The 50,847-nt window shown below is 73.8% G+C and carries 43 protein-coding genes and 4 pseudogenes; 17 read left to right on the top strand and 30 right to left on the bottom strand.

The features are described from left to right. Positions 1 to 100: pseudogene (locus AC07DA_RS35310) on the top strand (IS481 family transposase); the annotation flags it as partial. Between the two features lie 10 nt (positions 101 to 110). On the opposite strand, the gene AC07DA_RS35305 reads toward AC07DA_RS35310, so the two are convergent. Together AC07DA_RS35305 and AC07DA_RS35300 are read right to left on the bottom strand one after the other, a co-directional pair. After that, positions 111 to 1,529, bottom strand: a complete 1,419-nt coding sequence (locus tag AC07DA_RS35305) for a M14 family zinc carboxypeptidase (protein WP_479132337.1) — start codon at positions 1,527 to 1,529, stop codon at positions 111 to 113. Positions 1,530 to 1,649: 120 nt separating this feature from the next. Further along, entirely contained in the window at positions 1,650 to 2,201 is a 552-nt protein-coding gene (locus AC07DA_RS35300) for an FHA domain-containing protein (RefSeq protein ID WP_479132336.1), read from the bottom strand. A gap of 172 nt (positions 2,202 to 2,373) precedes the next feature. Here AC07DA_RS35300 and treZ point away from each other — a divergent pair, with 172 nt between their 5' ends. Next, entirely contained in the window at positions 2,374 to 4,119 is a 1,746-nt protein-coding gene (treZ, locus tag AC07DA_RS35295; RefSeq protein ID WP_479132335.1) for a malto-oligosyltrehalose trehalohydrolase, read from the top strand. A 15-nt stretch (positions 4,120 to 4,134) separates the two neighbouring features. Here the strand turns inward: treZ and AC07DA_RS35290 are convergent, their stop codons facing one another. Together AC07DA_RS35290 and AC07DA_RS35285 are read right to left on the bottom strand one after the other, a co-directional pair. Next, complete coding sequence (locus AC07DA_RS35290) at positions 4,135 to 5,121, bottom strand: aminoglycoside phosphotransferase family protein (protein ID WP_479132341.1); 987 nt, start codon at positions 5,119 to 5,121, stop codon at positions 4,135 to 4,137. A 47-nt stretch (positions 5,122 to 5,168) separates the two neighbouring features. Beyond that, a complete protein-coding gene (locus AC07DA_RS35285) occupies positions 5,169 to 6,296 on the bottom strand; it encodes an aminopeptidase P family protein (protein ID WP_479132334.1) in 1,128 nt (375 codons plus the stop codon). A 155-nt stretch (positions 6,297 to 6,451) separates the two neighbouring features. Between AC07DA_RS35285 and AC07DA_RS35280 the strand changes: the two are divergent. Continuing rightward, positions 6,452 to 7,016 (top strand): annotated as a pseudogene (locus AC07DA_RS35280) (metallophosphoesterase family protein); the annotation flags it as partial. 27 nt (positions 7,017 to 7,043) lie between these two features. On the opposite strand, the gene AC07DA_RS35275 reads toward AC07DA_RS35280, so the two are convergent. From AC07DA_RS35275 to AC07DA_RS35245, 7 genes and pseudogenes are all read right to left on the bottom strand, one after another. Further along, positions 7,044 to 7,613 (bottom strand): PDZ domain-containing protein, encoded by a 570-nt coding sequence (locus tag AC07DA_RS35275; RefSeq protein ID WP_479132333.1) that lies wholly within the window; start codon positions 7,611 to 7,613, stop codon positions 7,044 to 7,046. A 128-nt stretch (positions 7,614 to 7,741) separates the two neighbouring features. Beyond that, positions 7,742 to 7,921 (bottom strand): annotated as a pseudogene (locus AC07DA_RS35270) (hypothetical protein); the annotation flags it as partial. A 28-nt stretch (positions 7,922 to 7,949) separates the two neighbouring features. Continuing rightward, positions 7,950 to 10,115, bottom strand: a complete 2,166-nt coding sequence (gene cyc2 / locus AC07DA_RS35265) for a germacradienol/geosmin synthase Cyc2 (protein ID WP_479132332.1) — start codon at positions 10,113 to 10,115, stop codon at positions 7,950 to 7,952. A gap of 569 nt (positions 10,116 to 10,684) precedes the next feature. Continuing rightward, positions 10,685 to 11,872, bottom strand: a complete 1,188-nt coding sequence (locus tag AC07DA_RS35260) for a damage-control phosphatase ARMT1 family protein (protein ID WP_479132331.1) — start codon at positions 11,870 to 11,872, stop codon at positions 10,685 to 10,687. A 102-nt stretch (positions 11,873 to 11,974) separates the two neighbouring features. After that, on the bottom strand, positions 11,975 to 12,622 hold the full coding sequence (locus AC07DA_RS35255; RefSeq protein WP_479132330.1) for a ScbR family autoregulator-binding transcription factor: 648 nt from the start codon (positions 12,620 to 12,622) through the stop codon (positions 11,975 to 11,977). Between the two features lie 280 nt (positions 12,623 to 12,902). After that, the gene (locus AC07DA_RS35250) at positions 12,903 to 14,702 is read right to left on the bottom strand and encodes a S8 family peptidase (RefSeq protein WP_479132329.1); all 1,800 of its coding nucleotides are present in this window, start codon (positions 14,700 to 14,702) and stop codon (positions 12,903 to 12,905) included. A 643-nt stretch (positions 14,703 to 15,345) separates the two neighbouring features. Further along, positions 15,346 to 15,987 (bottom strand): Tat pathway signal sequence domain protein, encoded by a 642-nt coding sequence (locus AC07DA_RS35245; RefSeq protein WP_479132328.1) that lies wholly within the window; start codon positions 15,985 to 15,987, stop codon positions 15,346 to 15,348. A 628-nt stretch (positions 15,988 to 16,615) separates the two neighbouring features. Here AC07DA_RS35245 and AC07DA_RS35240 point away from each other — a divergent pair. Further along, positions 16,616 to 17,287: a DUF6230 family protein gene (locus tag AC07DA_RS35240; RefSeq protein WP_479132327.1), complete on the top strand. Its 672-nt coding sequence runs from the start codon at positions 16,616 to 16,618 to the stop codon at positions 17,285 to 17,287. After that, positions 17,287 to 17,712: a DUF6114 domain-containing protein gene (locus AC07DA_RS35235; RefSeq protein ID WP_479132326.1), complete on the top strand. Its 426-nt coding sequence runs from the start codon at positions 17,287 to 17,289 to the stop codon at positions 17,710 to 17,712. The genes AC07DA_RS35240 and AC07DA_RS35235 overlap by 1 nt, the downstream gene beginning before the upstream one ends. On the opposite strand, the gene tatA is transcribed toward AC07DA_RS35235, so the two are convergent. Beyond that, positions 17,709 to 17,939 (bottom strand): Sec-independent protein translocase subunit TatA, encoded by a 231-nt coding sequence (tatA, locus tag AC07DA_RS35230; RefSeq protein ID WP_479132325.1) that lies wholly within the window; start codon positions 17,937 to 17,939, stop codon positions 17,709 to 17,711. The two genes, AC07DA_RS35235 and tatA, sit on opposite strands and share 4 nt — an antisense overlap. A 77-nt stretch (positions 17,940 to 18,016) precedes the next feature. Here tatA and AC07DA_RS35225 point away from each other — a divergent pair, with 77 nt between their 5' ends. Next, positions 18,017 to 19,579 (top strand): LCP family protein, encoded by a 1,563-nt coding sequence (locus AC07DA_RS35225; protein ID WP_479132339.1) that lies wholly within the window; start codon positions 18,017 to 18,019, stop codon positions 19,577 to 19,579. Here AC07DA_RS35225 and mgtA read toward each other — a convergent pair. Together mgtA and AC07DA_RS35215 are read right to left on the bottom strand one after the other, a co-directional pair. Then, positions 19,570 to 22,062, bottom strand: coding sequence for a magnesium-translocating P-type ATPase (mgtA, locus tag AC07DA_RS35220; RefSeq protein WP_479132323.1), 2,493 nt, complete (start codon positions 22,060 to 22,062; stop codon positions 19,570 to 19,572). The genes AC07DA_RS35225 and mgtA overlap by 10 nt on opposite strands. Continuing rightward, positions 22,052 to 22,408: an ArsR/SmtB family transcription factor gene (locus AC07DA_RS35215; RefSeq protein ID WP_479132322.1), complete on the bottom strand. Its 357-nt coding sequence runs from the start codon at positions 22,406 to 22,408 to the stop codon at positions 22,052 to 22,054. Before AC07DA_RS35215 ends, mgtA begins: the two co-directional genes overlap by 11 nt. A gap of 351 nt (positions 22,409 to 22,759) precedes the next feature. On the opposite strand from AC07DA_RS35215, the gene AC07DA_RS35210 reads away from it, so the two are divergent. The 5 genes from AC07DA_RS35210 to AC07DA_RS35190 all read left to right on the top strand — a co-directional run bounded on the left by AC07DA_RS35210 (position 22,760) and on the right by AC07DA_RS35190 (position 28,213). Beyond that, positions 22,760 to 23,764, top strand: a complete 1,005-nt coding sequence (locus AC07DA_RS35210) for a substrate-binding domain-containing protein (protein WP_479132320.1) — start codon at positions 22,760 to 22,762, stop codon at positions 23,762 to 23,764. 191 nt (positions 23,765 to 23,955) lie between these two features. Continuing rightward, a complete protein-coding gene (locus AC07DA_RS35205; RefSeq protein WP_479132319.1) occupies positions 23,956 to 26,835 on the top strand; it encodes a sensor histidine kinase in 2,880 nt (959 codons plus the stop codon). Between the two features lie 14 nt (positions 26,836 to 26,849). Further along, a complete protein-coding gene (locus tag AC07DA_RS35200) occupies positions 26,850 to 27,281 on the top strand; it encodes a roadblock/LC7 domain-containing protein (RefSeq protein WP_010034179.1) in 432 nt (143 codons plus the stop codon). Position 27,282: 1 nt separating this feature from the next. Beyond that, positions 27,283 to 27,642 (top strand): DUF742 domain-containing protein, encoded by a 360-nt coding sequence (locus tag AC07DA_RS35195; protein WP_479132318.1) that lies wholly within the window; start codon positions 27,283 to 27,285, stop codon positions 27,640 to 27,642. Beyond that, positions 27,629 to 28,213 (top strand): GTP-binding protein, encoded by a 585-nt coding sequence (locus AC07DA_RS35190; RefSeq protein WP_479132316.1) that lies wholly within the window; start codon positions 27,629 to 27,631, stop codon positions 28,211 to 28,213. Before AC07DA_RS35195 ends, AC07DA_RS35190 begins: the two co-directional genes overlap by 14 nt. Before the next feature lie 1,098 nt (positions 28,214 to 29,311). On the opposite strand, the gene AC07DA_RS35185 is transcribed toward AC07DA_RS35190, so the two are convergent. The 6 genes from AC07DA_RS35185 to AC07DA_RS35160 all read right to left on the bottom strand — a co-directional run bounded on the left by AC07DA_RS35185 (position 29,312) and on the right by AC07DA_RS35160 (position 35,062). Then, entirely contained in the window at positions 29,312 to 30,268 is a 957-nt protein-coding gene (locus AC07DA_RS35185) for an ABC transporter substrate-binding protein (protein ID WP_479132315.1), read from the bottom strand. 75 nt (positions 30,269 to 30,343) lie between these two features. Beyond that, on the bottom strand, positions 30,344 to 31,009 hold the full coding sequence (locus tag AC07DA_RS35180) for an ABC transporter permease (protein WP_479132313.1): 666 nt from the start codon (positions 31,007 to 31,009) through the stop codon (positions 30,344 to 30,346). Continuing rightward, positions 31,006 to 31,707, bottom strand: coding sequence for an ABC transporter permease (locus tag AC07DA_RS35175; protein WP_479132311.1), 702 nt, complete (start codon positions 31,705 to 31,707; stop codon positions 31,006 to 31,008). Before AC07DA_RS35175 ends, AC07DA_RS35180 begins: the two co-directional genes overlap by 4 nt. Then, complete coding sequence (locus AC07DA_RS35170) at positions 31,704 to 32,828, bottom strand: ABC transporter ATP-binding protein (protein WP_479132309.1); 1,125 nt, start codon at positions 32,826 to 32,828, stop codon at positions 31,704 to 31,706. The genes AC07DA_RS35175 and AC07DA_RS35170 overlap by 4 nt, the downstream gene beginning before the upstream one ends. Positions 32,829 to 32,909: 81 nt before the next feature. Further along, complete coding sequence (locus AC07DA_RS35165) at positions 32,910 to 34,367, bottom strand: sensor histidine kinase (protein ID WP_479132308.1); 1,458 nt, start codon at positions 34,365 to 34,367, stop codon at positions 32,910 to 32,912. Beyond that, the gene (locus AC07DA_RS35160; RefSeq protein ID WP_479132307.1) at positions 34,364 to 35,062 is read right to left on the bottom strand and encodes a response regulator transcription factor; all 699 of its coding nucleotides are present in this window, start codon (positions 35,060 to 35,062) and stop codon (positions 34,364 to 34,366) included. The genes AC07DA_RS35165 and AC07DA_RS35160 overlap by 4 nt, the downstream gene beginning before the upstream one ends. Positions 35,063 to 35,267: 205 nt before the next feature. Here AC07DA_RS35160 and AC07DA_RS35155 point away from each other — a divergent pair, with 205 nt between their 5' ends. Genes AC07DA_RS35155 through AC07DA_RS35145 form a run of 3 tightly spaced genes read left to right on the top strand, consistent with a single transcriptional unit; the run spans position 35,268 to position 37,785 of the window. Continuing rightward, on the top strand, positions 35,268 to 36,554 hold the full coding sequence (locus AC07DA_RS35155; RefSeq protein ID WP_479132338.1) for a ferredoxin reductase family protein: 1,287 nt from the start codon (positions 35,268 to 35,270) through the stop codon (positions 36,552 to 36,554). A gap of 13 nt (positions 36,555 to 36,567) precedes the next feature. Further along, entirely contained in the window at positions 36,568 to 36,984 is a 417-nt protein-coding gene (locus AC07DA_RS35150) for an FMN-binding protein (RefSeq protein WP_479132306.1), read from the top strand. 3 nt (positions 36,985 to 36,987) lie between these two features. After that, positions 36,988 to 37,785 carry an FAD:protein FMN transferase gene (locus AC07DA_RS35145; RefSeq protein WP_479132305.1) on the top strand — a complete coding sequence of 266 codons (798 nt, stop codon included), beginning with the start codon at positions 36,988 to 36,990 and terminating at the stop codon, positions 37,783 to 37,785. Here AC07DA_RS35145 and AC07DA_RS35140 read toward each other — a convergent pair. From AC07DA_RS35140 to AC07DA_RS35095, 10 genes and pseudogenes are all read right to left on the bottom strand, one after another. Then, positions 37,710 to 38,647, bottom strand: a pseudogene (locus tag AC07DA_RS35140) (Dyp-type peroxidase). The gene AC07DA_RS35145 and the pseudogene AC07DA_RS35140 overlap by 76 nt on opposite strands. A 126-nt stretch (positions 38,648 to 38,773) precedes the next feature. Then, a complete protein-coding gene (locus AC07DA_RS35135) occupies positions 38,774 to 40,834 on the bottom strand; it encodes a beta-galactosidase (RefSeq protein ID WP_479132303.1) in 2,061 nt (686 codons plus the stop codon). 29 nt (positions 40,835 to 40,863) lie between these two features. Next, the gene (locus AC07DA_RS35130; RefSeq protein WP_479132302.1) at positions 40,864 to 41,682 is read right to left on the bottom strand and encodes a carbohydrate ABC transporter permease; all 819 of its coding nucleotides are present in this window, start codon (positions 41,680 to 41,682) and stop codon (positions 40,864 to 40,866) included. Next, positions 41,682 to 42,620 carry a carbohydrate ABC transporter permease gene (locus tag AC07DA_RS35125; protein ID WP_479132301.1) on the bottom strand — a complete coding sequence of 313 codons (939 nt, stop codon included), beginning with the start codon at positions 42,618 to 42,620 and terminating at the stop codon, positions 41,682 to 41,684. The genes AC07DA_RS35130 and AC07DA_RS35125 overlap by 1 nt, the downstream gene beginning before the upstream one ends. Positions 42,621 to 42,720: 100 nt before the next feature. Further along, a complete protein-coding gene (locus AC07DA_RS35120) occupies positions 42,721 to 44,088 on the bottom strand; it encodes an ABC transporter substrate-binding protein (RefSeq protein WP_479132299.1) in 1,368 nt (455 codons plus the stop codon). Positions 44,089 to 44,111: 23 nt separating this feature from the next. Further along, the gene (locus tag AC07DA_RS35115) at positions 44,112 to 45,170 is read right to left on the bottom strand and encodes a LacI family DNA-binding transcriptional regulator (protein ID WP_479132298.1); all 1,059 of its coding nucleotides are present in this window, start codon (positions 45,168 to 45,170) and stop codon (positions 44,112 to 44,114) included. Positions 45,171 to 45,346: 176 nt separating this feature from the next. Then, the gene (gene msrB, locus AC07DA_RS35110; protein ID WP_479132297.1) at positions 45,347 to 45,754 is read right to left on the bottom strand and encodes a peptide-methionine (R)-S-oxide reductase MsrB; all 408 of its coding nucleotides are present in this window, start codon (positions 45,752 to 45,754) and stop codon (positions 45,347 to 45,349) included. A gap of 14 nt (positions 45,755 to 45,768) precedes the next feature. After that, a complete protein-coding gene (gene murC, locus AC07DA_RS35105; RefSeq protein ID WP_479132296.1) occupies positions 45,769 to 47,160 on the bottom strand; it encodes a UDP-N-acetylmuramate--L-alanine ligase in 1,392 nt (463 codons plus the stop codon). 81 nt (positions 47,161 to 47,241) lie between these two features. After that, complete coding sequence (locus AC07DA_RS35100; protein ID WP_479132295.1) at positions 47,242 to 47,715, bottom strand: indole-3-glycerol phosphate synthase; 474 nt, start codon at positions 47,713 to 47,715, stop codon at positions 47,242 to 47,244. Positions 47,716 to 47,967: 252 nt separating this feature from the next. After that, positions 47,968 to 48,771, bottom strand: a complete 804-nt coding sequence (locus AC07DA_RS35095) for a pyrimidine reductase family protein (protein ID WP_479132294.1) — start codon at positions 48,769 to 48,771, stop codon at positions 47,968 to 47,970. Between the two features lie 37 nt (positions 48,772 to 48,808). On the opposite strand from AC07DA_RS35095, the gene zapE reads away from it, so the two are divergent. The 3 genes from zapE to AC07DA_RS35080 all read left to right on the top strand — a co-directional run. Further along, a complete protein-coding gene (gene zapE, locus AC07DA_RS35090; RefSeq protein ID WP_479132293.1) occupies positions 48,809 to 49,906 on the top strand; it encodes a cell division protein ZapE in 1,098 nt (365 codons plus the stop codon). 198 nt (positions 49,907 to 50,104) lie between these two features. Further along, positions 50,105 to 50,533 carry a hypothetical protein gene (locus tag AC07DA_RS35085; RefSeq protein ID WP_479132292.1) on the top strand — a complete coding sequence of 143 codons (429 nt, stop codon included), beginning with the start codon at positions 50,105 to 50,107 and terminating at the stop codon, positions 50,531 to 50,533. Positions 50,534 to 50,614: 81 nt separating this feature from the next. Next, a partial coding sequence (locus AC07DA_RS35080) for a carbonic anhydrase (RefSeq protein WP_479132291.1) occupies positions 50,615 to 50,847 on the top strand: 233 nt, incomplete at its 3' end.

Here is a 50,847-nt window from a genome sequence, read left to right as displayed (position 1 = left end):
CGACTGGCTGGACTGGTACAACTACCACCGACCCCACACCGGCATCAGCGGCCACACCCCAGCCAGCCGCGTCACCAACCTGTCCGGACAGCACAGCTAGCCCCGCCCGGTCAGGGTGCCGCCGTCCCCGCGGCGTCGGCGCCGCGGCCCGGGACGGCCACCCCGGGCCGCTCCGTGCCGGTGCCCGTGCCCGGGTACCGTCCGGCCAGTTCGAACGCCGACAGCACCACCCGCGCCTGGTACTCCGCCTGCCGGGCGACCGGGATCCAGCGCGCCCCGCAGCCCTCGTGGTAGTCGGCGCACCACGCGTCGATCAGCCGGTCCAGCTCCGGCAGCGCCCCGGCCGGATCGTGCCCGGCGGCCCGCACGAGCTGGTGGAGCAGCCCGGCGGTGCGCAGGGCCAGCCGTCGCCCGGAGATGCGCAGGGCGGCCAGGTGGGCGCTGCTGAGGGACGGCAGGGGGCGGGTGGCGCCGGTGCCGGTGTCGGGGTCCCAGGCGTCGGCGAGGCCGGGGCAGATCAGGAGGTAGTCGTCGACCGGGGCCAGCAGGCGCGCCGCGTCGCGTGCGGTGGCCAGGTGCGGGCGGATCCGGGCCAGCAGGTCGCGCAGGAGGCCCGTGTCGTGGCGCAGGGTGCGGCTGACGGCCCGCAGCACCGCGTCCCGGTCCCCCGGCGGGGCCCCGTCGGACACGGCCGCCACGCCCCACATGGGCGCCTCGACGACGGCGGTGACGGTGCCGTGCCGGTACGGGTGGAACCACGTCGACTCGACGGCGGCCTCGGTGATGGCGGCGGCCAGACCGGCCCGGCGCGGTGGCGGGATGCGGTAGACGGCGGGCCCGAGGCCGGGCCAGTACAGCGCGTCGTAGGCGCCGAGTTCGCGGGGGATGCCGAGCCGGGCTGCGATGTGGGCGAGGCGCCGGTCGAGGCCGGGCAGGTCGTGGGTGAGTTCGACGAAGCCGCCGCCGACGTCGACGCCGTGCAGGGAGCACTGCAGGAACGGCCGCAGTTCGTCCTGGACGTCGAGGAGGGCGCGGGTCTCCGGCAGCGCGGCGGCGTCCGCGCCGTCGGGCAGCCACTCGGGCTGTTCCAGGAAGCCGGGCCGGAAGAAGTTCCGGAAGTACCGGCCGAGGGCGTAGGGGCCGGTCAGCCAGCCCTCGTTGCGACGCAGGCCGTCCGGGTCGAGGCTGAGCAGCAGGTTCCAGGTGGCGTCGGCGCCCTCGGTGAGCCGCGGGTCGGCCAGGGCCCGCTCGGCCAGGCGCAGCACGGTGGCGCCGCCCACGGGTTCGTTGGCGTGGGGCCCGGCGACGACGAGGACGTGGCGGTCGCCGTGGCCGACGGACAGCAGCCACAGGGGCGTGCCCGCCCGGGACGTCCCGACCCGGCGCAGCCGGGCGTCACGGGGGTGGCGGGCGGCGAGTGCGGCGGCCCAGGAGGCCAGTTCGTCGACGGTCGGGTAGCGCGGGAGGGGCGGCAGGGCACACCTCCGATGCGGCGCCGTCGGTTCACCAGGAGTACATGGCGTACGCACAGTCAGTCACGACTTCGGGGGTACGTCAACACCGCGGTGCACAAAGGGGTTTCGGCCATCGCGAACGGGGCGCCGGACGGGGGCGCCGAGGCCGGGGCCGGGGCGGGGTGCGGTTTTCGGTCAGGTGGTGGACAGCCGGAACAGCATGTGCCCGAAGCCGACCTGGTCGCCCTCGCGGACGACGGCCGCGCCGACGACCCGCCGTCCGTTGACGGTCGTGCCGTTGGTGGAGCCGAGGTCGCGCAGGACCCACAGGCCGCCCTGGTGGCGCAGTTCGGCGTGCACGCGGGAGACCGTCTCGTGGTTGAGCCGCAGGCCGCTGGCGGGGTCGCGGCCTATGCGCAGCGGATGGCCGTGCGCCGGGTGGGGCAGCAGCAGCTTGGGCAGCCGCTCGGCCTGCCAGGCCCGGCGCAGCCGCACGGTGAACCCGGAGACCGCCTCGACGGACCCGAACAGCAGGCGGGCGAACCTGCCCTCCGTGGGCAGGTCGGCGGTCAGCACCGCGAGCTCGTCCGAGCGGCGGGCGGCGAGCGCCAGTTCCATGCGGCGGATGAACGTGTCGTGGGACAGGCGGCCCATGGCGACGCCGTCGCGGAGCACCCGCAGCGCCCTGTCGCGCTCCGCGTCGGAGAGCCGCGCGGGGTACGTGTTGAACTCGAAGGACGACGTCACGTCGTGATTGTCGGGCAGCGTGGCCGGGCTGTCCAGGAAACGGGAGAACGCCCGTCACGCGCCCGTACCCGGTGAGACCCGCCGCAAAAGGGTGGATGCACCAGCGGATTGATCGCGTTTGACGCACCATGGACGGGCTACATCACGGTGAGCAGACGAAGGGGAACCGTCCGTGCAGTTCGAGGTGTGGGCACCGCAGGCCGGCCGAGTGACGCTCCAGTGCGACGGCGTCAGCCGCGCGTTGGAGCGCGATCCGGACAGGGTGGGATGGTGGTGGGGCGAGGCGGAGGCGCGCGACGGGTCCCGGTACGGCTTCGCGCTGGACGACGGGCCGGTGCTGCCCGATCCGCGCTCGCGCCGCCAGCCGGACGGTCCGGACGGGCTGAGCGCCGTCGTGGACCACGAGCGGTACGCGTGGCGCGTGCCCTGGCGGGGGCGGCCGCTGCCCGGGGCGGTGCTGTACGAGTTGCACGTGGGGACGTACACGCCCGAGGGCACCCTGGACGCGGCCGCGGCGCGCCTGGTCCATCTCGCGGAACTCGGCGTCACGCACGTGGAACTGATGCCGCTCACCCCCTTCCCGGGCACCCACGGCTGGGGCTACGAGGGCGTCTCCCTGTGGGCGGTGCACGAGCCGTACGGCGGACCCGAGGCGCTGAAACGCTTCGTCGACCGGGCCCACGAACTCGGGCTCGGCGTGGTCCTCGACGTGGTGCACAACCACTTCGGCCCGTCCGGCAACTACCTGCCCGTCTTCGGCCCGTACCTCACGGACACCCACCACACGCCCTGGGGCGCCGCCGTCAACCTCGACGCGCCCGGCTCGGACGAGGTGCGCGCGTTCCTGATCGGCAGCGCCCTGGCCTGGCTGCGCGACTACCGGCTGGACGGGCTGCGGCTGGACGCGGTGCACGCCCTGGTGGACACGCGCGCGCTGCACTTCCTGGAGGAGCTGTCGACGGCCGTGGACGCCCTGGCCGCCGAGGTGGAGCGGCCGCTGTTCCTGGTCGCCGAGTCGGATCTGAACGACCCGCGGCTCATCACCGCCCGGTCCGAGGGCGGCCTCGGGCTGCACGCGCAGTGGAACGACGACTTCCACCACGCCCTGCACACGGTGCTCACGGGCGAGTCGCAGGGGTACTACGCCGACTTCGCGCGCGCGTCCCTGGGCGGCCTCGCCAAGACCCTCACCGGCGGGTACTTCCACGACGGGTCGTACTCCAGCTTCCGCGAACGCCGCCACGGGCGCCCCCTGGACCGCACCCGGGTGGCCGGGCACCGGCTGCTCGGCTACAGCCAGACCCACGACCAGGTCGGCAACCGCGCGCAGGGGGACCGGCTGTCCGCGCTGGTCTCCCCCGGGCTGCTGGCCTGTGCGGCCACGCTGGTGCTGACGGCGCCGTTCACGCCGATGCTGTTCATGGGCGAGGAGTGGGCGGCGGGCACGCCCTGGCAGTTCTTCACCGACCACACGGACCCGGAGCTGGCGGACGCCGTACGCCGGGGCAGGCGGCGGGAGTTCGCCGCGCACGGGTGGAGGGAGGAGGACGTGCCCGACCCGCAGGACCCGGCGACCCGGGACCGCTCCTGCCTGGACTGGTCGGAGCCGGAACGCGAGCCCCACGCGCGCGTGCTGGACTGGTACCGCCGCCTCCTCGCCCTGCGCCGCGAGCAGCCCGACCTGACCGACCCGGACCTCGCCGACACGAAGGTGGCCTACGACGACGAGCGGCGCTGGATCGCCTTCCGGCGCGGGGACGTGCTGGTGGCGGTGAACCTCGGCCCGGAGCCGGCCGCGCTGCCGCTGGGTGTGCCCCACGCGCGCGTGCTGGCCGCCTGGGAGCCCGTGGAGACGCCGGGGGCGGACGGGGTGGTGCGGCTGCCCGGGGAGTCGGGCGTGGTGCTGCTGCAGGAGTGAGTCAGCCGGGGCGGGTCACAGGGCCTCGTCCGCGGTGCCCAGGTCCGTCACCCGTTCCAGCAGGATCGGCTCCCAGGCGTGGCGCAGCCGGGTGCGCGGCAGGGAGGCGTCGTCCTGGGCGGTGAGGGCCCGGGCGAGGTCGACGACGGCGTCGCAGCGGGCCAGCCACAGGCCGCGCAGGCAGGGCCGGGCGCCGTAGCCGGCGAGGGTGGCGGCGCGTACGGCGGCGGGCGCGCCGACGGTGAGCGCGAGGCCCGCGATGTCCTCGGCCGGGTCACCGACCACCGCGCCGGACCAGCCGAGGACGCCGCGCACCCGTCCGTCCGCGCCGACCACGAGGTGTCCCGCCGTCAGGGCGTGGTGGGTGAGGACCGCCGAACCGGGCTGGGCGGTCAGCTGGGCCGCGGCGGGCGGGGTCAGCTGGTGCAGGCGGGCGGCGTCGAACTCGTCGGCCTCGGCGAGGCGTTGGGCGGCGCGCACGGCCTCCCGGCGCAGCCCCTCCAGGGAGCGGGGCGCGGCGCGCGGCACGCCGAGGGTCTCGGCCTGCCTCACCGGCACCTCGCGCAGGCCCGTGAGCAGTCCCGCGAGGTCGGCCTCGCCGACGGCGGACACGTCGTGCCGTTCGCCCGACCCGCCGGGCAGCCTGGTGTCCAGCGTGTAGGCCAGTCCGGGCGCCCACTCGCCGTGCGCGACGCTGGCCGGGACCGCCACCGGGACGTGCGGGCGGACGAGGTCGCGCAGGCGCACTTCGCGGCGCCGGCGCACGCTGGCCTCGCGGTCGGGGGCCAGGCGCAGGACGTGCCGCGTGCCGACCCACCAGGTGGTGGGTTCCGCGCCCCGAGTGGCGGGCCGGACGTCCGGGCCGCCGTCCTGTGCGGTGCCCCCGCCTTCCGTGTCCCGCGGGCCGGCCTCCGTGCCGGCCCTGCCTTGCCTGCCGTCCTGCAGCAGGGACAGGACCAGCCGGCGGACGGTGTCCGTGGTGGGGGTGGGTGGCTGGGTCATGGTCGCGCCGTTGCCGTTCGTCAGGCGTGCGGGGGACATCGGTGGTCTCACTCCACTATGACCAGCTCACGGGTGGTGCCGTTCAGGCGCCGCCCGCCGTCGTCGGTGACGGTGACGATGTCCTCGATGCGCACGCCGAACCGGCCGGGCAGGTAGACGCCGGGTTCCACGGAGAAGCACATGCCGGGCACGAGGGGCTGCTCCTCGCCCTCGATCATGTACGGCGGCTCGTGGGTGGTGACGCCGATGCCGTGCCCGGTGCGGTGGATGAAGTACTCGCCGTAACCGGCGTCGGCGATGACGGCGCGGGCGGCCCGGTCGACGTCCTGGCAGGCGGCTCCCGGCCGTACCGCGCGGAATCCGGCCTCCTGGGCCGCGCGCACCACGTCGTGGACCCGGCGCTCCTCGTCGGTGGGCGGGCCGACGTGGACCGTGCGGGAGGTGTCGGAGCCGTAACCGTCCTTCAGGCCGCCGAAGTCGAGGACGACCATGTCGCCGGGGGCGATGACACGGTCGCCGGCCTCGTGGTGGGGGTTGGCGCCGTTCGGGCCGGAGGCGACGATGGTGAAGTCGACCTGTTCGTGGCCGTGCCGGCGCAGCAGCCGGTCGAGGTCCGCGGCCACCTCGGACTCCCGGCGGCCGGCGAACGGGACGTCCCGGATCTCCTCGAACGCGGCGGCGGCGGCGGCGCCCGCGGCCGCCATGAGCTCCAGTTCGGCCGCGTCCTTGACGGCGCGCAGCATCGGCAGGGCCTCGGTGAGCGAGGCGTAGGAGCTGCCCGGCAGGGCCCGCTGGAGGGCCAGCAGGTGCAGCGCCCACGCGTTGTCGCTGACGCCGAACCGGCCCGCCGGGTCGAGGAGCGCGGCGGTGGCGGCGTAGGGATCCTTGCCGTCGGTCCAGTCGCGCAGGGTCAGGGCGGGCGCGCCCGCGGCCTGGAGCGCGTCGGGGGCCTCCAGCGCGGGGACGACGAGGACGGGGTCCTGCCCGGCGGCGAGGACGAGCAGGGTGAGCCGCTCGGTGACCGCCGGGGGTGTGTATCCGGTGAGCCACACCAGGTCCGGCCCGGGGGCGACGAGCAGGCCCGCGAGCCCGGCCTCGTCGGCGGTCCGCGCGGCGCGCTCCATGCGGGCCCGGTAGTCGTCGGCGGTGAAGGACGCGGCCGTGCTTCCGGTCATCCGGGCCTCCCAGGGCGGACGAAGGGGCTACGGGCAGCATCCTGCCCGCCCGGAGGGGGCGGCGCGAGCCGTCTGCGGGCTTTCGCCCCGGCACCACGGCTAACGTCAGCACATTGATCACCCATTAGCCCTAATGCTTAGATGACGTTTCACCAGGGGACATCGCGGACCACGGCACGGAACCGGAGTACGAGGAGGCCGCGCGCCTGCTCGGGCTGCGCGACGGCGACGCCCCGTTCCCGGTGCCGACCTGCCCGGGCAACCACGACAGCCGCGCGCCCTACCGCAAGGCGCTGCTCGGCAGGCCGGGGACCGAGGGGCCGGTCGACAGCGTCCACGTCTTCGACGACGCCGCCGTGCTGATGTGCGACTCCAGCGTCCCGGGCAGCGACGACGGCGAGCTGACGGAGCAGACCTGCGACTGGATCGAGGCCACCCTCGACGAACTCGACGGCGGCCTCCCGGCGCTGCTCGCCTTCCACCACCCGCCGGTGGCGCTGCACCACGGAGATCGCCGGCCTGGTCACCGGCCACGCCCACACGCCCGCGGCGACCTCGTTCGCGGGACGCCCGCTGGTCGTCGGACCCGGTGTGACGTGGACGCTGCGACTGCCCTGGGAGGGCGAGCCGGTCGCGGACGTCGACGCGCCGCCCGGGCCGGCCTTCCACGTCCTGGACGACGCGGGGCGACTGACCAGCCACTTCCGCGTCGTCACGTGACGCCGCCGGCTCATCTGCCCGTGTGGTTCACGTGATGACGGCCGGTACGACCGTCACTTGCCGGTAGCCGCCCCCGCGGTGACGCACGGTCAGTTTCACCTCCCGCCCGGGACGGGCGCGGGCGACGGCCCGCACCAGGTCGGCGGCCGTGTCGATCCGGGTCGCGCCGAAGTTCAGCAGCACGTCACCGCGGACCAGCCCCGCCCGCTGCGCCGGTCCGGGGACGTGGAGCCCGACGACCACGGCCCCGGGCCTGCGCGCGTCCATGACCTGCACGCCGAGGGTCACGGCGCCGGGCGCGAACGCGGCGGCGGACGCGGCGGCGGACGGCGAGGGACGGGTGAGCGCGGGCGCGTGCCGCCCGCGCGGGTCGAGCGCCCCGCCCTGGCCGGTCACCGTGGCGCCCATCGCCCCCAGCCCGACCCCGGACAGCACCAGGACGGCCCCGGCGAACCCGGCGAGCAGCACGTTCAGCAGCCGCCGCCCGCGCCGCCGGGCGGCGTGCGGGCGCCGCCTCGGCGGTCCGGACCCGGTCGCCGGTGACGACTCGGGCTCCTGACCCGGCATCGGCTTGGGTCGCAGCGCGGTTCGTTTCATGGCTCGCCTCCGGGTGGTGCCGATCGCCTCCGGCGGACGCCGGAAGGATCTCGGCAGATGCTCTACCCGGCCCGCCGGCCGCAGACGAGCCACGAACGAGTGAGACTGAGCGGCGCGATCCCGGTGCGTCAGCCGGTGTGGCCCTCCCCGTGATTGCCGTGCGCGCCGTCGAACGTCCCCATGACGCGCAGCATCTGGCCCCCGGGCACCCGGAAGACGTCCTTCCAGCCGTACTCGTTGGGCGCGAGCGGGATGCTGGTGCCCGCGTCGTAGCGGACTGGCGTGCGGGTGCCTCCCACGGCCGGGTCGATGCTGATCCGGCTGGAACGTACCGCCTCAGCCGAGGGCGGGCACCGGCACGGCCGGTGGCCGGTCGGGGAGGAAGCCGTGGGCCCGCCGGGACAGCCACTCGTCCTTGTAACGGTCCACGCTGCGGTGCCAGTTCAGGATGCCGGACAGCCAGTTGCGCAGGTCGGCCACGTACGTCCCCATGGCGGCCCGGGCTTCCTCCGTGAGCTGGAAGTCGTCGTACAGAATGGGCAGTTCGTGTTCGACGACGTGCTCGAACTGCCGCATGCGCTGGCTCATCAGGTCGTGCACGATACCGAGGCCGGTCGGGTAGTCGCAGCCGAAGAAGGTCTGCACGACGAGGATCGCGTTGTGGATCTCGCCCTCGTACTCGATCTCCTTCTGGTACGAGAAGACGTCGTTGAGCAGGCACGCGAAATCCATCGCCGCGTTCTCCAGCGACCGGACCGGTCCGCTGCGGTAGACCTCCGGCGGGATGGCCGGGCCGTGTCCCAGCCGGCACAGGCTCAGCGTGAGGTCGGAGCCGAAGGTGGCCCGGCGCATCTCCAGGTAGTCGACCGGGTCGGGGACGCGGTTCTGGAGCTGGTTGGACAGCTCCCACACCCAGCTCTCGGTCATGGCGTCGATCGCGGCCTTGAGCGTGCGCCGGGCGTCGGGCGTCATGTCCGCGGTAGTGCGCAGCCACAGGTCGATGAGGCTGCGTTCCATGGCGTTGACCGGGACGGGTGGTTCGGCACCGTCGACCGGCATGCAGTCGGACAGGCGGGCCGTGGTCAGGCGGGCGGCGGCCAGGTCGCGGCGGTGGCCGTAGACGAGCGGGTAGTAGTCGTCGCCGTAGGTGCCCCAGGCGAGCCACTGCGAGCTGAGGTCGAGGGCCTCGGGGGTGGCGTCCGGGTCGAGTCCGGCCGCGCAGAGCGGCAGGTCGTAGGCCCTGAGTTTGTCGGCGTCCCAGACGCCCTCGGCGAGGATGCCCATCCGGGTCACCCAGTCGGTCAGGTTCCGGCGGGAGCGGTCGAGGTGCGGGCTGAGCTCCAGCGGGAACGGCATGCGGATGTCGGGGATCCGGGACGGTCCGACCTTCTGGTAGGGCACGTGCGTGTAGGAGCGCATCCGTTCGGCTCCCGCGGAGGCGAGCAGGGCGCGCACGTCGGCGGCGGAGGTCCCCATGCCGCTGCATCCCGGCCAGGGGCTGCCCCCGCGCACGGCGTTCTCGTTCATGTAGCGGCTGGAGCGCAGGTGCCACTCGTGACCGCCGGACTGCCAGTCCTGCAGGCCCTTGGTGTACGCCGCCACGGCCGCGACCTCGTCGGGCCGCAGGCCCTTCTCCAGCGCCAGCGCGGGCACTTCGGTGAACGCCGTGTGCTCGAACTGGTGGAGCCGGGAGGTGAGGACGTCGTTGACGGTGTCGGCGGCCTCCTGGGTGGTGCAGCCGAAGAAGGTCTCCAGGACCAGCACGCCGTTGCTGTTCTCCCCCTCCTCCTCGACCTCGCGCTGGTAGGAGAACAGGTCGTTGCGCAGGTGCACGGCGTCGGAGAACGTCTCCATCAGCACCCTCAGCGGCCTGGAGGCGGCGACGGAGGCGGGGACTTCGGCGGTCGCGTACTCCACGAGCCCCGCCGACCAGGGGGCGCCGCCGACCTTGCGGCGCATCTCGATGTACTCGACGGGGTTGGCGATCCGCCCCTCGTTGATGTTGGACAGCTCCCACATCGACTCGTTCAGCAGGTGCTCGGTGGCCACGGCGAAGCGGCGGCGCCAGCCCTCGGACATGGCGGGCACCGTGCGCGCCCACAGGTCGGCGAGACCCGCCTCGACCGGGTTCTCCGGTTCCGGCACGGGGGTCGCGAGGTCCAGCGGCATGAACAGGGGCAGCCGGTCCAGGTGCGCCTTGCCGGCGGCGCGGTCCTGGCTGCGCTTGTACATCTCCAGGAAGTGGTCGTCGAAGAAGAAGACCCACACGTACCAGTCGGTGATCAGGGACAGGGCGGGGCCGTCGCAGTCGGGGTGGGTGTAGGCGCAGAGCAGGCCGTAGTCGTGCGCGTCGAGGTCGGCCTGGTCCCAGACGCCGGATCCCTCCAGCATGCCCATCTCGCGCGCCCACCGGGTCGAGTGCGCCCGGGCCTCGTCGACATGGGGGTTCAGCCGCGCGGGGTGCGGCATGTAGAAGTGCGGGAGCTCGAACGGCTGCGTCATGGCCGGGCCCTACCCGGCGCCCCGCGGCGGCATCCACGCGGCCGCACATGATCACACCATCGCGTGAATCGGCGGCGAACCCGGCGCCTCAGCCGACGCGTTGTGACCTCCACGTCCGCGCGCAGCGGCGCCCGCGTCCACCGTCGCGCCTTCCGCGTCCACCGTCGCGCCTTCCGCGTCCACCGTCGCGCCTTCCGCGTCCGCCGCCGCGGCTTCCGCGTCCGACCTCGCGGGTCCACCCGACCGCCGCGGCTTGCCCGCCCGCCCCGTCGGGGCCTGCCCCGCCCGAGCGTCGCGATTTACCCGCCCGCCCCGTCGGGCTTGCCCTCCCGCCGGTCACGGCAACCCCGCGCACCCCATCGGAGCTTGCCCGCCAGTGACGGCCCTCCCTCTCACCCCACTGGGGCCACCACACCCGCCTGTCACCTCCCCCTCCCACCCCACTGAGGCCTGCCCATCCGCGTCACGGCCCCCCGCCCGCACCCGTGACGGCATGACCACCCACCCGTCGCGGCTCCCCCGTCCGACCGTCGCGGTCTATCCGTTCGCCGTACCCCGCCAGTTCGCCGTCACCGGGTGTCCCGGACCTGGATCAGCGCGTGTGTGCCGCCGGTGCGCCAGCGCCGGCCCTCCGCGGCGACCAGAGCGGCCTCCGTGTCCGCGTCGAGGCCGGTGATCACGTCGGACTTCAGGGTGCGCAGGGCGGCGACCGGGCCGGGGAAGTGGGCGGTGACGTCCGTGAACGGCGTGGTCGGGGCCCAGAGCCGGTCGCCCACCAGGCGACGGTAGTTGAGGTCGCCCTTGACGATCGTGAGCGTGGCCGCGGCGAACTCGGCGCGCAGGTCGCCGGGCATCTCCGCGTAGGGCAGGGGGGCGGCGGCGAAGGGGTGGGCCCGCAGGGCGAGACGGCCGTCGGCCAGGGCGGACCACAGCCGCCGGCCGTACCCGGCGGCGGCTCCCCCGGCCCCGGTCAGCCGGCGCAGGGCGTCGACGACGTCGGCGGTGGTGGCGTCGGAGACGTAGTAGGGGTAGGGCTTGAGGTGCAGGACCGCCCGTGCGATCCGCCCGTCGGCCAGCAGGTGGGCGATCAGCAGCAGGTCGGGGACGAGTTCGCGCCCGGCGTTGTCGGCGACCAGGCACAGCGTGCCGGTGCCCGCGTCCGCCGGGAGCAGTGACCACAGCCGGTCGCTGTCGTCGGCCACCAAACCGGGCACGGCCTCCGCGGCCCTGGCGCCTTCGGCGGAGAGGCGGAAGCCGAGGTCGGCGCGGTTGCCCCACAGGGAGCCGTGCAGCAGCGCCCGCGCCCGCTCGTCGGCGGGCCGGCCGACGAGGTCGTCGAGGGCGGCCAGTTCCTCGTCGGTCTCGGCGGAGTGGAGTTCGGCCAGTTTGAAGGGGCGGAAGGGGTCGATGCCCTGCCAGGGCCCGGGGCCGAAGTAGCCGACAGCCTGGAGCAGTCGGCGGTAGAACCAGCTCTCGGACCACAGCCACGGGACGTCGAACCAGGAGCGGCCGGTGTGTCCGGGCAGCCCCCATTCGTCCCAGTCGTCCCGGTCGCGCGCGTCGGCGGGGAGGGGTTCGATCACGCCCTCGGTGCAGTTCACCAGCAGCTCGTCGAGTGCGCGGTGCTGCGCCGGTTCGTACGGGAAGGCCTCACGGACCTGCTCGATGACGGCGGGGTGCCGCTCGGCGAGCACGCTGTGCGGGAACGAGCCCGGCTGGTTGCCGAGGAGCACGGGTGCGGTGGGGGTGTCGGGCATGGGGCTCACCGTAACGCGCCGGCCACGCGGGCCGGCCGACCCGCCCGCTGGGGTCGAACGGCCCTGCCCCGGCGGCCCGGACCACCCTCGTGGCGCCCGCCGTCAGACGGGCACGATCTCCCGTTCCAGGCGGGCCGCCAGGCTCAGGTAGCGGGCGCGGCGGGTGACCGGGACCAGGCCGCGGATGAGTATGTTCCACATCTCCGCGGTCCGGCGGGGCTGGCGTGCGACCGGCTCGCGGGAGCGGCCCACGACCCGGGTGCCGACGAAGAAGCAGACCAGGGAGTGGGCCACGACGTCGATGTCGATGTCGGGGTGGACGTCGGACTCCTTGACGGCGCCGACCAGCCGGGCCGTGACGATGTCCAGCCACTCCGTGAACGGGTGGCTGAGCGGCGGCCGGGGTCGGATGCCGCCCGTGGCGAGGCGCAGACCGGCCCGCAGGACGGGGTCCTCGACGGACATGCGGGTGATGCCGAACGTGAGGCGCATCAGCGCCTCCAGGGAGGTGTGGCCGCGCTGGTCGGTTTCCGCGGCCAGCCGACGGGCGGTGTGCGACTGGAGTTCGAGGATCGCGTGGGCGAGATCCTCCTTGGCGGCGAAGTGGAAGTACAGGGCGCCCTTGGTGACCTGGGCGTGCTCCACGATGTCGCTGAGACTGGTCGATTCGTAGCCGCGACGGTCGAACAGGTCAGCGGCGGCCGTGATGATCGTCGAGCGGGTCTGCTCGGCTCGCAACTGCCTCGCCATCGACTGAACTCTCCCGGGACGGAAATGAACGGGTCATGCCGTTTGTTTTTACCCCCCGTACACGATAACTCACCCTGAGACGGCACTCATCACACCAGTGTGCCGGAGTGCGGGAGCAGTTCCGGCAAAACCAGCGCAACCGGCCAAAGAAAACAGCAGGTTCGGTATCTAACTGTGGAGGATCCGGGGCCGCACGTAAAGGCGGGCCGGCCGGTGCCCCATCCGCACCGGCCGGCCCGCCCGTTCGCGGCCTGCCCCGTTCAGCGTTCCCGAGGGAGGATCAGAAGGTCAGCTTCCAGCTGTTCAGCGTGCCCGTGTCCTGCGCCGCGGTGTCCTGGACGCGCAGCTTCCAGGTGCCGTTGGCGAGTTCGCTGGAGGCGTTCACGGTGTAGGTGGTGTTCACGTTGTCGGCGGAGTCGGACGCGGTCGACTTCAGACGGTACGTCGAGCCGTCCGGGGCGACCAGGTCGATGACGAGGTCGCCGCGGTAGGTGTGGGTGATGTCGACACCGACCTGGAGGGCCGACGGGGCGTTGCCGCTGCGGCCGCTGACGTTGATCGGGGACTCGATCGCCGCGCCGTTGTCCGGGATGGCGACGGCCGTGGTGCTGGAGAAGCTCGTGCCGGTGGACGTACCGCCCTTGACGGCCTGGACCGTCCTGGCCGCGTCCGCGAGGCCGGCGCCGCAGCCGCCGGAGCAGGTGCCGGGCAGCGGACGGGCGTTGGCCTTGATGGCCGACTCGATCTGCGCCGGGGTGAGGGCCGGGTTGGCCGACTTCATCAGGGCGGCGAGGCCCGCGACGTGCGGGGTGGCCATGCTGGTGCCCTGGTAGAAGGCGTAGTTCTCGGTCGACGGCGTCTTCGTGCCGGAGTTCAGCGTGGAGAGGATGCCGTTGGCGGTGGTGGTGCGGGTCTCGCCGCCGGGGGCCGCGATGTCGACGACGGTGCCGTAGTTGGAGTACGAGGCCCGGCTGCCGGCGCGGTTGGTCGCGGCGACGGTGATGACGTTGCCGCAGTTCGCCGGGGACGAGCTGGAGGCGTTGGTGTTCTCGTTGCCGGCCGCGACGACGACCGAGGTGCCGCGGCTCACGGCGCCGTTGATGGCGCTCTGGGTGGCGGTGGAGCAGGCTCCGCCCCCGCCGAGGCTCATGTTGATGACCTTGGCGACGTTGGTGTTGGCGGGCACGCCGGAGACGGTGCCGCCGGACGCCCAGGTGATGGCGTCGATGATGTCCGAGTCGTAGCCGCCGCACTTGCCGAGGACGCGGACCGGGGAGATCTTCGCGCCGTGGGCGATGCCGGCGATGCCCTTGCCGTTGTTGGTGGCGGCGGCGATCGTGCCGGCCACGTGGGTGCCGTGCCAGGAGGAGTTGGACGCCGGGATGCCCGCGCCGCACTCGCCCGCGTTGTACCAGTCGCCCGGGTCGGCCGGGTTGCTGTCGCGGCCGTTGCCGTCGACGGAGACGGCCGTGTCGGAGATGAAGTCGTAGCCGCCGACGATGTTCGCGGCCAGGTCGGAGTGGGCGACGTAGCCGGTGTCGATGACGGCGACGGTGACGCCGCTGCCGGTGGTGGTGTCCCAGGCGCCCGGGACGTTCATGCCCGCGGTCGATTCGAACAGGTCCCACTGCTTGCCGTAGTCGGTGTCGTTCGGGGTGACGGCCGTCGGCTTGTTCAGGCGGTCCGGCACGACGTAGGCGACCTGCGGGTCGGCCTGGTACGCGGCGACGACGTCGGCGACGGACGCCCGGCTGGGGTCGGCGCCCAGGTCGACGAGGGCGGCACCGGTGCCGAGGCGGCGCTGGAAGTCGACGTCCTCGCCGGTCTTCTCGGCCTTGGCCGCGGCGTCGGCGGCCGCGGCCTTGTTGGACTTCGCCTCGGTGGCGCCGGACTTGTAGCCGACGATGAGGCGCTCGGCCGTGGTGCCGGGGGCGGCCTCGGTCTGCGCGGCCGGGACGGCCGACGGGGTGGGGGCGGACTCCTGGGCGACGGCGACCGAGGCGGGGGCGGCGGTCAGCAGGGCGGCGGAGACGGCGGCGACGGATATCAGCTTCCGCCTGAGCGTTGGGGAGGTACGCACAGTCTGCCTTTCGTGGCCGGACTCCGGGCTGGGCGGAGCGGCGGTGGAGTCGCTTCGTCGTCGAAGCGGAGGGGGGGGTCGTTCGAAAAGCGAAGAGCGACGCGGTGGCCGGCCAGGCGCGAGACGGATGCGGACCCGTTCGGGGTTACCTGTGGGTCAGCTGTGGAGGAACGATAGGCAAAGCGCAGGTCATCGGGATACGGGGGAAACCCTCGATCAGGCCGGGAACCCACCCTCTATGGGGGGCCGCCGAGCGCCCATGTGCCCCCTTTTCGAACGGCTGGTGTCGAGGTGAACGCGTCGGGGCGTTTCCCGTACTGCCGGACCCGGAGCTGACGGACGGCGCGTGCCGCGTGAAGGTGGCCCTGCCGTCCGATCGGGCGGGCGGGCGGGCGGGCGGCACGTGGTGTACACGGTGCTGCGCAACAGCAGTACGCCGGGCACCTGTGACTGTGCTCCGGCGTCGTGTCCCCCGAAGGGGAGAAGGCGCCCGCGCGGGCGGCCGCTCAGGGGAAGGCAGGGATGCCCCGCCGGTCCCGGCACGCCCGTGCCGGCGGGCGGCGCCGCGGCGGTGCTGCTGCTCACCGGCGGCGCCGCCCTGGCCGTATGACTACGGCGACGCTGAACTGCGCTACGGGTGCGGTCAGTTGACGTTGACGGCGACACCGCCCTTCGTCACGGGGGCGTACTTGGCGGTGAAGAAGGCGTTGCCGAAGCACAGCGACGAGCCGGAGACCTTGGTGAACTGCTGGTTGGTGAAGGAGATGCTGTGGTCGGCGTTGCTCGCCGTGCCGGTCAGGCCGGGGGCCTGGTAGACGCAGGTGATCGTGCCGAGCAGGGTGCGCAGCTTGACCGTGGACTGGACGGTGGAGCCGGCGGCCGGGGTCACGGAGACGGTGCCGCCGGAGGACACGCTGGTGGTGTAGGGCAGGTTGTCGACGGTGATGCCGCTGACGCCGAGCACGCCGACGACGTTCGTGGTGCAGCCGCTGGTGTCGAAGCTGTGCGAGGTCAGGGACTCGGTGGCGACCCCGGGGGCGGCCGGGTTGTCGGTGACGGTGGCGGCGAACGCCGACTTGGTGCAGGAGATGCCGCTGGTGCCGGTCGCGCTGGAGTAGAAGGTGGCGGCCGTGCCGCTCGCCAGGGACGCGTCGAGCACGTCGCCGACCGCGACGGCCGCGCCGTCGGCGGTGGTCAGGACCGGGGTGTCGGCCGCCGAGGCGGGGGCGGCCAGGCCCAGGGCGGCCACGGCGGCGGTGAGGCTGAGGAGGGTGCGCGTACGCATGCGGGTGTACCTCTTTCGTCAGCGGGGGGTGAGGGGCCGCTCGGTGCCCGCCGTCGCCTGCCCGGCACGCCTTCTCCGTACGTGACGGGCCGGCGACGGCAGGCCGGTGACCGGTCGCAGGCGTGCACGGGGGCAGGCCTCCGGCCGGGCCGGGCGGGGGTGGCAGTGGGCACGGCTTCCGGGGAAGCGGCGTGCCGGGGTGCGTGGGACTCGGGCGAGGGAAAGCCCGTACTGCGTCACCGGGCGGCGAGGAGCCCGTCGGGACGGGCGGTCCGGGGTGCGCGGACGGTGGCGTGCGGCCGGATCCGGCGCCACGGATCCGGTGGGACGAGCAAGGTTGTAGACCTGGCGGTCCGTCAACGTCAAGGCTGCGCAAGCGAGTTGTGCCGGGCATGAGTGTTTCCCGAGTGGGGCGGCTCACCTGCGGCACAGCATCGGCACCCTTTGTTCACACTTCCCTTGACCCTTCATGTAACCCCCGGTAACTTCCTGCTCGGCTACCGCGGCGTAACCAGAAAGCCCTTGCAACGGCCGGGAGTTGCGGGGAGCCGTACGCACGCGGTCGGTGTCCGCGCCAGGGCAACGTGCCACCGATGTCCGATCCGCACCGACAGCACCTGGAGCACACATGACCTCCTCCGCCGAGCACACCTCCGACAGACCGGACGGCTCCGCCGCCCCGGAGACCGGCGACGCCCCCGCGCGTCGCGGGCGGGTCCGGGCACGCCGGGCCGCGGTGATGGCGGTGCCGGCCGCCGCGGTCGCCGCGGGCCTCGCGATCCTCACCGCCGAGGGCGCCCTGGGTGTGCAGTTCGCCATCTCGGGCATGCCGTTCACGGTCACCGCGACCGAGCTGAACGGCACCGGCTTCGCGCAGTTCGGCGGTCTGGACGAGATGGCCGAGGGCAGCCCGAACGCCGGTGACACCGGCGGCCAGGTGCTGGTCGTCACCTCCGTGATCAAGAACGCCACCCTCACCAAGCTGTGCCAGAGCGTGGACCTGGGCGGCACGAACCTGGTCATCCGCGCCGGAGAGGGTGCGCAGAAGGTCACCGCCAGCGATCTGACGACCGACTCGACCCAGCTGTCCGGTGACGCCGCGTTCAACAACATCGAGATCGGCAACGACGCGAGCACCCTCGACAAGGCCGGTCCGCTGGGCCGTGGACCGAAGGGCGTGTTCAGCCAGCAGTCCGACACCGTGCACATCGCGAACCTGCGGCAGACCAACTACGCCACGACCGCCGGTGTGTTCAAGCTGCCCGGGCTGAAACTGGGCTTCAGCGGGTCGGGCTGCTGATGCCCGGCGGCCCAGGCGGCAAGCTCCGGCCCGCCTTCCGGCGGTGGCGGGCCGGCCGTCCGTTCTGGGGCGGGCTGCTGCTCGCCCTGGGCGGTGCGGAGATCCTGCTCACTCTCAGGGCGTCGCTGGACGTCGTCCTGCACGTCGGCATGCAGGGCCTGGCCGGTTACCTCCTCCCCGCCGTCATGCTGCTGTGCGGGGTGCTGATCCTCTTCAACCCCGCCCAGCGCCTGTTCTACTCGGTCGTCGGGGTGCTGGTCTCGCTGGGCACCTGGCTGACCTCCAACCTCGGCGGCTTCTTCGTCGGCCTGCTCCTGGGCGTGGTCGGCAGCTGCCTCGCCTTCGGCTGGCTGCCGGACCAGGAGCCGCGTGTCAGCCGCCGCCGCCGGAAGGCGGCCCGGGCCGCACAGGCGGCGCAGCCCTAGCCGGCACCCCCGGGCTCGGCGGCGGCCCCGGCCCGTTCCCCGGCGGACGGGGCCGGGGCGGGGGCCGGGGCGCCCTCCTCCTTCAGCGCCCTCGCCTCGCTCTTCAGGATCCGCATGGAGCGGCCCAGCGAACGCGCCGCGTCCGGCAGCTTCTTCGAGCCGAACAGGACGATCACGACGATCGCCACGATCAGCAGGTGCCAGGGCTCCAGTCCGTTGCGCAGCACGTCCTGCCCTCCCTCTCTTCAATAGTTGCTATATTGCGCAACTGTACAACCCCCGGGTGAGAGGCAAGCAGACGCCGATGACGGTCGCCAGCAATCGGAGGACGGACCCACCGCGGCACCGGAGCAGGAGGGCGGCCCACGGCGCCCGGGCGGCGCCCCGCGACCGGCGCCGCCGCGCCGGTCGCCGCGGCGGCATACGGCTCGCCCTCGCCGTGTGTCTGGCGCTGCTCGTACTCGCCGCGGGCGGTGCCGGCTGGCTGTACCTCAGACTGAACGGCCACATCAGCACGTTCGACTCCGGCGGCATCTCCGACGACCGTCCCGGCGCCGGTTCGTCGAAGGGCACGAACGTCCTCGTCATCGGCTCCGACGCGCGCACCGGCGGCAACGACGCCCTGGGCGGCGGTGAGAAGGGCGACGTGGGCCGCTCGGACACCGCGTTCCTGCTGCACGTCTACGCCGACCACCGGCACGCGCTCGCCGTCTCCATCCCCCGCGACACCCTGGTCACCATCCCGCCGTGCCGGCTGCCCGACGGCAGCTGGACCGAGGCCCGGCCGGACACGATGTTCAACGCCGCCTACTCGGTCGGCCAGAGCCTCGAGGGCAACCCCGCCTGTACCCAGAACACGGTCGAGCACCTGACGGGCCTGCGCGTCGACCACACGGTCGTCGTCGACTTCAAGGGGTTCGCCGCACTGACGGACGTGGTGGGAGGGGTGAAGGTCTGCCTGCCGCAGGACGTGTACCAGAAGGACCTCAACCCCCGGCTGACCGCCCCGGGCAAGCTGCTGTTCCACAAGGGCGAGCAGACCGTCTCCGGGCAGAAGGCCCTGGACTACGTCCGGATCCGGCACGGCATCGGGGACGGGTCCGACATCGGCCGGATCAAGCGCCAGCAGGCGTTCGTGGCGAGCCTGCTCAGGGAGGCGCGGAGCAAGGGCTTCACCCCGGGGAAGCTGCTGCCGCTGGCCGACGCGGCCACCCGGTCGCTGACCGTCGATCCCGGCCTCGGCTCCGCCGACAAACTGCTCTCCTTCGCGATGTCCCTGAAGGACGTCGACCTGCACAACACCAAGTTCGTCACGGTGCCCTGGCGCTACGAGGGATCGCGGGTGGCGATCGTGCAGCCGGACGCCGACGCCCTGTGGGCCGCGCTCCGGGCCGACCGCACGATCGACGGCGAGAACGCCGGGGGAAAGCGCGGCGGCGCACCGGGCCCCGCGGCGTCCGGCTCCCCCGCACCGGCCGCCGGCGAGGGCATCGACGTCGCCGTCTACAACGGCACCACCGTCCCCGGCCTGGCCGCCCGCGCCGCCTCCGCCCTCACCGCGGACGGCTTCACCGTCACGGGCACGGCCACGGCGTCCACGCAGGACCACGCCACCACCGTGGTCGAGTACGGTCCCGGCCAGGAGGAACGGGCCCGGACGGTGGCGCGGGCCTTCCCCGGCGCCGCGCTCCGCCCGGTGACCGGTGGCGGGATCAGTGTCGTCCTGGGCCGCTCCTACGCGGACGGCCCGGGTGCGGCCGCCTCGCCGTCTCCGGCCTCCCCGGCGCCGACCGCCGTGCCGAGGGAGGTCGCCGACGGGGCCCGGTCCGCGGACGACGACCCCTGCGCGGACCTCAGCTACGGCTGACGGCGCCGGTACCGGGAGCGGGCGGCCACCAGGGCCAGGGCGTAGAGGCCCAGGACGAGGCCGGGCAGCAGGTAGTACCCGGCGGGAAGGGCCGTCATCCCCAGGGCCCCGCCGAGCGGGCTCGGCGGCAGCAGCACGCCCACGACGGCGAGGCCGGCCGCCGCCAGGCCCACCGGCCCCGGCGAGCGGCCGGTCGGCCCGTCCCGGCCGGTGCGCAGGAGCAGCATCACCACGGCCTGGGTGAGCAGGTTCTCGGTGAACCAGGCGGAGTGGAAGACGGCTTCGTCGTCGAGGGCGTCGGGGCCGTGCAGCGCGAGCGCGAGGACCGCGAAGGTGGCCAGGTCGGCGACCGCGTTGAGCAGGCCGAAGGCGGTGACGAACCGGAGGAAGGAGCGCGGCCGCAGCACGGCCGGGCGGCGCAGCGCCGCCGGGCCGGGGCGGTCGTGCGCGTAGGCGAGCTGGGCCGCGTCGAAGCAGAGGTTCTGGGCGAGCACCTGGGCCGGGAGCATCGGCAGGAAGGGCAGGAGCAGGCCGACGGCGAGCATGGCGACGACGTTGCCCAGGTTCGAGGAGAGCGTGACGCGCAGGTAGGAGGCGATGTTGCCGCTGGCGTGCCGGCCGGCCGTGACGGCGTGGCCGATCGCCGTGAGGTCCTTCTCGGCGAGGACGACGTCGGCGCTCTCCCGTGCCACGCCCACGGCGGAGCGGGGCGCGATACCGACGTCGGCGGCGCGCAGGGCGGCCACGTCGTTCACGCCGTCGCCGAGGAAGCCGACGGTGTGCCCGGCGGCGCGCAGGGCGGCGACGAGGCGGGCCTTGTCTTGCGGGGTGCAGCGGGCCACGACGGCCGCCGCGGTGACGTCGTGCGGGTCGCGCAGGTCCGCGGCGGTGCGCACCCGTCCCGGGTCCAGGCCCAGTTCGCGGCAGGCCCGGGCCGCGGTGGCCGGGTGGTCGCCGGTGAGGACCCGCACGCTCACGCCGCGCTCGGCGAGGCCGCGCAGGGCCTCGGCCGCGGTGGGGGCGAGGGCGTCCCGGAAGGTCACCAGGCCGCGGAAGGCCAGGCCCCGGACGTCGGCCGGCGTCCGTGTGCCGGCCGGGCGGCCGGCCGTGGCGACGGCCAGGACGCGCAGCCCGGCCTGCGCCTGCCGGGCGGCGAGGGCGAGCAGCCGGTCACGTTCGGCCGGCTCCGCCGCGCAGCGCTCCAGGACGGCCTCGACGGCACCGGTGACGACGACGGTGTGCCGCCCGAGGCCCCCCTCCGCCACCACCGCGGCCGAGATCCGCCGGACGGGGTCGAAGGGCACCGCGTCCACCCCGTCGTACTCCTCGCCCACCGGCCCGGCCGCCTCCAGCAGCGCCTCGTCGAGGGCGTCCGGTGCGGGCAGTTCGGCGAGCTGGAGGGTCCACCAGGCACCGACGGCGGCCCAGCGCAGGACGTCCGGATCGTCCCGCCCGTCCGGGTCCAGGGCACGGGCGAGGACCGGCCGGTCCTGGGTGAGGGTGCCGGTCTTGTCGACGCAGAGCACGTCGACGGCGCCCAGGTCGTGCAGCGCGGGCAGCCGTTTGACGATCACGCCGTGGGTGCCCGCGAGGAGTGCGGCGCCCCGGGCCAGGCAGGTCGTGACGATCACCGGCAGCATCTGCGGGGTCAGCCCGACCGCGACCGCGACGGCGAACGGCAGGGTCTCCAGGCCCCGCCCGCGCAGCGCCGCGTTGGCCATCAGCACCAGGGGCGGGGTCAGCAGCATGAACCGGATCAGCACCCAGGAGATGCCGTGCACGGACCGGTCGAACGCCCCGCCCTCCCGGCCGGGTCCGGGTTGCCGGTGCGCCGCGGCGAACCGGGTGCCGGCACCGGTCGCGACGACGGCGGCGGTGGCACTGCCCGAGGCGACGGTGCTGCCCTGGAAGCAGAGGTGGGCCTCGTCGCCGCCCGGTGCCTCCGCCGCCCTCTTGGGCACCGGCGCCGACTCGCCGGTCAGCGCCGCCTGGTGCACGGTGAGCCCCCGGGCCCGGAGCAGGCGTACGTCCGCGGGGACCAGGTCACCGGGGCCGAGCCGGAGCACGTCGCCGGGGACCAGTTCGGCGACCGGCACCTCGCGGGGCGCCGGCGGGTCCGCGGCGTCGGAGCGGCGCAGCACCGTCGCGGTGCCGGCCACCAGGTCGCGCAGGGCGGCCGTGGACCGGTCGGCCCGGTGCTCCCCGCTCGCCCGCAGGACGCAGCTGACGGCGACCAGGACGAGGATCACCACGGCGGTGCCCCAGGAGGCGACGGCCGCCGACACCAGCCCGAGGCAGAGCAGGACGGCCGTGAACGGGTCGCGCAGGGCGTGCGCGAACCGGCGGGGCCAGGACGGCGTGCGGCCCTCCGGCAGGGTGTTCTCGCCGACGGCGGCCAGCCGGGACGCGGCAGCCGGGTCGGTCAGTCCCCGCGGGCCCGACTCCAGCCGCCGCAGCACCTCCAGGGTGGTCTCAGAGGCCATGGAGGCGGCGCGCCGGTGCCGCGCGGTCGGTGAGGCGGCCCACCATGAGCCGTACGACGTCCACGATGTCGGGGTCGTCGACGTAGTACACCTGGCGTCGGCCCTCGCGGCGGGAGCGGACCAGCCCGGCCAGCTTCAGCTTGGTGAGGTGCTGGCTGACCGCGGGCAGCGCGCCGCCGACCCGCTCGGCGAGGCCGGACACGTCGCTCTCGCCCTGGGCCAGCGCCCAGACGATGTGCAGCCGAGCGGGCGAGGCGAGCAGCCCGAACGCCGCGGCCGACTGCCCGAGCACGTCGGCGGAGGGGTCCTCGAAGCCGGGTGCCGCCACCGTCGCCGTCCTTCCCATCGTCCCGGTCGTGCTGTGAGCCGCACCAGTCTAGGCGGGACCCGGGGGCCGGCCCGACGGGCGAACCGCGCGGACGGTACGCAAGAGCGGAGGTGAGGGCGGTCGTGGCGGGAGCGCGAGGGGGGCGGCGGTGACCGGCGCATCGCAGGCGGAACACGGCCGTTCGACCGGCCGGACAGATCATCACGATGCGGCAGCATCAATTCACGGCATGTGGCTGCTCACTTGACGGGGTGTGGTCACACACGGTTGGCTCCGGGCCAGCGAGAGTCATCCGGTCGGTGCACACACCGCGGCCCGCCTGCGCTCTCACCCTGCTCCAGCTCGGCCGCACAGCGAGGTTCCGCCCCCATGAACACTCCTCCCCCGCCGCACACCCCGAGACGCGTCCGCGCCGCGGCCCTGGCGTCCGCCCTGTGCCTGCTGGTGTCCGGCTGCTCCGTCCTCGGCGCGGCCGACGACGCGTCGGGCGGGGACGCGGCGGGGTCCGGCTCGGGGATGAAGGTCGCCCTGGTCACGCACGGCGGTGAGGGCGACGCCTTCTGGGACCTGGTGCGGCGGGGGGCCGAGGCGGCGGCCGCCAAGGACGGCATCGACCTGACGTACGCCAGCGACGCCGACCCGGCCGCGCAGGCCGGCCTGGTGCGCGACGCGGTCCGCGACAAGGTCGACGGCATCGCGGTGACCCTGGCCAAGCCGGCGGCGATGCGGGGCCCGGTCGCGCAGGCCAGGGCGGCCGGCATACCCGTCGTCGGGCTCAACTCCGGTATCGACGCCTGGCGGCCGACGGGTCTGCTGGAGTACTTCGGCCAGGACGAGTCCGTCGCGGGCCGGGCCGTCGGAGACAAGCTGGACGACCTCAAGGCCGAGCACGCCCTGTGCGTGGTGCACGAGCGGGGCAACGTCGCGCTGGAGGCCCGCTGCGCCGGTGTGAAGAAGACCTTCGGCGGCGACACCGGCAACCTGTACGTGGACGGCACCGACATGAACGCGGTGACCGCCACGATCGCCGCCCGGCTGCGGCAGGACAGCAGCATCGACGTGGTCGTCACCAACGGCGCGCAGTACGCGCTCACCGCGGTCAAGGCCGTGCGGCAGGCCGGGAGCAGGGCCGAGGTGGCCACCTTCGACCTCAACGAGGACCTGGTCCGTGCGGTGCGGGACGGCTCGGTGCGGTTCGCCGTGGACCAGCAGCCCTACCTGCAGGGCTACCTCGCGGTGGACGCCCTGTGGCTGTACCGGACCAACGGCAACGTCAGTGGCGGCGGGGTGGCCCCGGTGCTCACCGGGCCCGCCTTCGTGACCAGGTCGAACGTGTCCGCCGTGGCACGGTTCGCCGCCGCCGGGACCCGGTGACCGGACGCCCTCTGTGACGGTGTCGCCAAAGATTCGGTCAGGCCCGGCCCGTACGTCCACTTGTACGGATAACATCCTGCGCATCCCATGTGCCGCGCCCGGCACGCCCCCACCCCCGCGCCCGTCCCCCGCACTTCCCGACCACTCCGCCCTCCCGTTCCTCGCCCCCCGCTGATCGCCCTAGGACGACGATGTCTCGACGGACAGGTGCCCGGCGCCGTCTCGGTTCCATACGCCTCTCCCTGGTGCTGCTGGCCCTGGTGCCGGGCGTCACCCTCGCCGCCATGTGGGGCGTGACGACGATCCAGATGTTCTCGGAGGGGCTGCGGCTGCGCGACCAGACCGAGCTGAGCCGGTCGACCGGTGCCATGGGCACCGACGCGACGCTCGCCCTGCAGCGCGAGCGCAGCCTGTCGGCCGCCTGGCTGGCCTCGCCCCGCGGTTCCCGGGCCGCCCTGGACGCGCAGCGCGAGGAGACCGACGAGGCGGTCGCGAAGCTGGTCGGGCAGGCGGACGCGATCGAGAAGGCGCCCGCCCGCATCTCCGACCGGCTGTACTCGGTGCTGGGCTCGTTGGGCAGCCTGGAGTACTACCGGGACCAGGTCGACAACCCCACCGACATCACGCCCCAGCAGGCGCTCGACCAGTACTCCTCGATCATCGACGACCAGATCCACGCCTTCCAGGAGCTGTCGCAGGTCGACGACGGCGACCTCACCTCGCAGGCGGGGCCGCTCGTGGCGCTGGAGCACGCGGCGGAGCTGGTCTCCCGGGAGGACGCGCAGCTGACCCTGGCGTGGCCGTCGGGCCACCTGGACGACGCGGCCTGGACGCAGTTCGCGGAGCTGGTCAACACCCGGCGGTGGCTGGTGCAGGACCAGGTCGTGCCGCAGCTGACCGGCGGGGCCAAGACGCAGACCGAACGGATCCTGGCCGGCCCCGAGTGGCGGACGCTGCAGTCGATCGAGGACCGGGTGCTGGCGGCGCGGAACTCCGGTGCCGCGCCCGACCGGATCGCGCTGCCGGACTCCCGGAAGCGGTGGAACGCCGCCATGGACAAGCTGTCCGAGCAGTACGCGGGCCTCATCCAGCAGCAGACGACGGAACTGCTGGAGCGCAGCGCCGACAAGGCGGACGCGCTGCTGCTCAAGGCGGCGCTGCTGAGCGCCGCCGGACTGCTCGCGCTGCTGGTGTGCGTCGTCATGTCCTGGCGGATCACCCGCTCGCTGTCCCGGCGGCTGCGCGGCCTGCGCCGGGCCGCCGTGAGCCTCGCGCAGGAGCGGCTGCCGGACGTGGTGGCGCGGCTGGAGCGGGGCGAGACCGTCGACCCGGAGTCGGCCACGCCCGAGCTGGACTACGGTCACGACGAACTGGGCCAGGTGGCCCGGGCGTTCAACACCGCCCAGCGCACGGCCGTGCACACCGCGGTCGAACTCGCCGACGCCCGGCGCGGCTTCCAGAAGGTCATCCTGGGCATCGCCCGGCAGAGCCAGAACCTGGTCAACCTCCAGCTGAGCAAGCTCGACACGCTGGAACGCGAGCACACCGACCCCGACGTCCTCAAGGGCCTGTACGAACTGGACTCCACGGCCAGCCAGTTGCGCCGCTACGAGGAAAACCTGGTCATCGTCAGCGGGGAACGGCCCGGCCGCAGCTGGAGCGAGCCGGTGGCGCTGATCGACATCCTGCGCAGCGCGATCGGCGAGGTCGCCGAGTACCAGCGTGTGGAGGTGCACACCGAGGAGGAGGTCTACGTCGCCCCGCCCGCGGTGGCCGACGTCATCCACCTGCTGGCCGAGCTCATCGACAACGCCACCGCCTACTCGCCCGCGCCGAGCCCCGTCACCGTGCGGGCCGCGACGGTGGCCAAGGGGCTGGCCGTGGAGGTGGAGGACCGGGGCCTCGGCATGTCCGAGGAGGACTACGCGTCCTTCAACGAACAGCTGGCCGTGCCCCCGCAGTTCGACGTGGTGGCGCTCGCCGACGACCTGCGGCTCGGCATGTTCGTGATCGCCCAGCTGGCGCACCGGCACGGGATCGCCGTCACCCTGCGGGCCTCGCCGTACGGCGGGACCACGGCGATCGTGCTGGTGCCGCACGAGATCGTGGTGCGGGAGGTGCCGGACGGCGGGGCGGCGCAGCCGCCGTACGGCGCGGACGGAGCCGGCACGGACGGCCGCGTGGCCGTGGCCGGGCCGGGAGGTCCGCAAGGAGCGCCGGAGGGTGGCACCCCCACCGCGGAGGACGCGGGGGCGCCGGCGGGCGAACGGACGTCGCCCGACGGCCACGCTCCGGCCCAAGCCGGGCCGGCCGACGCGTCCCAGGGCGGTGAATCGTTCCGGGGCACCGGGGCCGCGCAGGACGCCGCGTCCTCGCCGGGCACCCCGTCCGCCGACGGCACCGGGGCCGCGCCGGGCACCGCACCGTCCCGGGGCACCGGATCGTCCCGCAGCGCCGAAGCCGCGCACGGCGCCGCGCCCGCGCCGGGCACCCCGTCCGCCCACGGCACCGGGGCCGCGCCGGGCACCGCACCGTCCCGGGGCACCGGATCGTCCCGGAGCACCGGATCGTCCCGGAGCGCCGAAGCCGCGCACGGCGCCGCGCCCGCGCCGGGCACCCCGTCCGCCGACGGTACCGGGGCGGTACCGGGTACCGGGCCGTCCCGGGGCGCCGGACCGTCTCCCCGGACGTCGCGGGCCGCGGCCGGCGCCGGCTCGCCCCGGGAGCCCCGCCCGCTGGTCGCGGCCCGCACCGCGGCCGCCGCTCCCGCGCCCGGGTCCGCCGCCCGGCAGGTCATTCCCCGCCGGGACGGTCTCGCCCCGCTCCCCCGCCGGGTGCCCCAGACCAGTCTGGTGGAGGAGCTGCGCGAGGAGCCCGCGCCCACCGGCGAGGACGCTTCCCTCGACGCGTTCACCGCGGAGGCCGCCGCCTCCTCCCTGGCCGGTTTCCAGCGCGGCACGCTCCGGGCCCGTGACGACGACGCCGGGCCACCGCGCCACGAGGAGGAGGCCGCCCCACCCCGGCAGGCCGCCGCCGATCCCGCCCCCTCGACTCCGCCCGCCGACCGCTGACGAAGGACACCGCAATGACACGCCCCATCCCCGCCACCCACACCCAGCTCGACCAGCTGCTGACCGGACTCGTGGAGCGGGTCGCCGACGTGAACCAGGCCGTGGTGCTCTCCGAGGACGGCCTGGTGGTCAGCAAGTCCACCGGTTTCCTGCGCGACGACGCCGAGCGGCTCGCGGCGACCGCGTCCGGCCTGATGAGCCTCAGCAAGGGCGTCAGCATGGACTTCCGCGGCGGCCCCGTGCGCCAGGCGCTCATCGAGATGGCCAACAGCTACCTGATCCTCACCTCCGCGGGTCCGGGCGCGCACCTGGTCGTGCTGACCGGTCCGGGCGCGGACGTCGGAGTGGTGGCGTACCAGATGAACATGCTCGTGAAGAAGATCGGCGAGCACCTCAGCGCGGCACCGCGGGGCGTGGCCGGACCCGTCGTCGACCCCGGCGTGTGAGGTGGGCGGAGGCGACACGGCGGGCAGGCTCGTACGGCCGTTCGCCCTGACCGGGGGGCGGACGCGGCCGAGCCGCTCCGACTTCACGCTCATCGCGACGGTCACCGCGGTCGATCCGCCCCCGGCCAACGCGGCCCGGCCGCAGCCCGAGCACACCCGCATCCTGCGGATGTGCGCCGAGCCGGTCGCCGTGGCGGAGCTGGCGGCCCGGCTCGACCTCCCGGTGAGCGTGGTCGCCATCCTGCTCTGCGATCTGCTGGAGGCGGGCCGGATCACCGTCCGCCCCCCGCGCCCCGTCTCCCGTACCACTCCGGACCTGGACCTGCTGCAGAAAGTGAGGGACGGCCTTGGCCGGCTCTGACCTTGCCACCGACGCGTCCTCGGCACCCGACACGGTCAAGATCCTCATCGCCGGGGGCTTCGGCGTGGGCAAGACCACCATGGTCGGGTCGGTCAGCGAGATCGTCCCGCTGCGCACCGAGGAACCCCTGACCATGGCCGGTCTGGGCGTCGACGACCTCGACGGCATCGAGCAGAAGCGGGCCACGACCGTGGCCCTGGACTTCGGCCGCATCACCATCAGCCGGGACCTGGTGCTGTACCTGTTCGGTACGCCGGGACAGCAGCGCTTCTGGTTCATGTGGAACGACCTGGCCCTCGGCGCGCTGGGTGCCGTGGTGCTGGTGGACGTGCGCAGACCCGAGTCGAGCTTCGCCGCGATCGACTTCTTCGAACGCCGGGGCATCCCGTTCGTCGTGGGCGTCAACGGCTTCCACGGCGAACACCCGTATCCCGCCGAGGACATCCGGGAGGCGCTCGCGGTGCCGGAGCACGTGCAGGTGCTGCTGTGCGACGCGCGGGACCGGGAGTCGTCCCGGGACGTGCTGATCGCGCTGATCGACCAGCTGATCGCGTCGGCGGTGCGGGCCTGACCCGACGGGCTCGGCGAACAGGCCCGCACGGGTACGGTTCAGCGGCTCGCCGCCGTTTGGGCCACGGCGCGTAGGGCAGTGGCCGGCCGGTGAAGGCGTCCAGGACGACGCGGTCGCCGACCGGCCGGTCCAGTTCCACCGTCACCCTCTTCCCGCGCACCTCGGTGGTGCAGGGGCCGTCGTCGACGCCCGTCACGGCCGCGGCCAGCACGACGCTGCCGTCCGTCTCGTACGCCGTCACGACGGGGCCGTCGTCGCAGGAGCCGTGGTGGGCCACCACGGCGACGGACCGGCTGTCACTGGCGAGGCCCGTCAGGCCGCCGAGCGGCACCAGCACGCTCGCCGGTACGTCCCGCCGCAGCGGCTGGACCGGCGGCGCGGGCGGCCGGGTCGGGCGCACCGCGGCGTGGGCGAGGGGCCGGTCGTAGCCCTCCACGGTGAACAGCCAGGCGGGGACGGCCGCCGGGCCTCGGCTGGTGTCGAGGGTCATCTCGCCCAGCCGCGCGCCGGTCACGGTCAGGCGCCGCCCCGGGCTGTCGGCGCGGTCCAGGGCCCGGTAGGCGTCCTCGGCGTCCATGAGCGGCGCGGTGAGCGAGCCCCCGCCGCGCCACGTCACCCGGCCCGTCCCGCCCGGGGCCGCGGGCAGCTTCCCGCGCAGGTCGAAGTTGCCGATCTCGTAGGCGCGCCGGTCGGCGTCGTCATGGAGGCGGCCGGTTCCGGGCGGCCGGACGACCGGCGCCATGGGGTGGTAGCCCTCGCGCCACCGCGCGGCCGCCGGGGAGCCGTCCCAGGCGTCGGCGACCTGCCGGGCGCGCTCGGCCGCACGCGGGGCCGGGCGGTCCGTCGAGCGGGGGGCGGGTTCGGTGCCGCGGGTGTCCGCCGGGCCGCACCCCGCGGCGGCGCCGGCCGCCCCGGTGACGGACAGGGCGAGGACGAGGAGGAGGCGGGCGGTGCGGGCCGTGTCGGTGCGCATGACGCTCCCAGGGATCGGCGGTGACCGGGGACGGTTTCCGTCCCTGTGACGTCCCGCCCCCGGGCCGCGTTCGGTCCCGCCGGGCGCCGGCCGCAGCCGTTACCGCATCGTGACGGGTCGCCGGCTCAGGCCAGACCCGCCGACTTCAGCCACGCCTGCGCGACGTCCAGCGGGTCCTTCTTCTCCAGCTGCACCTGCGCGTCGAGCTCCAGCAGCGTCTTCGTGTCCAGTTCGGCGGAGACGGCGTCGAGCGCCTCGGCGCCCTCCTCCGGCAGGCCGCTCCTGTGGACCAGGGGGGTCACGTTGGCGAATCCGAAGAGGTTCTCCGGGTCCTTCAGGACGACGAACCCCTCCTTCACGATGGTCGGGTCCGTGGTGAAGACGTCCGCCGCCTGGACCGTGTCGCGGGTCAGTGCCGCCTGGGTCAGCGGGCCGCCCGCGTCGAGGGCCTTGAAGGACTTGAACTCCAGTCCGTACACGGACTTCAGGCCCTTCAGGCCCTGGTGCCGGGTCTGGAACTCGGGAGAGCCGCCGATCACCAGGTCCGGCGCGGCCTCCTTGAGGTCGGCGAGAGTCGAGGAGGACGTCAGGCCGTACTTCTCGGCGGTCCGGGCGTTGACGGTGACCGAGTCCTTGTTCTCGGCGGGCGAGGACCGGAGCAATGTCAGCTCCTTGTCCAGCTTGGCCTTGACCGCCTCGTTCACCGCCTCGGCGGACTTCTGCTCGGCCTTCGGGTCCAGGTAGGCGAGCAGGGAGCCGTTGTACTCCGGCAGCACGGTGACGGAGCCGTTCCTCATCAGGCCGTAGGTGGTCTCGCGGCTGCCGATGTTGTGCTTGTACGTCACCTCGATGCCCTTGGCCTTGAGCGCCTCGCCGTAGATGTCGGCGAGCAGGGTGCTCTCGGCGAAGTTGTTGGAGCCGACGACCACGGTGCCCGCCTTCGCCTTCTCGCCCGCCAGGGGATCGTCGGAGGTGTCGCCGGACGAACAGCCCGCGAGCAGCGCCGCGGCGGCGGTGAACGCGACGGCCGCCGCGCCGGTGTGCCTCGTCCTGGACCAGCTGCTCTTCGCGGTAGAAGTCATCCACTGATCCAATCCAGCCGCTTTGTGATCAGTCAAGGGACGCATTATTACGGTTTCTGACGGATCGTCATCGGCTCACCGTCCGCGCACGCCCGGTGACACGGCCAGGCGGCCCACCGCCCAGAACACCGCGAGCGTGACGAGCGCCAGGGCGGCCACGAGCGTGGCGCCGCCGACGACCTTCTCGTAGTCGCGCTGGTAGAGGCCGTCGACGATGTAGCGGCCGAGTCCGCCGAGGCTCACGTACGCGGCGATGGTCGCGGTGGAGACGATCTGGATGGCCGCCGAGCGCAGACCGCTGAGGATCAGCGGCAGGGCGACGGGCAGTTCGACCCGCAGGAGGATCCGCGACTCGCGCATGCCCATGCCGCGCGCGGCGTCCACCGGGGACGGGTCGACGGAGCGGACCGCCTCGTAGGTGGTCACGAGGATCGGCGGGACGGCGAGCACGACCAGCGGGATCATCACCGGCAGCAGGCCGAATCCCATCACGACGACGATGAGCACCAGCAGGCCGAAACTGGGCAGGGCGCGCGCGGCGGTGGCGATGAGGGCGAGGGCGTTGCCGCCCCGCCCGGTGTGCCCGGTCAGCAGCCCGACCGGCAGGCCGATGGCGGCGGCGAGGGCCAGCGCCAGCAGGGAGTACTGGACGTGTTCCAGCAGGCGCTGCGGGATGCCGTCGTAGCCGTGCCAGTGGGCGCCGTCGCCGAAGAAGGCCTGGACGAAGTTCAGTACGTTCACCGGATCACGTCCTCGGGCACGGGCCGTGGCCGCGGGGCCGTCCTCGGGCGCGCGCCGCTCGGCATCCAGGGAGTCAGCCCGACGCGGAGCAGGACCAGCAGGGCGTCGCAGACGATGGCCAGGACGGCCGTGGTGAGCACGGAGTTCAGCGCCAGTTCGGGCCGGTCGTACTTCTGCGCGGCGGCGAGCAGGTTGCCGAGCGCGCCCTGGTTGCCGATCAGGGCGCCGACGCTGACCAGGGAGATGCTGGAGACGGTGGCGACCCGCAGCCCGGCGACGATGGCGGGCACGGCGATCGGCAACTGCACCTGGAGGTAACGGCGTACGGGCCCGAGGCCCATGGCGGTGGCGGCGGCGAGGGTCTCCCGCGGCACGGAGCGCACACCGTCGACGATGGCCGGGACGAGCACCACCAGGCTGTACACGGCCAGCGGGATCATCACGGTCAGCTCGGTCTGGCCGGTGTAGTCGATGAGGACGACGAAGAAGGCCAGCGAGGGCACGGCGTAGAGGACGGTGGTGACGCCGAGCACCGGCGGGTACAGCCAGCGGAAGCGGACGCACAGCTGGGCCAGCGGCAGGGCGAGCAGCAGTCCGGCCAGCACCGGCAGCAGGGCCTCGCGCAGGTGCAGTCCGATCAGGCCGGGCCAGCTGTGCTGGAGGTCGCTGGGGATGTCGAAGAAGCGGTCGAGGTTCACGAGGCGACCTTGGCCTCGTCGCCCCGGTCGGCGGCGTGGGCGCCGCGGATGGCCTCGCCGATGGCCGCCTGCGCGACCACTCCGGTCACCCGCCCGGTGTCGTCGACGGCGACGGCGTGACCGGCCGGGGAGAGCACGGCGCTGTCGAGCGCGGCCCGCAGCGAGTCGGTGCCCGGCACGAACGGCCGCCCGTGCGGGAGGAGTTCGGCGGGCGTGATGGCGCCGGCCGTCAGGGCGCGCGGCTCGGCCCAGCCGAGGGGGCGGCCGTCGGCGTCGGTCACCAGCAGCCAGGGGGCGTCGGCGGCGGCGATCCGCTCGGCGGTGGCGTCGAGCGGGATCACCGGGCCGGTCGTCAGCGGGAGTCCGGCGGAGGGGAAGAACGACAGCCGCCGGATGCCGCGGTCGGCGCCCAGGAAGTCCTCGACGAAGGCGTCGGCGGGTCCGGCCAGCAGCTCCGCGGGCGGGGCGTACTGGGCGAGCCGGCCGCCCTCGCGCAGCACGGCGACCATGGTGCCGAGCTTGATGGCCTCGTCGATGTCGTGGGTGACGAAGACGATGGTCTTGCCCAGCTCGTCCTGGAGGCGCAGCAGTTCGTCCTGGAGCCCTTTGCGGACCACCGGGTCGACCGCCGAGAACGGCTCGTCCATGAGCAGCACGGGCGGGTCGGCGGCGAGCGCCCGGGCCACGCCGACGCGCTGCTGCTGGCCACCGGAGAGCTGGTACGGGTACCGCCCGGCGAGGGCGGCGTCGAGGCCCACCCGCTCCATCAGTTCGGCGGCCCGGGCGCGGGCCTTCCGCTTGCCCCAGCCGAGCATGCGGGGCACCGTCGCGATGTTGTCGACGATGGTGCGGTGCTGGAAGAGGCCGGCGTTCTGGATGACGTAACCCATCGACCTGCGCAGGGCGGTGACGGGCCGGCGCTGGATGTCCTCGCCGTCGAGCAGGATCGTTCCCTCAGTGGGTTCGACCATCCTGTTGATCATCCGCAGGGTGGTCGTCTTGCCGCAGCCCGACGGTCCGACCAGGACGGTGATCGAGCGGTCGGGTATCTCCAGCGAGAGCCGGTCGACCGCCACCGTGCCGTCCGGGTACCGCTTGGTGACTGCTTCCATCCGTATCAAGACGCCGGGGCCCTTCGGGTTGGCGGCAACTTCTGGCCGTGGTCGTGCGGGCTGTCGCCGGTCGAGTCTAGAGGGCCCCGGTCAACGGCCCGCGGACTCGGTGCCGTCGAGCGGCAGGGACACGGTGAACACCGTCGCTCCGGGTGTGCTGTCCAGCTCGATCCGGCCACCGTGGGCCCGGACCAGGGACCGGGCCACCGCCAGGCCGAGTCCGCTGCCGCCGCGGTCCCGGCTGCGGGCCTTGTCGACGCGGTAGAAGCGGTCGAAGACCCGGGCCCGGTCCTCGGGCGGGATGCCGGGACCGGTGTCGGCGACCCGCACCTCGGCGGTCCCGGGCGTGACGCGCACCGCCACCGAGACCTTCGTCCCGGCGGGGGTGTGCACGGCGGCGTTGGTGAGGAGGTTGTCGACGACCTGGCGGATGCGCAGCGGGTCCATGCGCAGCCGCACCGGGCCGGGGCCCGCGAGCACGGTCAGCGGATGGCCGGGGTGGCCCGCCCGGAAGGCGTCGGCGGCCTGGCCCACCAGCTCCGCCAGGTCGGCGTCCTGCGGCCGCAGCGGCGTCTCCACCTCGGCCGCGTCGAGCCGCGCGAGCAGCAGCAGGTCGTCCAGGAGCACACCCATCCGGGCCGCCTCGGCGCGCAGCCTGGCCAGGTGCCGGTCGCGTTCGGCGGGGGCGTTGGCGGCGGCGTACTGGAAGAGGTCGGCGTAGCCGCGTACCGACATCAGCGGGGTGCGCAGTTCGTGCGAGGCGTCGGCGACGAACCGGCGCAGGCGCTGCTCGGCCTCGGCGCGCACGGCCAGGGAGTCGTCGATGTGCTCCAGCATCGTGTTGAAGGCGGTCCGCAGCTCGTCCACCTCGGGTCCGCCGTCCCGGCCGTCGGCGCGCAGCGGCAGCCTCGCCGCCGACTCGGTCAGGTCGTGCGAGGCGATGCCGTGGGCGGTGCTCGCCATGTCGCTGAGCGGCTTCAGACCCCGGCGCAGCATCCGCCGGCCGAAGACGACCAGGGCGAGCAGCGCCAGCGCGAAGGTGACGACCTGGATGGTGATGAGCTGCCCCACGGTGTCCTGGATCTCGTCCATGGGAGCGGCACTGACCAGGACCACCCCGGGCTCGACCTCGCAGGCGCGCAGCCGGTAGGTGCCCGTGCCCTTCAGGTGCTCGGTGCGCAGCAGCTCCTCGTGCGCGGTGGACTGCGCCGAGGCCAGCGCGGTGAAGTCGTCGACGTCCTTCGGCAGGTCGGCCGGGTCCTCGGGCCGGCGCAGCTCGGGCCTGCCCTCCCGCACGTCGTACACGGCGTAGAACCAGCTGTAGTACTTCTTGCCCGAGAGGGTGCCGTAGTCGGCGATGCTCTTGGACTGGGCGAGCTGGGCCTGGGCGAGCTGGGTGTCGAGCTGGGCGGACAGGTAGTCGCGCATGTAGGTGGTCAGGGCGGTGCCGACCACGGCGAACACCACCAGCGACAGGGCGCCGAGGCCCAGGGCCAGCCGGGTGCCCAGCCGCATCCTGCGGTAGGCCCCTCGCAACCGGGCGGTCACTCGGCGGCCTGCCGCAGCACGTACCCGAAGCCGCGCACGGTGTGGATCAGCTCCGGGGCGCCCTCGCCGGCCTCGTCGAGCTTGCGGCGCAGCCTGCTGACGACCAGCTCGACGACGTTGGAGCGGCCGCCGAAACCGTACTCCCACACGTGGTCGAGGATCTGCGCCTTGGTGAGCACGGTCGGCGACTTGCGCATGAGGTAGCGCAGCACCTCGTACTCGGTCGGGGTCAGCGACAGCAGCCGCTCGCCGCGCCGCACCTCGCGGGTGTCCTCGTCCATGGTGAGATCGCCGACCCGGAGCACCGACCGCTGGAAGGACGGGCCCGCGCTGCGCCGCAGCACGGTGCGCAGCCGCGCCATCAGCTCCTCCACGGCGAACGGCTTGACCAGGTAGTCGTCGCCGCCCCGGGTGAGGCCGGCGACCCGGTCGGCCACGCCGTCGCGCGCGGTGAGGAACACCACCGGCACCATCGTGCCGGAGGCGCGCAGCCGGTCCAGGACGCCGAAGCCGTCCACGCCGGGCAGCATCAGGTCGAGCACCACGATGTCCGGGTGGAACTCGGCGGCCCGCCGCAGCGCGTCCTCGCCCGTGTACGCGGTGACCGCCTCCCAGCCCTCGTAGCGGGCGACGGTCGCGACGAGGTCGGCGATGGGCGGGTCGTCGTCGACGACGAGAAGTCGTACTTTCTCCACGCCCTCATAGTGCTGCACGCGTCCCGCGCCGCCCCAGCCGCCCGCGCTCCCGTGGCGGGATCGATAAAAACTTGAAAGTTGAGCGACAGCTTCCCGACAGCTCCCTGGCGCCAAGCTCGTATCCCAGGATCCGATCAAGGAGCTGCCGACCGTGACGACCCTCCGACAACCTCCCGTGGCGACCCGCCCCGGTGTACGGCCGAACGTGGTGGGCCGCGCCGGCCTGTACGCGGTCCTGCTCGCCAACGCGGCCGTGGTGGCCGTCTTCTTCGTCCAGGCCGGTTTCGCCTCCAACGCGCTGATCGTGCTGGGCCGGCTGGCCGGGCTGTACGCGGCGCTGCTGATGGCGTTCCAGCTGCTGCTGGTGGCACGGCTGCCGTGGTTCGACCGGCGGATCGGCATGGACCGGCTGACGTCCTGGCACCGCTGGACGGGCTTCTCGGTGCTGTGGCTGCTGCTGGCGCACGCCGTGTTCGTCGTCCTCGGCTACGCCCAGGCCTCCGCCCTGGACCCGGTGAACCAGCTGGTGGACCTCGCGGAGACGGTGGAGGGCGTCCTGCGGGCGATCGTCGCGCTGGCGATCCTCCTCGTGGTCGGGGCCGTCTCGGCCCGGGCCGCCCGGCGGCGGCTGGCCTACGAGACCTGGCACTTCGTCCACCTGTACACCTACGTGGCGGTGGTGCTGGCGTTCACCCACCAGGTCGCGGCCGGCACGACGTTCGCCTCGTCACCGGCCGCCGAGGCGTACTGGTACGCCGTGTGGGGCGCGGCCCTCGCCTCGGTGTTCGCGGGCCGGCTGGCGCTGCCGCTGTGGCGGAACCTGCGCCACCGGCTCCGGGTGACGGCCGTCGTCCCCGAGAACGACGACGTGGTCTCGGTCTACGTCACCGGCCGCGACCTGGACCGGCTGCCGGCGCGGGCCGGGCAGTTCTTCCTGTGGCGGTTCCTGACGAAGGACCGCTGGTGGCAGGCGAACCCGTTCTCGCTGTCCGCCGCGCCCGACGGCCGCACCCTGCGGCTGACCGTCAAGCGCGCGGGCGACGGCAGCGCGGCCCTGCGGCACCTGAAGCCCGGCACCCGCGTCTTCGCCGAGGGCCCCTACGGCGCCTTCACCGCCCTGCACCGCACCCGGCCCGACGCCGTGCTCATCGCGGGCGGCGTCGGCGTCACGCCCATCCGCGCCCTGCTGGAGGAACTGCCCGGCCACGCGGTCGTGATCTACCGGGTCGCCACCGACCGGGACGCCGTCCTCCACGACGAACTGCGCGACCTCGCGCTCGCCCGGGGCGCCGAACTGCACGTGGTCACGGGACCGCCGGTGCCCGACCGGCTGGCGCCCGGGGAGCTGGCGCGGCTGGTGCCGGACCTCACCGAGCGGGACGTCTACCTGTGCGGCCCGCCTCCGATGATGAACGCCGTGCTGGGCAGCCTGCGCGAGCTCGGCGTGCCCAAGGCGCAGATCCACTTCGAACGCTTCAGCCTGGCCGGCTGACGAGGAGACTGTCGTGAAGCGAGCCATACCCGTCCTCGTCCTGAGCGTCGCGGGCCTGATCCCCGTCTGGCGCTACGCGCCCTCGCCGGACACCGGGTCCACGGGCACGCGGGCCGCGGCGCCCGCGTCCACGCCCTCGGTCTCGTCCTCCGCGGGGACCGGCGGCACGACCTCCACGGTCGTGTCCGGGCCCACGGTCGACACCGAGAAGGGACCGGTGCAGGTCGAGGTCACCTTCGAGGGGGACACGATCTCCTCGGTGCGGATGCTGCGACAGCCCGACCACCCGCAGACCACCGCCGCCGTGCCGCGGCTGATCGAGGAGACCCTGCGGGCGCAGAGCGCCGACGTCGACACGGTCTCCGGCGCCACGGTCACCAGCGACGGCTACCGCGAGTCGCTCCAGGCCGCCCTCGACGCGAAGGGCTGAGGGATGCGGCGCGTCGAACACGTCATGGGGTTCCCGGTCTCGGTGCGGATCGACGACGAGGACTTCCCGCGTGCGCCGGTGGACGACCTCTTCGCGTGGCTGCGGGAGGTCGACGCCCGGTTCAGCCCGTTCCGCCCGGACAGCGAGGTGTCGCGGCTGGACCGGGGCGAGCTGGCCGGGCCCGGCCCGGACCTGCGGGAGGTCCTGGACCTGTGCGAGGAGTACCGGGTGGCGGCCGGGGGCGCGTTCGACGTGCGGCTGCCCGGCCGGGGGCTGGACCCCTGCGCCGTGGTGAAGGGCTGGTCGGTGCAGCGGGCGGCGGAGCGGCTGGCGGCCGCCGGGGCGCGGCGCTTCTGCCTGAACGCGGGCGGTGACGTGGTCGCCGCCGGCGGCCCCTGGCGCGTCGGGGTCCGCCACCCGGAGCACGCCGGCCGGCTGTGCGCGGTCCTGGAGCTGACGGACCGCGCCGTCGCCACGTCCGCCCGCTACGAACGCGGCGACCACATCCTCGACGCCCGCACGGGCCGCCCGGCGACCGGTCTGCTCAGCGTGACGGTGGTGGCCCCGACCCTCACCGAGGCGGACGCGGTGGCCACGGCGGCCTTCGCCCTGGGTCCGCGGGGCGTCTCCTGGGCGGCGTCCCGGCGCGACTGCGAGGTGTTCGCGGTGGACGCGGCCGCAAGGGTCCTGCGCACCGGGGGGTGGCCACTGGCGGGGACCGGGACTCAGTTGCCGGGCATGGCCTCCAGAAAAGCGGCCGGCGGCACGAAGAACAGGCTGCCGGTGACGGCCCGGGAGTAGTCCAGCAGCGGGTCGGGCCCCGCGCCCGGTCCGCCCAGGAACATCTTGCGCAGCATCGTCTCGGGTATCTCCGGCGTGCGCGCGTAGGCCACGAAGTACGTGCGAACTCCCCGTGCCCGGGCCGGCCGAACGGCATGGCCGAGCGCAGTATCCTCCGCTCCGCGCCGTCCGGCCCGAGGACGGTGTTGACGTCCTTGTGGGAGCCGGGCGCGTCGAGTTCGAGGTTGGTCAGCTTGGTGCGGCCGATGATCTTCTCCTGGGCCTCGACGGCGAGGGCGTCCCAGGCCTCCACGTCGTGCAGGTACTTCTGCACGAGCGCGTAGGCACCGCCCCGGAAGCCGGGGTCCTCGTCCCCGACGAGCGCCGCGTCGGCGGCGGCCCGGCCGACCGGGTTCTCGGTGCCGTCGACGAACCCGAGGAGGTTGCGCGAGTCGAAGTAGGAGAACGCCTGCGTCTCGTCGCGCACGGTGACCGCGCCGCGCAGCCGCCGCACGAGCTCGGCGGCGAGGGCGAAGCACAGGTCGGTGCGGGCGGCCCTGATGTGGAGGAACAGGTCGCCCGGGGTGGCCGGGGCGTGGTGCCGGGGCCCGGCCAGTTCGCGGAACGGGTGCAGCTCGGCGGGCCGCGGAGCGCCGAACACCCGGCCCCAGGCCCGCGATCCGACCCCGGCGACGCACCCCAGCCCGCCGTCGGGGCTGGGGAAGCCGACGGAGCGCACCAGGCCCGCGAGCGAGCCCAGCGCCGCCCGCACGGCGGCTTCCCCGCCGGGCTCGATGGTGGCGACCAGGAACACCGCGACCGAGGCCGGCGGGTTCAGCAACGGCTGCGGCAGCGTCTCTTCCGAGGGCAGCGGTGACGTCATGGCTTCCCATCCCTTCGCCGGCCGGCACGGCCCGCCCGCTCCCCCTCCGGGGCGGCGCGGCCCACGCCCCTGACACGATGCCCAGCCGACGGGCGGGCGGAACTCCCTTGACATCGGCGGCGGTTGCTAGCCGGACACCTCCCGCAGCACCTTGACGTCCCAGGGCCTGAGCGGCACGGCGCCGGTGTGCACCGCGTCCGTCAGCACGTCCCGCAGGGCCGCGGGGACCGGCACGGACACCTCCTGCCACGACCAGTTGTGCACGAAGCGCAGCCGGCGGCCGTCCCGCGCGGTGGCGGAGGTGGCCGTGACGCCCGGGTGGGCGGGGCGCCAGGCGTGCTCGGGGGCGTACCGCTCGAACAGGGCGCGGGCGAAGGCGGGGTCGGGGACGGTGCCGACGCAGGTGACGCGCCCGGCCCCGTGGCGGTGGGTGGTGGCGGCCGGCCAGCGGCCGAAGTGCGGGTGCCGGTAGGCCGCCAGAATCTCGGCGCCCTCGGGCCGCAGCCCGTCCGCCCAGTGCAGGGCGCACGCCTCCGGCGGCAGGGGGAGCGCGTCCGTGCCGGTGACGGGCAGCGGGTCGCGCAGGTTGCTGAACTCGTCGTACGTCACCCCGGCCGCCGCCGCCAGCCGGGCGGGCTGGAGGTCAGTGCGGGCCCGGGCCTCGGTGTCGCCGTAACCGGTGCGCGGGCCGAGGACGAGGTGGCCGCCGGTCTCCGCCCAGGCGCGCAGGAAGTCGAGGACGGTGTCGTCGGCGGCGTAGTAGGCGGGCACCACCAGGACGGACGGCAGGTGCGCCGCGGCCAGCTGCCCGGGGTGCAGCACCCGCGCCTGCAGGCCGGCGTCGAAGGCCCCGCGGTAGAAGGCGTCGAAGATCCTCTCGTACGACCGCCCGTCCGGGCCTCCGCCGGCGTCGGCCAGCGGCGGTTGCCCCTGGAGCGCCCACTTGCTGGGCCCGTCGTACAGGAACGCCACGTCCGCGTCCGGGGTGAGCCCCGCCACCAGCTCCCCGGCCCGCTCCAGTTCCTCGCCCAGGGCCGCCAGCTCGCGGTAGACACGGCCGGGGCGCCCGCTGTGCGGCAGGATGCCGCCCCAGTACGTCTCGGCGCCGAAGTGCAGGGTGTGCCAGTGCCAGTACTCGATCATCGCGGCGCCCCGGGAGACCAGCGCCCAGGCGGCCTGCCGCCACTGCCCGTCGTAGGCCGGCCGGTTGTCCCAGGGGCCGCCGATGGCCTGGGCGTTGGTCTCGGTGACCAGGAACGGCTCCTGGCGGGAGGAGTACATGCGGTCGGCGCTGCGGTACAGCGCCCAGGTGCCGCGGGTCGTCCAGTCCTGCCCGTCGGTGGTGCGGTCGGGCAGGGCGAGGGCGTCCTGCATCGTGTAGTACGGGTTGCCCGCGGTCACGTCGAGGTGCTCGGTGAGCCGGTCGTCCTCGACGCCCTGGCGGTCGTAGGAGATGCAGGTCGTGACGAACTGGCCGGGGCGGGCGTACTCGCGCACGATCTCCGCCTGCCAGGCGATGAACTCGGTGACCTGCCGGGCCTGGAAGCGCCGCCAGGCCAGGTCGTACTGCGGCTGGGCGTTGCCGTCGGGGGTCCACAGGTCGGCCCAGGTGGACAGCCGGTGCGACCAGTAGACCAGGCCCCACTCCCGGTTGAGGGTCTCCACGTCGCCGTACCGCTCGCGCAGCGCGTCGGTGAAGCGCTGGAAGACGCCGTGGTTGTGGAACAGGTGCAGCCCGGGCTCGTTGTCGACCTGGTGGCCGATGACCGCGGGGTGGCCCGCGTACCGCTCGGTGATCCGGCGGATGATCCGCTCGGCGTGGAAGCGGAACGCCGGGTGCGTGAAGTCGGCCTCCTGCCGCGCGCCCCAGCCGATGCGCCGACCGGTGCGGCTCTCCCCCGTGATCTCCGGGTACAGGCGGGCGAGCCAGGGCGGCACCGCGTAGGTCGGCGTCCCGAGGATCACACAGATGCCCCGCTCGTGGGCGCCGTCCAGGACCGGCTGGAGCCAGTCGAGGTCGAAGCGGCCGTTGTCGGGTTCCCAGGTGGACCAGACGGACTCGCCGACCCGTATGACGGTGAAGCGGGCCTCGGCCATCAGGTCGAGGTCGTCGTCGAGGCGCTCGTACGGCTGGTACTCGTGGTAGTAGGCGGCACCGAACAGGACACGCGGGGGCAGCTCGGACATGGTTCTCCTCGTCATGAGGTGAGGGGACGTCAGCCCTTGACCGCGCCCGTGGACAGGCCTTCGAGGAGCTGCTTGCGCAGCAGCACGAAGAGGGCGACGGCGGGCAGGACGGCGAGGACCGCTCCGGCGAGCACGAGGTCGTACTGCCGTTGCTCGGAGACGAACAGGGTCTGCAGGCCCAGCGGCAGGGTGTACTGGGAGCTGTCGGAGACCAGCACCAGCGGCCACAGGAAGCTGTTGTAGCTCTGCAGGAACTGCCAGACGGCCAGCGCGCCCAGCGCAGGACGCAGCAGGGGCAGCACGATGGTGCGGAAGACGCCGAACTCGCTGGCCCCGTCGATCCGGGCGGCCTCCAGCACCGAGTCCGGGATGGACTGCACGATGTACTGCTGCATCATGAAGATCCCGAACGCGGGCGCCACCCACGGCACGATCAGCGCGAACCAGGGGCTGCCGAGCCCGGTCTTCACCAGGATCACGAACAGCGGCACGAGGATCACCGCGAACGGTATCGACAGCGAGCCGAACATCACGCCGAACAGCAGCCGCCTGCCGGCGAAGCGGAACTTGGCGAAGCCGTAGCCGGCGAGCGCGCAGACGAGGACGGACACGCCGGTGGCGACGAGGGCGACGACCGTGCTCATCAGGAACCAGCGGCCGAAGGGCTGCTCGGTGAGCAGGATGCGGTAGTTGTCCAGGGTGAAGGGGTCCGGGACGAGCTCGGGCGGGTGGCCGAAGATGTCGCCGCGCGGTTTGAACGAACCGCTCAGCGCCCAGACCAGCGGGGCGAGGAAGCCGGTGAACAGCAGGACCAGGAAGGCGTACAGGGGCAGCCGGGCGCGGGTCATCAGGCGGCCCCGCCGATCCCGAGGAGCCGGTTGAGGAACCGGCTGAGGCCGAAGACCAGCACGAACAGGACGACGGCCGCGGCGGCCGCGTAGCCGAACTGCTGGCGCTGGAAGGCGGCCCGGTAGATGAACATGGTCACCGAGAGGGTGGACTCGGCCGGTCCGCCGCCGGTCAGCAGATACGGCTCCTCGAAGATCTGCGCCGCGCCGATGAAGGAGGTGACCACGACGAACGCGGTCACCGGCTTCAGCGCCGGCAGCGTGACGGTGGCGAAGGTGCGCAGCCGCCCGGCCCCGTCGAGCGCGGCGGCCTCGTACAGCTCCCGGGGCACGTTCTGCAGCCCGGCGAGGAAGAAGACGGTCAGGTAGCCCGTCCACCGCCACAGCATGACCAGGGCGATGCTCGCCTTCGCCAGGTCCGGATCGCCCAGCCAGTCCACGCCGCCGGTGCCGAACAGGGCCCGCAGCACCGCGTTCGCCAGGCCGAACTGCCGGTCGAAGACCAGCCCGAAGACCAGGGCGACGAGGATCGGGGAGACCACGACCGGCACGAAGAAGGCGGTGCGCCACAGGTCGCGCACCCGCAGGCCACGGGTGTTCAGCGCCTGCGCGATCAGCAGCGCGAGCGGCACGACGAGGCAGACCGCGACCAGCACGAACACGGCGGTGTTGCCGAGGGCCCGGTGGAAGCTGACGTCGGTGGCGAGGAGCCGGTAGTTGCGCAGCCCCACCCAGTGCGGCGGCCCGAGCCCGACCCACTCGGTGAGGCTCAGCCACAGCGAGACACCGACGGGCACCAGCAGGAACAGGACGTAGAGGAGGTAGAAGGGCGAGATGAAGAGGTAGGGCGCCCAGGCCCGCTCGGGGCGGCGGGACCGCTCCGCCGCGCCGGCGCGCTCGCGGGTGGACGGATTCGGTCCGGCTACAACGGTGGTCATGATGAGGGGCCTCCTGGACGGCGCCCCGGGAGGGGCGCGGGGAACTGCGCGACCGGCCACGGCGCGGCCGCGGTCGTGGAACGGCACACCACCGCGGCGCCTAACGCCCGGCCTGGTCGCGGAAGTCGGCCACGGTCCGCCGCAGCGCCTGCCGCGGTGACAGGTCCCCGTGGTAGGCCCGCAGCAGGTTCCCGCCGAGCACGTCGTAGAGGATCGACTGGTCGGGGTGCTGGTGGAACGCCGGCACGTGAGGCAGCAGCGAGCGGTACAGCCCGAACAGCCGCTGCCCGCCGCAGAACTCGTCCTCGTACGCCCCGAGCCGCGGGTCGTCGTACACCGACCGCCGCGTCGGCAGGTACCCGGTCTCGGTGAACCGCCGCACCTGCCCGTCGTGCGTGAGCCAGGTGCGGAAGAGGAACTCCGCGGCCGCCCGGGTGTTGGGCTTGTCCTTGACCACGCCGAAGCCCGTGCCGCCCAGCGCGGCGGTCAGCCCGCCGCCCCCGGCGAACCGGGGCAGGGCGCGCACCCGCCACATGCCCTTCTGCTCGGGCACGTTGGTGGCCAGGCCGTAGTTCTTGTACCAGATGGCCATGGGCAGTCCGATGACCCGTCCCCGCTTCAGTGCGGTCTGCACGCCGGCCCCGTAGTAGTCGGAGACCTCGACGGCGAACCCGCTGCGCAGCCCCCGGCACAGGAAGGTCAGCACCTCCTCGGCCTCCGGCGAGTCCAGGAGCAGGTCGCCGCCCGCGTCGAAGAAGGCTCCCCCGCGCTGGTAGAGCAGCATCTGGAACGACTGCACGACCTGGCCGGGATCGCTGCCCGCGGTGGAGACGACGCACAGGGAGGCCCCGTGGTCACGGTGCGCGCGGGCGCCCGCCTCGGCCAGCTCCTCCCAGGTGGCCGCGGAGTCCGGCAGGCCGTACTGCTCGAAGAGGTCCTGCCGGTAGAAGTAGACGACCATCGGCGTGTCCGAGTCGAAGGCGTACACGCGGCCGTCCCTGCTGAAGGGGGCGGTGCGGGCGGGCAGCAGGTCCTCCTTCAGCCCGGGCACGGCCTCGATGCCGGGCGTGAAGTCGTGCAGCAGGCGTTCGGCGATGTCGCCGCGCAGCATCCGCGGGAAGCTGCCGATCTCGAAGCCGACGAGGTCGGGCGTGCCGCGCCCGGCGACGGCCTGGGCGAGCAGCTTGGTGACGACGTCGGGGGCGCCGGCGCGGGTGACCTCCAGGCGGTAGCGGAAGTCCCCGGCCCGGTCGGCCTCGGGAACGCCCTCGCGGAAGAACGCCTCGTAGCCCGGGTCGTGGGTCCACAGGGCGAGGGTGACGTCGCCGGAGGTGCGGGGCGTGGTGCCGTCCGTGCCGCAGGCGGCGAGTGCGGCGGCCGGAGCGAGGCCGAGGGCACCGCGCAGCAGGGCGCGGCGGGAGGGAGCGGGTAGGGGTGGGGGGAGGGGTGGGGCTGCGGGCGGGTACACACGTGACTCCTCACGTGGTGCGGCTACTGGGGGCGGGCGGGTCCCGGGTCGCGTACCGGCCCGGTGGAGGCGCGGACGGTCAGCTCGACGGCCCGGTCGGCCCATCCGGCCGGGATGGCGCGGCCCTCGATCAGGGCGGTCAGTACGTCGGCGGCGCGGTCGGCGACGGCGGCGAAGTCCTGCCGGACGGTGGTCAGCGGCGGGGAGAGGTAGGCGGCGGCGGGTATGTCGTCGTAGCCGACGACGCTCACGTCACCGGGGACGGCGCGGCCCGCGTCGGCGAACGCGCGCAGGGCGCCGATGGCCATGTCGTCGTTGGCGGCGAACACGGCCGTGACGTCGGACAGCCGGGCGAGCCGGCGTCCGGCGGCGTATCCGGAGGCCGGGGTCCAGTCGCCGGGTGCGGGCAGGGGCGGCTCGGGCGCGCCCGCTGCGGCGAGGGCCTCGCGCCATCCGCGCAGGCGGTCGCGGGCGGCCCACCAGTCCTGCGGGCCGGGCAGGTGCCAGACGGTGCGGTGGCCCAGGGCGAGCAGGTGCTCGGTGGCGAGCCGGGCGGCCGCGACGCCGTCGGCGCCGACCACGGCGCCGGTGCCCGGCGGCGGTTCGACCCCCTCGCCGAGGCTGATGACCGGCACGTCGGCGGTGAGCCGCAGCGGCGTGCCGTCGTCGACGGGTTCGGACAGCATGATCCCGTCCACGCCCTGCTCCAGCAGCGCCTCGACGGCGGCCGAGACGCTCTGCCCCTCCGGGGTGGTGGCCAGGGCGACGGAGTACCCGGCGCGCCGCATGGCCCGCTCCAGGGCGACGAGCAGGTTGGACGGGCCGTAGAGCGCGCTGCCCAGGAAGACCACGCCGATGCGCCGGTAGCGGCCCAGCAGCAGGGCGCGGGCGGCGGTGTTGGGCCGGTAGTCCAGGTCGCGGATGGCCCGCAGCACGCGGTCACGCACCTCGGCGCTGACGTGCGGCTCGCCGTTGACGACCCGGGAGACGGTCTTCTGCGACACCCCGGCGGCCCGTGCGACCTCGGTCATGCCGGGACCGCGCCGACGGCGCCCGCCGTCGGCGGCTGCGGGTCTCGGCATGGGCGCTCCCCGTGGACGGCGCGGACGCGGACTACGCGGTCATGCTGGGGCGCGGCTCGGCAAGGGCTTTCCTGACTACGTAGTCAGGCCAGTGTGGGAGCCGGTGCGGCCGACGTCAACACGACGGGCCGCACCGCCGTGCGGATACCGCGGCCGCGGTATCCGCCGGGCGCCGCTCAGCCCTCGTCGGGCGTCAGCCGCAGCGCGATGCTGTTGATGCAGTACCGCTGGTCCGTGGGCGTGGGGTAGCCCTCGCCCTCGAAGACGTGCCCGAGGTGCGAGCCGCAGCGCGCGCACCGCACCTCGGTCCGCACCATGCCGTGCGAACGGTCCTGGATCAGCTCCACCGCGTCGGAGTCCTTCGGGTCGAAGAAGGACGGCCAGCCGCAGTGCGACTCGAACTTGGTGCCCGAGGTGAACAGCTCCGCCCCGCAGGCACGGCAGGAGTACACGCCCTGCGTCTTGGTGTTGGTGTACTCACCGGTGAAGGCGGGCTCGGTGGCCGCCTGGCGCAGCACGGCGTACTCGCCCGGGCTCAGCTCCGCGCGCCACTGCTCGTCCGGCTTCTCGACGTCGTACGGCATGAGCCTCCAGCCCCTCAGTTCGACAGACGGTCCAGGATCCGCGGGCCGAGGTCGGTGACGTCGCCCGCTCCCATGGTGAGAACGAGATCACCGGGCTTCGCCATTCCCGCGACGACCGAGGGGACGTCCGCCGGGTCGTGCACGGGCGTCACGTCGGCGCCCGCGGCCCGGGCCGCCTCGATGATCAGCTCGCTGGTCACGCCGGGGATCGGGTCCTCCCGGGCCGGGTAGATGTCCAGGACCACGGAGGCGTCGGCGAGGGTCAGCGACTGCCCCATCTCCTTGCCGAGCTCCTGCGTCCGCGAGAACAGGTGCGGCTGGAAGACGACCAGGATGCGCGCCTCGCCCGCGGCCGAGCGCATCGCCTCCAGGTCGGCGGACATCTCGGTGGGGTGGTGGGCGTAGGAGTCGATGACCTGGACACCGGCCGCCTCGCCCTTGAGCTGCAGCCGCCGCTTGACCCCGGTGTACGCCGCGAGCGCCGGGGCCAGGTCGGCCGCGGGGACACCGAGCGCCACGCCCGCCGCGAGCGCGGCGACCGCGTTGTGCGCGTAGTGGCGGCCGGGCACGGAGACCGTGAAGGTCAGCTCCCGCCCCTCCAGGACGACGGTCACCTCGCTCCTGAGCCCCTGCGGCACGACCGACAGCACGCGCACCGCGGCGTCCTCGGACTCGCCGTAGGTCACCACCCGCACGCCGCGTCCGGCGATCCGCCGGGTCAGCTCGCGCGCGCCCTCGTGGTCGGCGGAGATCACCAGCGTGCCGCCCTCGGTGATCCGGTCCACGAACGTCTCGAACGACGCGTAGATCTCGTCCATCGACGCGTAGTTGGCGTGGTGGTCGAGCTCGACGTTGAGCACGATCGCGACCTCGGGGGCGTACTTGTGGAAGCTGCGGTCCGACTCGTCGGCCTCGGCGACGAAGATCTCGCCCTCGCCGTGCAGCGCGTTGGAACCGGGCGCGTCCAGGTCGCCGCCGATGGCGTAGGAGGGCTTCAGGCCCAGCTCGCCCAGGGACACGGCCAGCATCGAGGTGGTGGTCGTCTTGCCGTGCGTGCCGGCGACCGCGATCGGGCGCAGGCCGTCCATCAGGGCGGCGAGCGCGTCGGAGCGGTGCACGACGGGGATGCCCAGCTCGGCCGCGCGGGCCAGCTCGGGGTTGTCCTGCCGGATCGCCGACGACACGACCACGCAGCTGGCGTCGTCGGCCAGGTGCTCGGCCGCATGCCCGATGTGCACGGTCGCCCCCAGCGCCCGCAGCGCCTCGGCCGTGGCGGACTCCTTGGCGTCGCTGCCCGCGACGGCGGCCCCGCGCTGGGCGAGGATCTTCGCGATCCCCGACATCCCGGCCCCACCGATCCCGATGAAGTGCGGTCGGTCCATGGCGGTGGGAAGGCCGGGTGCCATGCGTGTCTCCCTGTGCGTGTGCGGAACGTTCAGCGGCACAGCCTATGCCGAACGGTGCTCCGGTGCCGCCACCGCCGGCGGCTACGCCTTGCTGTGCGAGAACAGCTTCAGCACCGGCACCCCGACCTTGTGCCGGGCACGCGAGGCCCAGTCCCGGTGGAAGAACTCCTCCACGTAGTGGGGGTCGGTCAGCACGATGACCTCGTCGGCCCCGACCTCCTCCACCAGGGACTTCAGCGCGTCCAGCGGATGGTCCTCGATCAGCCGCCCCTCCGCCGCGCTGCCCGAGGCCCGCAACGCCGCGAGGGACACCTCCAGGGCCCGCTGCCCCACGCTCAGGGCCTCCTCGCCCTCCGGGGTCTCCCCCTCCCGCACGGCCTCGTCGAGTTCACCGAGTGCGACGTCGTCGATGGCCCGCAGCAACCGGTCCGCCTGCTCACCCCGTGGCTGCAGCAGCACATGGAAGGAGACCTCCTCCTCCCCGTGCAAGGTCGTGACGAACTCCACGTCGGCGGACGTCAGGGCCTTCTCGATCATCAAAACGCTAGTGAACACCAGGCGCCCCTTCTGCTCCGGGGGCCGTGGGCCCCACTCCTCCGTGGGCCGTACCGGGCCCTGCGGAAACCATCCTGCCCGTGTACGCACGGGTATTGCCGGATCCAGTGTGCCCTCCGTACGCCGGGCGGAACGGCATATGCCGCCGATGGACGGTCCGGGGAGGCCACCGCCCCCCTCTTCCGCTCGCACCGGCCGGCCGGATGCACCGGCCGCCGCCCCCTTGTACCCCGAGTCCCGCTGTTCAGTACGTCAGGACCGCCCGTAGCGCGTGAACAGGAAGCCGTCCTCCTCCAGCAGCGACAGCAGCGAGAAGCGGTGCGGGACGGTGACGGCGGGGCCCCCCGCGATGCGCTGCGCGTCGCCGGCCGTGAGCATCGGGGAGACGGTCAGGCACAGCTCGTCCAGGACGCCGGCCGCCACCATCTGCCCCAGCAGCCGGGGCCCGCCCTCGGTCAGCAGGCGCGTGTGGCCGAGTCCGGCGAGGGCCGCCACGGCACGGGCGGGGTCCACGCCCATGCCGTCCCCGGCGGTCACCACCCGTGCTCCGGCCGCCTGGGCGGCGGCGACGCGGTCGGGGGCGGCCGCGGCTCCCGTGAGGATCAGGGTGGGCACCGGCGGCGCGGTGAACAGCGGCAGTGAGAAGTCGAGGTCCAGGCTGGCCGTGACCACGACGATCGCGGGCGCGGGCGCCTGTCCGGCCGCCTCCCGCAGCGCCGCGAACTCGGCCCGCGCCCGGGCCGGGCGATAGCCCTCCCGCCGGACGGTCTCGGCCCCGACGACCACGACGTCGGCCAGCGCCCGCAGGGTGCCGAAGATCCGCATGTCGGCCGCGCTGGAGATGGGCTGCGAGCGTCCGTCGTGCTGGGCGGCGCCGTCCAGTGTGGACACCATGTTGGCCCGCAGGTACGGCACCGGTCCCCCGGAGCCCGGCTCGGGGTAGGCGTACGCGGCGGCCAGCTCGGCCAGGCCCCACTCCCGCCCGCCGCCCTCGCGGGACGAGCCGTCGGGGGCCGGAGCTGCTGTTTCATCGGTCACAGGGAACAGGCGTCGCATGCCGTGCAGTGTTCCACGCGCCGTAGCATGGTGAACCGTGTCCTCTTCCCCCGCCCCTTCCGGAACCGGCCCCGTGACCGACCCGGCCCCGCTGTCGCTGTGCGCCCGTGAGCCGCACGTGCCGGCGGACCGCCTGGTCGCCGAGATGGTGCCGCCGCCGCGGTTCGACTCCGTCCGGTTCAGCACGTACATACCGGACCCGAACCAGCCCAGCCAGACCGAGGCCGTCCGGGCCCTGGAGGGCTTCGCGGCCGGCCTGGGCGGGGACGGGGACTCGGGCAGGCGGCGGCTGTTCGGATTCGGCAGGGCGGCGAAGAAGGCCCCCGCCGGCCCGCGCGGCGTCTACCTGGACGGCGGCTACGGCGTCGGCAAGACGCACCTGCTGGCCTCCCTGTGGCACGCCACCCCGGCCGAGCCCGCACTCAAGGCGTTCGGCACGTTCGTGGAGCTGACCAACCTGGTCGGCGCCCTGGGGTTCCAGCAGACGGTGCAGACCCTGTCCGGCCACCGCCTGCTGTGCATCGACGAGTTCGAGCTCGACGACCCCGGCGACACCGTCCTGGTCTCCACGCTGCTCGGCAAGCTCGTCGACGCGGGCGTCGCCCTCGCCGCCACCTCCAACACGCTGCCCGGCAAGCTCGGCGAGGGCCGGTTCGCCGCGGCCGACTTCCTGCGCGAGATCCAGGGCCTGTCGGCCCACTTCCGCGCCCTGCGCATCGACGGTGAGGACTACCGCCACCGCGGCCTGCCCGAGGCGCCGCCGCCGTACTCCGACGCACAGGTGACCGCGACGGCGCACGCCACCGAGGGCGCCTCGCTCGACGCGTTCTCGCCCCTCCTGGAGCACCTGGCCCGGGTCCACCCCAGCCGGTACGGGGCTCTCACGGACGGGATCAAGGCGGTGTGCCTGACCGGCGTGCGGCCCGTTCCGGACCAGTCGACCGCCCTGCGGCTGGTCGTCCTCGCGGACCGGCTCTACGACCGCGAGGTGCCGGTGATGGCCTCCGGCATGCCGTTCGACCAGCTGTTCAGCGACGAGATGCTCAACGGCGGCTACCGCAAGAAGTACTTCCGGGCCATCTCCCGGCTCACCGCGCTGGCCCGTGACGCGGCCGCTCTGCCGACCGGCCGGTAAGCCGGTTCCCACTATCGCGTCAACTGCCGTGGATCAAGAGGCGGTTCCAGCCAGCGCACCCACGGTTTTCAGGCTCTCTTCAGTTTGAAACGTTAAGTTAACCCTGCAAACGGCCTTGCAGGGTTAACGTGTTTCTTGACCGGCCGTTGACCAACTGTTGGTCCGTACTAGACGTGTCGAACATCCGAAGGGGGGCGCATGCGCCGAGGTACGACGGCACGGATCGTGGTGCCGCTCCTCGCCGCCGCCCTGTTCGCCCTTCAGTTCTTCGCACCGACGGCATCGTTCGCAACCGCGCACACGCCGAGTCAGGTCGAGGCCAAGGCTCAGCCCGGAACCAACCCCTCCGGCACGGCCTCGCGTCCCGGGACCACCTTCTCCGGCCAGGCGCTGCGCGACGAGATCGTCAGCCGCCGCGCCGGGCATCACGGGGACCCGACCGGTCCCCTGCGCACCCGCGACCGGTCCCACGCCGCCCCCTGCGCGTCCCCGGCGTCCGGCCGGCCGCCGTCGAGGCACATCCAGCCGACGGCGGACGAACCGGTCGCACCCGGCCCCGCGCACCGGCACACGTCGAGATCCTCGGCGTCGCACACGCCGGCGGCACTGCAGGTCTTCCGCTGCTGAGCAGCAGAGCAGTACCCCCCACCTCTCTGTCATGCCCGTCCGACGCGCCCCCACTGCGCGCCAGGAGGAGTCACCACACTCATGCAACCCCTCATCGACAACGCCCGCATGTTCGGACAGCGCCCTGAGGAGTTCGCCCGCCTCGCCGAGGGCCAGTCCCCCGACGTCCTGTTCATCACCTGCTCCGACTCCAGGGTCGTACCGGCCCTGATCACGGGTGCCCGTCCCGGTGAGCTCTTCGAGCTGCGCACCGCGGGCAACGTGGTTCCGCCCCACACCTCCGCCACCCCCACCGGCGAGGCGGCCACCATCGA

Source organism: Streptomyces sp. NPDC044921, from assembly GCF_056432865.1.
Note: the sequence above shows the minus strand (reverse complement) of the source record. Positions and strands in the feature narration are given on the sequence as shown.

Coding starts and splice junctions, on each gene's coding strand:
- AC07DA_RS35290 (WP_479132341.1), bottom strand. CDS start 5,121: ATGACCCAGCCACCCACCCCCACCACGGACACCGTCCGCCGGCTGGTC.
- AC07DA_RS35285 (WP_479132334.1), bottom strand. CDS start 6,296: ATGACCGGAAGCACGGCCGCGTCCTTCACCGCCGACGACTACCGGGCC.
- AC07DA_RS35275 (WP_479132333.1), bottom strand. CDS start 7,613: ATGAAACGAACCGCGCTGCGACCCAAGCCGATGCCGGGTCAGGAGCCC.
- cyc2 (WP_479132332.1), bottom strand. CDS start 10,115: ATGACGCAGCCGTTCGAGCTCCCGCACTTCTACATGCCGCACCCCGCG.
- AC07DA_RS35260 (WP_479132331.1), bottom strand. CDS start 11,872: ATGCCCGACACCCCCACCGCACCCGTGCTCCTCGGCAACCAGCCGGGC.
- AC07DA_RS35255 (WP_479132330.1), bottom strand. CDS start 12,622: ATGGCGAGGCAGTTGCGAGCCGAGCAGACCCGCTCGACGATCATCACG.
- AC07DA_RS35245 (WP_479132328.1), bottom strand. CDS start 15,987: ATGCGTACGCGCACCCTCCTCAGCCTCACCGCCGCCGTGGCCGCCCTG.
- AC07DA_RS35240 (WP_479132327.1), top strand. CDS start 16,616: ATGACCTCCTCCGCCGAGCACACCTCCGACAGACCGGACGGCTCCGCC.
- AC07DA_RS35235 (WP_479132326.1), top strand. CDS start 17,287: ATGCCCGGCGGCCCAGGCGGCAAGCTCCGGCCCGCCTTCCGGCGGTGG.
- AC07DA_RS35225 (WP_479132339.1), top strand. CDS start 18,017: ATGACGGTCGCCAGCAATCGGAGGACGGACCCACCGCGGCACCGGAGC.
- mgtA (WP_479132323.1), bottom strand. CDS start 22,062: ATGGCCTCTGAGACCACCCTGGAGGTGCTGCGGCGGCTGGAGTCGGGC.
- AC07DA_RS35215 (WP_479132322.1), bottom strand. CDS start 22,408: ATGGGAAGGACGGCGACGGTGGCGGCACCCGGCTTCGAGGACCCCTCC.
- AC07DA_RS35210 (WP_479132320.1), top strand. CDS start 22,760: ATGAACACTCCTCCCCCGCCGCACACCCCGAGACGCGTCCGCGCCGCG.
- AC07DA_RS35205 (WP_479132319.1), top strand. CDS start 23,956: ATGTCTCGACGGACAGGTGCCCGGCGCCGTCTCGGTTCCATACGCCTC.
- AC07DA_RS35200 (WP_010034179.1), top strand. CDS start 26,850: ATGACACGCCCCATCCCCGCCACCCACACCCAGCTCGACCAGCTGCTG.
- AC07DA_RS35185 (WP_479132315.1), bottom strand. CDS start 30,268: ATGACTTCTACCGCGAAGAGCAGCTGGTCCAGGACGAGGCACACCGGC.
- AC07DA_RS35145 (WP_479132305.1), top strand. CDS start 36,988: ATGCGGCGCGTCGAACACGTCATGGGGTTCCCGGTCTCGGTGCGGATC.
- AC07DA_RS35135 (WP_479132303.1), bottom strand. CDS start 40,834: ATGTCCGAGCTGCCCCCGCGTGTCCTGTTCGGTGCCGCCTACTACCAC.
- AC07DA_RS35130 (WP_479132302.1), bottom strand. CDS start 41,682: ATGACCCGCGCCCGGCTGCCCCTGTACGCCTTCCTGGTCCTGCTGTTC.
- AC07DA_RS35125 (WP_479132301.1), bottom strand. CDS start 42,620: ATGACCACCGTTGTAGCCGGACCGAATCCGTCCACCCGCGAGCGCGCC.
- AC07DA_RS35115 (WP_479132298.1), bottom strand. CDS start 45,170: ATGCCGAGACCCGCAGCCGCCGACGGCGGGCGCCGTCGGCGCGGTCCC.
- msrB (WP_479132297.1), bottom strand. CDS start 45,754: ATGCCGTACGACGTCGAGAAGCCGGACGAGCAGTGGCGCGCGGAGCTG.
- murC (WP_479132296.1), bottom strand. CDS start 47,160: ATGGCACCCGGCCTTCCCACCGCCATGGACCGACCGCACTTCATCGGG.
- AC07DA_RS35095 (WP_479132294.1), bottom strand. CDS start 48,771: ATGCGACGCCTGTTCCCTGTGACCGATGAAACAGCAGCTCCGGCCCCC.
- AC07DA_RS35085 (WP_479132292.1), top strand. CDS start 50,105: ATGCGCCGAGGTACGACGGCACGGATCGTGGTGCCGCTCCTCGCCGCC.